Origin of the sequence: Burkholderia sp. MSMB1498, from assembly GCF_001526245.1 — a bacterium.
GTDB lineage: Bacteria > Pseudomonadota > Gammaproteobacteria > Burkholderiales > Burkholderiaceae > Burkholderia > Burkholderia savannae.
In genome coordinates, this window is sequence record NZ_LOYJ01000075.1 from 1 (window position 1) to 57,671 (window position 57,671).

A 57,671-nucleotide genomic window follows, 5' to 3' on the forward strand; every position below is an offset into this window, starting at 1 on the left:
CCCATGTCCGAGAACGGATGGATATGGTGCGCCGCGTCGAGCGCGCGATATTCGGCGCTCGTGCGGCGCTGCTGCGCGTGTGCGCCGGATGCGGGCGCGGTGGGCGCGGCGGGCGCGACCCACGCCGATTCGTTGTTCAGTCGGTAGCTCATCGTTTCCTCCTGTATGGATGCGGCTGCGTGCGCGTTCAGACGTGCAGCAGCAGATGCTTGCGTTCCCACGAGCTGATCACGCGGAAGAACGCTTCGTATTCGGTTTCCTTCAGCGCGAGGTAGGCCTTCACGAACTTTTCGCCGAGGATGCCGGCGAGCGGCTCGCATGCGCTCATCAGCGTGAGCCCCTCCTCGAGATTGCGCGGCAACTGGTACGGCAGGCTGTAGCCGTCGCTGACGAGCGGCTCGGTCGGCACGAGGCGCTGCGTCATGCCGAGATAGCCCGCCGCGAGCGTGCCCGCGATCGCGAGATACGGATTGCAGTCGACGCCCGGAATGCGGTTCTCGACCCGGCGCGACACCGACGACGAATGCGGAATCCGGAAGCCGACCGTGCGGTTGTCGTAGCCCCACTGCACGTTGATCGGCGCGGCCATGAAGCGCGACAGCCGGCGATACGAGTTGATGTACGGCGCGAAGATCGGCATCAGCGCGGGCGTGTACTTCTGCAGCCCGGCGATATACGCGTAGAACATGTCGGTCGGGCTGCCGTCTTCGGCGGTGAAGAGATTGCGCCCCGTCTCCTCGTTGATGATGCTCTGATGCACGTGCATCGCCGAGCCCGGCTCGTTCTCCATCGGCTTCGCCATGAACGTCGCGTACATGTGATGCCGCAGTGCAGCCTCGCGCACGGTGCGCTTGAACAGGAACACGCGGTCGGCGAGATTCAGCGGATCGCCGTGCAGGAAGTTGATCTCCATCTGCGCTGCGCCGACTTCGTGAATCAGCGTGTCGACTTCGAGATCCTGCACTTCGCAGTACTCGTAGATGTCCTCGAACAGCGGATCGAACTCGTTGACTGCCTCGATCGAGTACGACTGGCGGCCCGTTTCCGGCCGGCCGGTGCGACCGATGGGCGGCGCGAGCGGGAGGTCCGGGTCCTTGTTCATGTCGACCAGATAGAACTCGAGCTCGGGCGCGATCACGGGCTTCCAGCCTTTCGCCTTGTAAAGGTCGAGCACGTGGCGCAGCACGCGGCGCGGCGAGATCTCGACGGGCGTGCCGTCGAAATGCACGCAGTCGTGGATCACCTGCGCGGTCGGATCGATCGCCCACGGAATCAGGCGGATCGTCGATGCGTCGGGCAGGCACACCATGTCGGGATCGGTGACGCCCGTCAGGCTGCCGTCTTCGGGATAATCGCCGGTGACGGTCTGGATCATCACCGCCTGCGGCAGGCGCATCGATTCGCCGGTTTCGAACTTGCTGCGCGGAATGATCTTGCCGCGCGCGATGCCGGCCATGTCCGGGATGATCGCCTCGATTTCGGTGATTCGATGTTTCTTCAGGAATTCGTCGATGTCTTGCATGATCGTTCTCGTTGTAGTGGGCCGGGTCACGCGCCGATCGCGTGCGCCGGCGGCAGGTCGGCGTCGTGCTGCATGCGGGCGAGCATCCGGGCGCGGCACGCGTCGCCGAATGCGCGGAAGATCGCGGTGGATAGCGGATCGTCCGCGTGCTTCCATTCCGGATGCCACTGCACGCCGAGCGCGAATGCGCGTGCGCCCGGCACGGAGATGGCTTCGATCAGCCCGTCGGGCGCGAGCGCCTCGATCGCGAGACCCGCGCCGGGCTGCGCGATGCCTTGCCCGTGCAGCGAGTTCACGCGCGCGTTCGTCTCGCCGCCGCAGAGGCGCTGCAGCAAGCCGCCCGGCGCGAGCCGGATGTCATGCGCGGGCGCGTACTGCGCGTCGAGCGCGTCCTGCTTGTTTTCGCGGTGATCGTCGAGGCCGTCGACCGCATGCACCTGCTGATGCAGCGTGCCGCCGAACACGACGTTCATTTCCTGGAAGCCGCGGCAGATCGCGAGCACCGGTACGCCGGCGTCGATCGCCGCGCGCACGAGCGGCAGCGTCGTCTCGTCGCGCGCGGGATCGTGCAGCGTGCCGGGCGCGCTCGGATGCCCGCCGTAGCGATGCGGCTCGACGTTCGAATGGCTGCCGGTAAACAGCAGCCCGTCGACGGCCGCGAGCACGTCGCGCGCCGCTTGCCGCGCGCCGAGCGCCGGCACGATCATCGCGAGCGCGAGCGCGCCCTCGACGATTGCCGCGATGTATTTTTCGCCGGCGACATGAGATGGATGCGCGCCCATCATCGTTTTGTCAGCGGTGATTCCGACCAATGGTTTGCTTTGCATGAATTTCACGTTTCGATGAATGCCCGGATTGCGAATCGCGCATCGAAAATCGCAATACGGCAGGCGTGACGGGGCCCGTCGGCTTCACGCGATGCGCGAAGTCGATGAGTCGTGGCGCGACGGTCGAACGGCGGCGGCAAGCCGGCAGCCGCACGGCGCGCGATGCAAGGGGATTGCGCTCGCTCTGAGCGAACGCGCGACGCAGCGGGGATGGCCGAGCGCGCGCGTTCGATGTCAGGCCGCTGCGCCGATCAGGCGTCAGGGCGTGCGTTCGAAGCGAACAGCGGCAGAAGGAGAGGCGCTAGGGCAGCAGCGAGGCGACTTCGTCGATGTGCACGGCGATGTAGGCGCGTGCGGAGACGGCGTTGTGACGTCGCACGGAGCGACGGGACAGGATGGTGAATACGGACGGAAGCAGGCGAGGAACAAGCGCGCCGCTGCTGCCGTCGGAGAGGGCGACGTCATGCGGGATGTTCGCCGCATGTCTTCGATCCCACCTTACCAGAGGGCCACGGACTCTCACGATTACACTCGACTGGTGACGTTGAAAGTTTTGAACACCCCGGCTCATCGAACGCATCCTGCGTTTAATAAATCGGGGCGACGGTCCGGCGGCAAGATCGTCAACGTGCTGCATATTTCGGACACCGTCAGAAACGCACCGCAACATGACGATGATGTGACGCCGACCTGTGGATCAGCATATACGAGCCAAAAACGGCGTCAAATATTTTTCAAAAATACGAAGCATCGAGTGCTCGATGGTGGCGGGCATAAATCCTGCGTGAGCGAATGCGCGCCGCAGCGTGCATTATTTCGATCGTCTTGCAGGGTTTTCCCGGACAGAAAACGATTGAAAGTGATTAGAATATTCGACACTCGTGCCATGCAATCGTCGGTCGTCGACGCTCACCAATCGTGTCGGATTCCACATCGATGTCCAATGAAGTCGCCACCCGTCTGCGTCACGTGCGCATGAAGTACGGCCTGTCGCAGCGCGAGCTCGCGAAGCGCGCGGGCGTCACGAACGGCACGATCTCGCTGATCGAGCAGAGCCGCGTGAGTCCTTCGGTAGGATCGCTGAAGAAATTGCTCGAGTGCATTCCGATGAGCCTCGCGGAGTTCTTCACGTTCGAGGTCGACGAGGATCGCTCGGTCGTCTCGCGCCGCGGCGAGATGCCGAATCTCGGCAACGACGCGATCGGCTTCTATCTGGCGGGCTCCGGCGTCAAGGACCGCAACATGTGCATCATGCGCGAGGTCTATCAGCCGCTCGCGGATACAGGCGCGGAAATGCTCACGCACGCGGGGCACGAGGGCGGCGTCGTCGTGTCCGGTCAGATCGAGCTGACCGTCGACGGCACGACGTGGCTGCTCGATCCCGGAGACAGCTACTACTTCGAGAGCCGCTTGCCGCACCGTTTTCGCAATCCCAGCGCGGAACACGTCTGCGAGGTCGTGTCGGCGAATTCGCCGCCCACCTTCTGACGACGCGCCAACGCGATTCGCCGCCGCCCGCGCGTCGCAAGCATGCGGCGCCGGGCATTTAGTTTGCATGGCGAATCAAACCCTACGAGGCTATTCCGATGGACAAGACGACTTTGGCTTACTGGCAGGACAAGGCAGCGACGCTCGCGATCGAGGGGCGCGCATTCATCGGCGGCGCGTACCGCGACGCGCACGGCGGCAAGACGTTCGATTGCGTGAGCCCGATCGACGGCCGCGTGCTCGTGAAAGTCGCCGACTGCGGCGCGGCCGACGTCGACGCGGCGGTGGCGGCCGCGCGGCGCGCGTTCGACGAGCAGGCATGGGCGGGCCTGAACCCGCGCCGGCGCAAGGCGATCCTGCTTCGCTGGGCGGCGCTGATGCGCGAGCATCTCGACGAGCTGTCGCTGCTCGAGACGCTCGACGCGGGCAAGCCGATCGGCGACACGACGACGGTCGACGTGCCGGGCGCCGCGTACTGCGTCGAATGGTTCGCGGAAGCGATCGACAAGGTCGGCGGCGAAGTCGTGCCCGCCGATCATCATCTCGTCGGCCTCGTCACGCGCGAGCCGCTCGGCGTCGTCGCCTCGGTCGTGCCGTGGAATTTCCCGATCCTGATGGCGTCGTGGAAGTTCGGGCCGGCGCTCGCCGCGGGCAACAGCGTCGTGCTGAAGCCGTCGGAGAAATCGCCGCTCACGGCGATCAGGGTCGCGCAGCTCGCGCACGAAGCGGGCATTCCGGCCGGCGTGTTCAACGTCGTGCCGGGCGGCGGCGAGCCGGGCAAGCTGCTCGCGCTGCATCGCGACGTCGACTGTCTCGCGTTCACCGGCTCGACGGGCGTCGGCAAGCTGATCATGCAGTACGCGGGCCAGTCGAACCTGAAGCGCGTGTGGCTCGAGCTCGGCGGCAAATCGCCGAACATCGTGCTGCCCGACTGCCCGGATCTCGATCGCGCGGCGAAGGCGGCGGCGGGCGCGATCTTCTACAACATGGGCGAGATGTGCACGGCGGGCTCGCGCCTGCTCGTGCACCGCGACATCAAGGATGCGTTCCTCGAGAAGCTGATTGCCGCGGCGCGCGCATACAAGCCGGGCAATCCGCTCGACCCGAACGTGTCGATGGGCGCGATCGTCGACGCGATCCAGCTCGAGCGCGTGCTCGGCTACATCGAAGCGGGCCGCGGCGAAGCGAAGCTGCTGTTCGGCGGCGCGCGCGTGAACGAGCAGAGCGGCGGCTTCTACATCGAACCCACCGTGTTCGACGCGGCGCCCGACGCGAAGATCGCGCGCGAAGAGATCTTCGGCCCGGTGCTGTCGGTGATCACGTTCGATTCGATCGACGAAGCGGTGAGGATCGCGAACGATAGCGAATACGGGCTCGGCGCCGCGGTGTGGACCGCGAACCTGACGACCGCGCACGAAGTCGCGCGCCGGCTGCGCGCGGGCACCGTATGGGTCAATTGCTACGACGAAGGGGGCGACATGAATTTCCCGTTCGGCGGCTACAAGCAATCGGGCAACGGCCGCGACAAGTCGTTGCACGCACTGGAGAAGTACACCGAGCTGAAGTCCACGCTCGTTCGGCTGCGCTAAAGGATTCGCAAGCCAGCGCGGCGGCGCGCATGCGTCGCGCCGCCGCGTTCCCAATGAATCCGACGCCGGCGCGCTCGCATTATCGGCGGCATCGCGAGCGCGCCGGTCCCTCCACCGGGTCATTCGATGACTGAAACGCTCTATGGCGACGGCGCGATCCGCCGCTCCTCCCCCTACGGTTCCTCGATCGAAAACACTTACGCGGGCGTGCTGTCGTTCATGCGGCGCAACTACACGCGCGATCTCGGCGGGGTCGACGTCGCCGTGTCCGGCGTGCCGCTCGATCTCGCAACGACGTTCCGCTCCGGCGCGCGCCTCGGCCCCGCCGCGGTGCGCGCGGCGAGCGTGCAGCTTGCCGAGCTGAATCCGTATCCGTGGGGCTTCGATCCGTTCGACGATCTCGCGGTGATCGACTACGGCGACTGCTGGTTCGACGCGCACAATCCGCTCACGATCAAGGCCGCGATTGTTGAGCACGCGCGTGCGATCCTGCAGTCGGACGCGAGGATGCTGACGCTCGGCGGCGACCACTACATCACGTATCCGTTGCTGATCGCGCACGCGCAGAAGTACGGCAAGCCACTGTCGCTGATCCATTTCGACGCGCACTGCGACACATGGGCCGACGACGCGCCCGACAGCCTCAATCACGGCACGATGTTCTACAAGGCGGTCAAAGACGGGCTGATCGATCCGAAGACGTCGGTGCAGGTCGGCATCCGCACGTGGAACGACGATTATCTCGGCATCAACGTGCTCGACGCCGCGTGGGTGCACGAGCACGGTGTGCGCGCGGCGCTCGAGCGCATCGGCTCGATCGTCGGCGACCGGCCCGCGTATCTGACGTTCGACATCGACTGCCTCGATCCCGCGTTCGCGCCGGGCACGGGCACGCCGGTCGCGGGCGGGCTGTCGTCCGCGCAGGCGCTCGCGATCGTGCGCGGTCTCGGCGGCGTGAACCTGATCGGCGCGGACGTCGTCGAAGTCGCGCCCGCGTACGATCAGAGCGAAATCACGGCGATCGCGGCCGCGCATGTCGCGTGCGATCTGCTGTGTCTGTGGCGGCAGCGCAAGGTCGGCGCGCGTTGACGCGATCACGCGGCGATCGGCGGGCGGAGCGGCTGGACGGCGGCTCGACGGGAGGTGCTCCCGGAAGTGTTCGCCGTCCAGGCCATGGCGCTCCGGCCGCTAGACCCGCCGCCAATGCATTGCCCGCCGAACGTGCCGCGATTCCCGCAATTGCTGCGTTCATTCTCGGCGATGCGTCGCCTCGATCCGCGTCGGCGGGGATTTCGACGGGTGTACGGCGGATTGAAGCTCGACAGGTGGTGGGAGGCGTCATCAATAAGCAGGTCGAGCTCGCAGAAACGCCTTCGGGCATGAGCTCCCCGATCGCCCGGCAGACATGCGATGCGCGTGCGCTTCATTGCATGCGGAAGGTGGATTTCAGTCCATTTCAGGCGGATATGCGTCCATTATCCAAACGACCGGACGCATTGGCGTTGACGCGGAGATAACGCGGTCTATATCGTACAGAGGCTTTGCAAATCGGCATCGCAGGTAGAAAGGAGGCAGTCGGCTCCGATCGTCGTGCAAACGGTTTGCGGTCACGAAGTCGTTTTGATCGCGCATATCTCGCGACGAGGACAACATGAAAATGAATATCGTCACGCGCACGCTCACGATGTCACCGCTGATGCTGGCGGCGGCTTGCAGTCAGATGCCCTTTGGCGGTACGGACACCGCCAAGTACGGGACCGCCTATATCAAGGAACATCTTGTCACCGGTGTCACGACGCAGGAGCAGGTGCGGACGCTGTACGGCAATCCGGATCGCAAGATGATGTACAGCGATGGAGGGGAGAGCTGGGATTACGATTTCAACCCCGGTTATAATCAGGTCAGCCATGCCGTTGGTTATCTGTGGGGTTCGATCCCGAAGCCCGGAACGAGTGGCGTGACGGGCAATGCAGTCGGCACCGCGAACCAGGGCGTGTTCGACAAGATTTATTCCAGGGATGCACGGAAGTCGTTGTCGGTCACCTTCAAGAAGGGGGTCGTTTCAAATTACTATATTTCCGGAAAATAGCATCGCGGCATTGCGCCCGGCATACGTCGCAGAGCGGGTATGACTCGCCGTCCCTTGCGTGGGCCACGAATGAAATTCGCGCAAAAGCGCATCACGCCGTTTCCGCGGCGGACCTTGTTCGTCGAAGAACGGGACGGGGCCACGCGGGCGCTGTCGTCACGGCGATTCGAAGCTGGTGTGCGTTCTTCGCATCGCTTACACTCATTCGCGTTGCCGATAGGCCGATGAGCCGGAGATTCCCGGCCATGTTCGGAATATCGCCCTTTGCCCGGCCGGCAAAGGCGCTGGCCGATTCACGCGGATCGGGGGCCACTTGGACAAAACACCCGGCATCGGTATTTACCGCTGCACGACGCTGGAGATTCCGGCGCGTGACAGATTCGACGCGTGGGCGGCAGGCGGCAGCTGCCAGTATTCGATCGTCGACAGCGCCGGTGTGCCGTTCGATTGGGAATCGAGCGGCGCCACGGTGGGGCCGCTGTCGATCGGCTGGCATACCTGGTTGCATCCGTCGCGGCGAGCCGTGATCAAGGCCGATAGATCCTCTCGCCAGATTGCCGCGCGCGGGCTGGATCTTTACCAGTTCACGATTCATCTCGATGCCGGGTTCGTCTGGCGAAGCGGACCGGAACCATCGTTCAAGCAACGCAATGAACTGTACGTGATCGACGCAACCCAGCCGTTCGAATCGGAGATCACGACGGGCAACGTCGTTTGGATGGCGATACCCCGATCGTTGCTGCCGGAAACGGCGGAATGGCTGCACGGGAAATCGCTGAAGCAGGGAGTCGGTCAACTGTTCGCCGATCACCTGCGTTCGCTGGTCGCGAACCTGCCGCGTTTGAACGCCGACGACATCGGTCCCGTCGTCCAGGCGACGCTGCATCTCGCAAGCGCTTGCGCGGCGCGCAGCCCGGATCTGTTCGAGCAGGCCAACGCGGCCATCGAAAGCGCGTTGCAGCAGCGTGTGAAAAACTACATCGATGCGAACCTGTCGAGCCTCGAGCTGACGCCTGATCTGATCTGCAAGCAGGTCGGTCTTTCGCGATCGAAGCTCTATCAGTTGTTCGAGCCGCATGGTGGCGTGATGCGGCAGATACAGCGCAAGCGTCTCGAATCGGCCTATCGCATGCTCGCCGATCCGGCGTACGTCCGGGAGTCGATCGCGACGATCGCATGGCGACACGGCTTTCGCGACGAAAAATATTTCAGCCGGATCTTCAAGGCCGAATTCGGTCATCCGCCGAGCGAGACGCTGGAGCGGGCCGGGCAACGGCTGCATCGGTGACGCCGCGCTGCCGGCGCGGGCCGGCGGCGGCGCCGCTGCGAAATGAAACAGGGCCGATCGCTGTGCGATCCCGGCCGCCGATCCGGCCTGCCGCCGCTAATGCCATCCATCGATAAGTTTTTGCGAATCCGTTATTGGAGCGATCGGTGACACGTTTCTATACTCGGGTTCCGGTTGGCACTCATTGAACTCGAGTGCCAGAACTTCGATAAAGGAAACGTGAGAATGAGCCTACGTCCGCTACACGATCGCGTCATCGTCAAGCGACTCGATCAGGAAACCAAGACCGCGTCGGGCATCGTGATTCCCGACAGCGCGGCCGAAAAGCCCGACCAGGGCGAGATCCTCGCGGTCGGCCCCGGCCGGCGCGACGCCGACGGCAAGCGCATCGAGCCCGACGTGAAGGTCGGCGAGCGCGTGCTGTTCGGCAAGTACGCCGGGCAGCCCGTGAAGGTCGACGGCAACGAATTGCTGGTGCTGCGCGAAGAAGAGATCGTCGCAGTCGTCCATTCCTGAGCGGGGAGCATCGAATCATGGCAGCGAAAGAAATCATTTTTCACGACGGCGCGCGCACGAGGCTCGTCGAAGGCGTCAATCTGCTCGCGAACGCGGTGAAAGTCACGCTCGGCCCGAAAGGCCGCAACGTCGTGCTCGAGCGCAGCTTCGGCGCACCCGTCGTCACGAAGGACGGCGTATCGGTTGCGAAGGAGATCGAGCTCGCCGACAAGGTGCAGAACATCGGCGCGCAGCTCGTGAAGGAAGTCGCGTCGAAGACGAGCGACGCGGCGGGCGACGGCACGACGACGGCCACCGTGCTCGCGCAGGCGATCGTTCGCGAAGGGCAAAAGTACGTCGCGGCGGGCCTGAATCCGCTCGATCTGAAGCGCGGCATCGACAAGGCCGTTGCCGCCGCGGTCGAGGAGCTGAAGAAGATCAGCAAGCCGACGACGACGAGCAAGGAAATCGCGCAGGTCGCGACGATCTCGGCGAACGGCGAGGAATCGATCGGCCAGCGCATCGCCGAGGCGATCGACCGCGTCGGCAAGGAGGGCGTGATCACCGTCGAGGACGGCAAGTCGCTCGCCGACGAGCTCGACGTCGTCGAAGGGCTGCAGTTCGATCGCGGCTACCTGTCGCCGTACTTCATCAACAATCCCGACCGCCAGCTCGCGGTGCTCGACGAGCCGTTCATCCTGCTGCACGACAAGAAGATCTCGAACATCCGCGATCTGCTGCCGGTGCTCGAGCAGGTCGCGAAGGCGGGCCGGCCGCTTCTCATCGTCGCCGAGGATATCGAGGGCGAGGCGCTCGCGACGCTCGTCGTCAACAACATCCGCGGCATCCTGAAGACCGTCGCGGTGAAGGCGCCCGGCTTCGGCGATCGCCGCAAGGCGCTGCTCGAGGACATCGCGATCCTGACGGGCGGCCAGGTGATCGCCGAGGAAACCGGCCTCACGCTCGAAAAGGCGACGCTGCAGGAGCTCGGCCGCGCGAAGCGCATCGAGGTGGGCAAGGAAAACACGACGCTCATCGACGGCGCGGGCGAGAAGGCGAACATCGAGGCGCGCGTGAAGCAGATTCGCGCGCAGATCGCCGATGCGACGTCCGACTACGATCGCGAGAAGCTGCAGGAGCGCGTCGCGAAGCTCGCGGGCGGCGTCGCGGTGATCAAGGTCGGCGGCGCGACCGAAATCGAAGTGAAGGAGAAGAAGGACCGCGTCGACGACGCGCTGCACGCGACGCGCGCGGCCGTGGAGGAAGGCATCGTGCCGGGCGGCGGCGTCGCGCTGATTCGCGTGAAGCAGGCGATCGCGGACCTCGCGGCGGCGAACGCCGATCAGAAGGCCGGCATCAGCATCGTGTTGCGCGCGCTCGAGGAGCCGTTGCGCCAGATCGTCGCGAACGCGGGCGAGGAGGCGAGCGTCGTCGTCGCGACGGTCGCGGCCGGCAAGGGCAACTACGGCTACAACGCGGCGACCGGCGAATACGGCGATCTCGTCGAATCGGGCGTGCTCGATCCGACGAAGGTCACGCGCACCGCGCTGCAAAACGCGGCGTCGGTCGCGGGCCTGCTGCTCACGACCGATGCGACCGTCCACGAAGCGCCGAAGGATGCGCCGCCCGCCGCGCCGGCCGGCGTGCCGGGCGCGGGCGGTCCGGGCTTCGACTTCTGAGCGAATCGCGCGACGCGCGAGGTGCGCGGCTCGACGGGCCGCGTGCCTCGGCGGCGCGTGCGGCGCGCGCCCGGTGCGACGCGATGCCGCAATCCTTCGCGCGTGACGTCGAACGCGAAGCGGAGCACGCGACGCATGAAGCGAAACATGGTCGACCGAACCGAGCGCTCGCCACGCGACAGGCGTCGAACCGACTGTTCGGCGCCTGTCGCATCGCGTTTATTTCTCGCGCTCATAAGCGTCCGACAAAACGTTGGTTTGTCTGCCGGCGCGATGCCGCTAACGTAACGCGCACGAATTAATGCGATTACCATCGCATTCGACCAACACGACACGACCGGGGACGCGACGCATGCGGGCGCACACAGACAAGATCATTCACTGGCTGCTGTCGAGCCTCGAGCCCGTCGGCTCGATCTTTCATGTCGGCCAGTATTGCGGCGACGGCTGGCGCGCGTCGACGGCCGGGCGCGCGAAGGCGAGCTTCCACGTCGTGCTGAGCGGCCGCTGCCGGCTGCACTTTTTCGACGGCCGCGCGAGCGTGCCGCTCGCCGAAGGCGACGCGGCATTCCTGATGCGCGACGTCCCGCATGCGCTGACATCCGGCGCGAAGCCGCCCGTTCGCGCGCGCGACGCCGCGCGCGCGGCGCAGCCGGCGATGCAGCGCTTCGACCCCGGCGCGCCCGACGCGGTCGGCCTCGCATGCGGCTTTCTCGCGTTCCGCAGCGGCTCGAGCGACTGGATCGCATCGTACCTGCCCGATTGCCTCGTGGTCCGGCGCGCCAGCGCGGCGGCCGCGCAGATTCATGCGATCGTCGGGCTGATTCGCGCGGAGGCGGCGAAGCCCGGCTCGTTCGACGAGCCGTCGCCGCTCATCGCGCGGCTGACCGAGCTGCTGTTCTTCTACGCGGTGCGCGACGCGGTGGACGACGATTCGCTCGCGAGCGGCCTCGCGCCGCTGATGCGCCGCGCCGAGTTCGCGAGCCTGATCGCGGCCGTCATCGATCGGCCCGGCGACCCATGGACGACCGACGCGATGGCGTCGTTCGCGCACATGTCGCGTGCGACGTTCTTCAAGCGCTTCGTCGATGCGTGCGGCCAGCCGCCCGCCCAATTCGTCACGTTTATCCGGATGAAGATCGCGGCCGAGATGCTGCGGCAGGGCGAGGCGATCGCGCGCGTCGCCGAATGGGTCGGCTATCAGTCGGAATCGGCGTTCGCGCATGCGTTCAAGCGCATCGTCGGGCTGCAGCCGGGCGCGTACCGGCGTGAACAGGGCGAGGCGCCGCCGCGCGGCGGCGCGCATGCCGCGGGAGCGAACGCCGCGCTGCATTGAGCGCGCGCCGTCGAAGCGGCGCCGAGCACTGAGCGCCGGGCGGCGGCGATCGTTTCGTCCGTTCGTACTTCGCTGCGCACGCGTGGACGAATCCGCAGCACTCGCAGACCTTCGCGCATTGCCCGCCGGCGGCGCGCTTCGGACAATGAGGCATTCCACCAGGAGCCTCACATGAGCCGCCTCCCTCTTCTCACGCCGAGCGACGCGCCCGAAGCGAGCGTGCCGTATCTGACGCGCGTGCTGAACAACACCGGCTTCCTGCCGAATCTCGTCGCGTCGCTCGCGAATGCGCCGACCGCGCTCGAAACGTACCTGACGGTCGCCGAGATCAACGGCCGCAGCGGCCTCACGCTCGCCGAGCGCGAGGCGGTGCAGATCACGGCCGCCGCGACGCACGGCTGCGGCTTTTGCGTCGCCGGGCACACCGCCGTCGCGCTGAAGAAGGCGCACGTGCCGAACGCGGACGTCGGCGCGCTGCGCGCGGGCGAGCCGCCCGCTGACGCGCGCCTTGCGGCCGTCGCGACGTTCACGCGCGCCGTGATCGCGGCGCGCGGCGCGGTCGGCGACGCGCAGTTCGATGCGTTCGTCGCCGCCGGTTTCACGCGCGCGAACGCGCTCGAGGTCGTGCTCGGCGTGAGCCTCGCGACGCTCTGCAATTTCGCGAACAACCTCGCGCAGAACGAATTGAATCCTGAACTGGCCGCCTACCGATGGGAACCTCGCACGCAAACCGCATGACCCGGATCGCGCTCGATCCGGCGCTGACCGATTGGCTCGACGCACACGCGGCGTCGCTCGACGCTTCGTCGGAAGCGAAGCAGCAACTCGTGCCGCGCCTTGCGGCGGCGGGCGCGTTTCATGCGGGCCTGCCGGTGCGCGATGGCGAAGCGGGCGACGTCGTCGAGGCGGTGGCGACGATCGCCGCGCTCGCGCGGCATTCGCTGACGGCCGCGTTCGTGTGCTGGGCGCAGCGGACGTTAGTCGAATATCTGCTGCACAGCCCGAACGCCGAGTTGCGCGCGCGCTGGCTGCCGGCGCTGCTGAGCGGCGACGCGGCCGGCGCGACCGGCTTGTCGAACGCGATGAAGTATCTGCAGGGGATCGAATCGCTCCAGCTCGACGCAACGCCCGATCCTTCGTGTTCCGAAGCATGGCGGCTGAACGGCGCGCTGCCGTGGGTGACGAACGTACGGCCGGGCGGCGCGCTCGTCGCGGTCGCCGTCGCGCACGAAGGGCGCGCGGCGTCGATCTTCGCGGTGCGCGACGATGCGGCGGGCGTCGCGCGGAGCGACGATCTCGATCTGATCGCCTTGCGCGGCAGCAACACGGCGGCGCTGCGTTTCACCGACGTGGCGCTGGACGCGCGCTGGCGGATTCACGACGACGCGCATGCGTTTCTGCCCGCCGTGCGGCCCGCGTTCCTCGGGATGCAGTGCGCGATGGCGATCGGGCTTGCGAGCCGGTCGCTCGACGAGGCGGGCCGTTCGGCGGACGCCACGCGGCGAATCCTCGATGCCGAAATCGCCGGCGCGAGCGACGCGCTCGACGTGACGGCCGGGCGGCTCGTCGCCGGGTTGCACGACGGCGCGTTCGGCGCGCAGCGCGCGCGGCTCTTCGAGATTCGGATCGCGCTCGCCGAGCTCGTGCAGACTGCCGTGCAGCTCGAACTGCAGGCGAGCGGCGGACGCGCGTACGTGCGGCGCGACGGTGCCGACAACGGTTTCGAACGGCGCTGGCGCGAGGCCGCGTTTGTGCCGGTCGTCACGCCGAGCCTCGTGCAGCTGAAGAGCGAGCTCGCGAAACACGCGGCGCGCGACGCCGCATGAGCGCGCCGTGGCTCGACGCCCGCGCGCTGACGCTCGGCTACGACGCGGCGCGGCCGCCCGTGCTCGACCGCTTCGATCTCGCGGTGGGCGCGGGCGAGTTGGTCGCGGTGCTCGGCGCGAGCGGCGCGGGCAAGTCGAGCCTGTTGCGCGTGCTGGCGGGCTTGCGCCGGCCCGCGTCCGGCACGATCGAGATCTCGGGCCGCCCGCTCGACGGGCCGCATCCGCACGTCGTGCTGATGTTCCAGGAAGCGAGCCTGCTGCCGTGGCTGTCGGTCGAGCGCAACGTCGCGTTCGGGCTCGGCTTCAAGCGGCAGCCGCGCCTGTCGCGCGGCGAGCGCGCGCGCCGCGTCGCATGGGCGATCGATGAAGTCGGGCTCGCGCACGCACGCGGCTACCATCCGGCGCAACTGTCGGGCGGGATGGCGCAGCGCGTCGCGCTCGCACGCGCGATCGCGCGGCAGCCGCAGGTGCTGCTGCTCGACGAGCCGTTCGGCGCGCTCGACGCCGCGACGCGCACCGACATGCAGGACCTGCTGCTGCGCGTCGTCGCCGACACGCGTGCGGCGACTGTGCTTGTCACGCACGACATCGACGAGGCGCTGCGCGTCGCCGACCGGGTCGTGCTGCTCGACGGGCGCGGCGGGACGGCCGGCGCTTGGACGGTTGCGTCGCGCGCGGCGGCGGCGGGCGGATGCGTCGAGACGCTGTCGGAAGTCGGCGAAGGGTGCGATGCGCGCGCCGCGCGGAATGAGCGGAATGGGCGGAATGAGCGGGACGCATGCGGCGCGCTCGCGATCGACGCCGCGCGCGGCCGTGGCGCGATGTCCGAACGATCCGAAGCGCCCGGCGCTTGCGCCGCGCCGGCCGCGCCCGATGCGTTGCGGGCGGCATGCGACCGGCGCGGGCCGCGGGAACGCCGCGAGCTGCGTGAGCTGCATGAGCTGCGTGAGCGGATCGAGGGGCACGACCCGCTCGACCCGCTCGACCCGCTTGAACGATTCGACCGTCTCGACGCGCTGCGCATCGAGATCCACCGCATGTTGCGCGCGCTGCGCGACGCGCCCGATGCCGCAGGACGCGCGAGCGCGGACGATGCGCGTCCCGCCGCCTGATTTCTTCATTCTTCGAACGGACCGACCATGTGCGATGTATCGATCACCCGCCGCGAGTGGCTCAAGCTCGCCGCGCTGTTCACGAGCGCGGCGGCGTTGCCGCTTCTCGCGCAACGCGCGGCGCGCGCGGCCGTGGAGCCCGACGCGCCGGTGCGCATCGGCTATCTGCCGATCACCGACGCCGCGCCGCTCCTCGTCGCGCATCACAACGGCTATTTCGACGCGGCGGGCGTCGCGGCCGAGAAGCCGCGGCTGTTGCGCAGCTGGGCGCAGCTCGTCGAGGCTTTCCTGTCCGGGCAGGTCAACGTCGTCCATCTGCTGTCGCCGATGACGGTGTGGGCGCGCTACGGCAGCGGTGTGCGGGCGAAAGTCGTCGCGTGGAATCACGTGAACGGCTCGGCGCTGACGGTCGCGCCCGCGATCGACGACGTCCGCCAGCTCGGCGGCAAGACCGTCGCGGTGCCGTTCTGGTATTCGATTCACAACGTCGTCGTGCAGCATCTGCTGCGCGAGAGCGGGCTCGCGCCGGTGCTCAAGCGCACGGGTGGCATCGCGGCGAACGAAGTGAACCTCGTCGTGATGGCGCCCGCCGACATGCCGCCCGCGCTCGCGGCCGGGCAGATCGCGGGCTACATCGTCGCGGAGCCGTTCAACGCGGCGGTCGAGCTGATGAAGATCGGCAAGATCCTGCGGTTTACCGGCGACGTGTGGAAGAATCATGCGTGCTGCGTCGTGTTCATGCACGAGCAGGATCTGAACGCGCGGCCGCAGTGGTCGCAGAAAGTCGTCGACGCGATCGTGAAGGCGCAGCTCTGGGCGCGCGCGCATCCGGACGAGACCGCGCGGCTGCTGTCGAAGGAGGGCGCGCAGCATTACACGCCGCATGCCGTGCAGACGCTGTCGCGTGTGCTCGCGCCGTCGGCGGCGCTCGACGCCGACTATCGCGCGCGCGGCGCGATCCGGTACGCCGGCTGGCGCGAGAAGCGAATCGATTTCCAGCCGTATCCGTTTCCGAGCTACACCGAAGAGCTGGTGCGGCGCCTGAAGCGCACCGCGATGGACGGCGACGCGCGCTTTCTCGAGCGGCTCGATCCGGCGCGCGTCGCGAGCGAGCTCGTCGACGCGCGGTTCGTCACGAAGAGCATCGCGGCCGTCGGCGGCCTCGCGGCGTTCGGGTTGCCCGAATCGTTTTCGCGCGAGGAGACGATCGTTGTCTGACGTATCGGTTCGGCGCGGGCCGGCGCGCGGCGGCGCGGGCGCTCATCGCGGAAGCGGCGCGCCGCCGCGGGTCGCCGCCGCATCTGCCCATGCCGGCCGCCGGCCGCTCGCTCGCCCGCTGCGCGACGCGGCGATCGGCGTCGCTGGCCTCGTCTGCGCGATCGCGCTCTGGTGGGCGGCGACGCACGGGCTGGCGGGGCCGCAGTCGCCCGTGCGCCTGTTCGCGCCGGAGCGTGCGCTCGAAAGCGCGCCCGCGCTGTTGCGCGACGAGCGCCTCGCGATGCACGTGCGCGTGAGCGTCGTGCGCGTGGCGACGGGGCTCGGCATCGCGCTCGCGCTCGGCGTGCCGCTCGGACTGCTGATCGGACGCGTGAGATGGCTCGACGCGCTGCTGTCGCCGACCTTCCAGTTCCTGCGGATGATCTCGCCGCTGTCGTGGATGCCGCTCGCGGTGATGTCGTTCGGCATCGGCGAGCGCTCGATCTGTTTCCTGCTCGCGTTCGCCGCGTTCTGGCCGATCCTGATGAGCACCGCGTCCGGCGTCGGGCAGGTCGACCGGCGCTGGCTCGAGCTCGGCGAGAGCCTCGCCGCGACGCGCGCCGAGCTCGCATGGCACGTGGTGCTGCCGGCGATCACCGCGTCGGTGCTGAGCGGCGCGCGGCTCGCGATCGGCGTGCTGTGGATCGTGCTCGTGCCGGCCGAGATGCTCGGCGTGAGCGCGGGGCTCGGCTATCTGGTGCTCGACACGCGCGACCGGCTTGCGTATTCGGAGCTCGCGGCGGTGATCGTCGTGATCGGCGCGATCGGGCTCGCGCTCGATGCGCTCGCACGGGCCGCGCTTGCCCGCTGGACGAAGGCGCGCGCTTGATGCGGCTGACATGCGTCGGCGTGATGCGGCGCGGCGCGCGATGGCTTGGCTGGGCGCGGATGTTTTGGTGAACGAAGCGCGGTTCGGCATGCCGCGCTCGGCGCAGTTCGGCGCGGTCCGGTAACGCAAGTAAGAAAGGCTAGGACGGCGAGAAAGGCGAGAAAGGCGAGACCAAAACTACCCCACCCGTCCCGCCAAGCCTCGGCCTAACCTTCAGCGATGCCGCGCGTCGAATCGCCGGCCGCGCCAGACGTGTTCCAATCGGCTTACAGCCCTGCGCAATGCGATCCCGGCGCGCGCGTGCGCTCGTTCCCGCTCGCCAGCGCCCGCCGGTCGTGCGCCGCCCGCATGCTGCGAAGCGGCAAGCATCTTGCCGGCCGTCGCGTGGCTATGCTTGATCGACGGCGCGTCATTCGGCGCTCGTCGGCGTTCCGTTGATCCGCCCGTAGTTTTCGGCACGACGCCCGCGCGTCGCCGATTGCGGCGGAGTGGCGCCTGCGGTATGGTCGTCGGATGCGGCGACGCGCCGCTCTCGATCGCCACCTGCCGTGGCTATAGTGTCGAGCCCATCATCCACGCGCAGTGCCGTAGAGAGGCTGTCCATGGCGACCATCGCATCCGAGTTTCACCTCGCTCCGCAACAATTCTCCACCGACGTGCTGCTGGAAAAATACGCGAAGGGCGACGAGCGGACGGTCGACGACATTTACCGCCGCGTCGCCCACGGCGTCGCGCAGGCGGAGCCGGCCGAACTGCGCGACGAAGTCGAGGCGCGCTTCGTCGAGCATCTGCAACGCGGCGCGCTCGGCGCGGGCCGGATCATGAGCGCGGCGGGCAGCGCGATCGCGGCGACGCTGATCAACTGCTTCGTGCAGCCGGTCGGCGACTGCATCCAGGGCGTCGACGAGCGCGGGCTGCCCGGCATCTACGTCGCGCTGCTGCAGGCGGCCGAGACGATGCGGCGCGGCGGCGGCGTCGGCTACAACTTCTCGGCGATTCGCCCGCGCGGCGCGTACGTGCATTCGACGGGCTCGAGCGCGTCCGGTCCGTGCAGCTACATCGACGTGTTCGACGCGTCGTGCCGCACGGTCGAAAGCGCGGGCGCGCGGCGCGGCGCGCAGATGGCGGTGCTCGATTGCGATCATCCCGATCTGCTCGAATTCATCGAAGCGAAACATTCGAAAGGCCGCTGGAACAACTTCAACATCTCGGTCGCGGTGACCGACGCGTTCATGGACGCGGTCGAGCAGGATCTGCCGTGGCAGCTCGTGCACCGCGCGGAGCCGTCACCCGCGCTGCGCGCGGCGGGCGATCTGCATCGGCGCGACGACGGCATGTGGGTCTATGCGGAAAGGCGCGCGCGCGCGATCTGGGACAAGATCATGCGCTCGACGTACGACGTCGCCGAGCCGGGCGTCGTGTTCATCTCGAAGATGAACGACGACAACAACCTGCGCGCGATCGAATTGATTCGTGCGACGAATCCGTGCGGCGAGCAGCCGCTGCCCGCGTACGGCTGCTGCAATCTCGGCCCGCTGAACCTGACGCGCTTCGTGCTCGACCCGTTCGCTCAACTGCGCGGCGGCGAAAGCGTGTTCGACTGGGCCGCGCTCGACGAGCGCACGCGCACGCACGCGCGCTTCCTCGACGACGTGCTCGACGTGACGCTGTGGCCGCTGACCGAGCAGCGCCACGAGGCGCATCAGAAGCGGCGGATCGGCATCGGCTTCACGGGCCTTGGCGACGCGCTCGTGATGCTCGGCCTGCGCTACGACTCGCAGGAAGGGCGCGACTTCGCCGCGCGCGTCGGGCGCGCGATGCGCGACGCCGCGTATCGCGCATCGGTCGAGCTCGCGCGCGAGCGCGGCGCGTTCCCGCTCTTCGACGCGAACCGGTATCTCGAAGCGGGCACGTTCGCGTCGCGGCTGCCCGACGACATTCAGGAAGCCATTCGCCGCGACGGCATCCGCAACAGCCATCTGCTGTCGGTCGCGCCGACGGGCACCGTGAGCCTCGCGTTCGCGGACAATGCGTCGAACGGCATCGAGCCCGCGTTCTCGTGGACCTACCAACGCACGAAGATCATGGCGGACGGCAGCCGCCAGACGTTCGCGGTCGAGGATTACGCTTATCGCCTGTACCGCGAGCTCGGCGGCGACGTCGACGCGTTGCCCGATTATTTCGTCAGCGCGCTGCAGATGTCCGCGCACGATCACCTCGCGATGATGGCGGCCGTGCAGCCGTACATCGACACGTCGATCTCGAAGACGGTCAACGTGCCGGCCGATTATCCGTTCGACGATTTCGAGAGCCTCTATTTCGATGCGTGGAAGAGCGGCCTGAAAGGGCTCGCGACGTACCGGCCGAACGACACGCTCGGCGCGGTGCTGCACACGTCCGAGCCGGACGATACGCTGACGGAGGCGGATCTCGATCCGCTGCGGATCGCGATTGACCACCGGCCGAAGGGCGAGTTGCCCGCGGTGATCGAGAAGGTCGAGTATCTGACGCAGCTCGGGAAGAAGTCGCTGTACGTCGCGGTGTCGTTCATGGAAGTGACGGGGCGCATCGGCGGCGAAGAGGTGACGATCGAGCGGCCGATCGAATTCTTCATCCCGGTCGGCCAGCGCGACGAGTCGCAGCAATGGATCACGGCGACGATGCGCTCGCTGTCGCTCGCCGCGCGCGGCGGCTTCGTCGCGCGCAATCTGCAGGATCTGCGCAAGGTGTCGTGGGATCGCGGACAGGTGCGGCTCGGCGAGACGCAGCGGCTCGACGGCCGGCGCATTCCGCTGTGGCACGACTCGGAAGTCGCCGCGCTCAGCTACGCGATTCAGCAGATATTGCATCGTCGCGGCTTTCTCGACGCCGAGGGCAATCAGGTGCCGTCGCGGCTGCTCGCGGCGCTGCCGCGCGGCGGCGCAGACCCGCATGCGGTTGCCGCGATGCTCTCGGCCGAGACGGAATCGGCATCGGCGGGCGGCGAAAGCGAGGAAGAAACGGCCGCTGCGACGCACAGCGCCGCCGAGCTGCGCACGATGTTCGGGCGCAAGTGCAACTCGTGCGGCGCGAATGCGGTGATCCGCAAGGACGGCTGCGATTTCTGCACCGCTTGCGGCGAGATCGGCGCTTGCGGTTGAGCGTTCGCTCGCCGCGTGCGTCGGCGCGGCCGCCGCTTCGCGATGAGTTTTTCAAGCCGGACCGTGCGGGACGATCGATCCCGCACGGCGCGTCAATCCGCTTTCGCGTCTTGTTCGTCCGATAGCGGGCGTCGCTTCGGCGTCGGTGCCGGCATGCGGCGTGCCCGCCGCGACGATAGTGAAAGGCACGAAGCTGTCGATCACGATTCGACCCATGCCGTGCGCATCGTCCGAGCGTCGCGCGGCGCGCTGATTCATCGCCGGGGCGTCACGACAATGCAATCGGCGCGATCGACGCCCGCGCGTTCTCCTCAATCCTTCCTTCGGCTCGGTCCTGCCTGATTCGCGCGGGTCACGTGCCTGTCCATCCGACGCTTGCCCTTACGTGCGGCGATTCGCGCTCCGCATGCGTCTTCTTCCGAACCGCTCGATTCGCGAGGCGCTCACGCGGCGCGCGAGCGCCGAGCCGCTCGACCGACATCGATCGCTCGAGAAATCGCCGCGACGATCGGAATTTCCGGGCGGAGCGAATCGCGCCGCCGCGGCAACCAGCCGAATTCCGGTTCAATTGGCGAAATTGAAAATGCACGCCAAAAAATATATCTGCCTTTATTTCTGTTTTTGAAATGTCAAGCGATGCGCGCAAATTGCATTAAAAATATTTTGGCCGCACAAAACGAAGAGACCGACTATTTTGGTGAGAAAAGGAAATCTCGAGGAAAGTTGGGATGCCTGTAACCTCAATGATTTAGGGGTTGATGGGCGGATTATTCAAGGCGGGGTTTTCGCGCGGGGGCTTTATTTTTTTGAAAATTGTTTTAACATTGCGCGCTCAAGATGAATCGAAATAGATTTCCCGAAGCATGCAATTTATCGAGCATGATTCAATGGATTGAAATGATCCAATCGAAGAGGGGAAAGCGGATTTAGACGAACTCGACATATCAATTCGAGCACTTTCGATGGGCGCCGGTGCGGCGTCCGCGGCCATTCCTGAGCCGAATGCGGCGAACGTCAGGGCGTTGGCCGGCGCGGCGCCGCCGCCTTCGATCGAAGCGCGCTCGACCGACGACGCCGGCATGCGACACGCGCGGCTTCGTCGCGCCCGGTGCGCGTCACGCGACGCGTGCGACGCAGAATCACCCCGGTTTCTCAGTCAACTTCCCGTGAGCACTGACGATGGACAACTTTTGCCGCATGAATCTGCCTGCAACGACCGATCTGCCGGAGTTCGTCTTCGAGTTGCCGGGCCTGCAGTTTCCGGAGCGCATCAATTGCGCGGCGGCGCTGCTCGACGACGCCGTGGCCAAGCGCGGCTGGGGCGATCGCGTCGCGATCCGGACCGAATCCGGCGCCGCATGGACGTATCGCGAACTGCTCGAACTCAGCAACCGGATCGCGAACATGCTGGTGCGCGACGGGGCTCTCGTGCCGGGCAACCGGGTGCTGCTGCACGGAACCAATCATCCGTTTCTCGCCGCCGCGTGGTTCGCGGTCGTCAAGGCGGGCGGCGTCGTGGTGACGACGATGCCGCTGTTGCGCGCGGGCGAATTGTCGAAAGTCATCGCGCAGGCGAAGGTCTCGCACGCGCTCTGCGAGGCGTCGGTGTCCGCGGAACTGCACGCGGCGACGCAGGCCATGCCCGGCGTCGGATTTCTCCGCTGCTACGAAACGGACGACGCCGCCGCGTTCGAGCGGCTGATGCGCGAATACCCGGCCGCGTTCGAGACGGTCGACACGCAGGCTGACGATCCGTGCATCGTCGCGTTTACGTCCGGCACGACGGGGCGGCCGAAGGCGACCGTGCATGTTCATCGCGACGTGATGGCGATCTGCCATTGCTTTCCGCAGCACGTGCTGAAGCCCCGCGCGGACGACGTGTTCTGCGGCACGCCGCCGTTCGCGTTCACGTTCGGCCTCGGCGCGCTGCTGCTGTTTCCGCTGAGCGTCGGCGCGAGCGCGGTGCTGTTGCAGCGCGCGAAGCCGGACCGGCTGTTCGCCGCGATCGCCGCGCACCGCGTGAGCATCCTCTTCACCGCGCCGGCCGCGTACCGGGCGATGCTCGACGACATCGGCGGCCACGACATCTCGAGCCTGCGCAAATGCGTGTGCGCGGGCGAGGCGCTGCCGGTGCCGACGCGCAACGCTTGGCTCGCGCGCACGGGCATCCGCATCATCGACGGCATCGGCTCGACCGAGATGCTGCACATCTTCGCGTCGGCGGACGAAACCCAGGTGAAGGAAGGGGCGGTGGGCCGGGCGGTGCCCGGCTACCGGCTCGCGATCCTCGACGAGCGCGGCGAGCGTCTGCCGCCCTACCACGTCGGCCGCCTCGCGGTGCGGGGGCCGACCGGCTGCCGCTATCTGAACGACGCGCGGCAGCGCGATTACGTGCAGCACGGCTGGAACCTGACGGGCGACGCCGCCTATCTCGACGAGGACGGCTATCTGTTCTACCAGTCGCGCGCAGACGATCTGATCATCAGCCTCGGCTACACCATTTCGCCCGCCGAAGTCGAGGAAGCCATGCTGCGCCACGCGGACGTGCTCGAATGCGGCGTCGTCGGCGCGCCGGACGAACGGGGCGGCACGCTCGTGTGCGCGCACGTCGTGCTGCGGCCCGGCGTGTGCGCCTCCGACGCGCTGACGGCCGCATTGCAGCAGCACGTGAAGGCGCAGATCGCGCCGTACAAGTATCCGCGGCGCATCGAGTATCGCGCTGACGGCCTGCCGCGCAACGAGTCCGGCAAGTTGCAGCGCTTCAAGCTGCGGCAGGCGGCCGAGAGCGACGTGCAAGCGGCCTGACGGCCGCGCCGCGCGGCCGGCGTTCGGCGCCGGCAACGCCCAATTCAATCAACATCGAAGCGACATGAAAATACTAGGAGCGGGTATTGCGGTATCGGACGGCGCGAAGCACGCGCTGCCGTTTGCGAACGACTATGCGGTGAAGGCGGCGAGGCAGGCGCTCTCGAAGGCGCGCTGCCTGCCGTCGGAGCTCGATCTCATCGTCAGCCTGTCGGTTTCCCCGAACCGGATGGCGGACGCGGCGCCGATCGCGGGGCCGCGGCTCGCGCATCCGGTGCAGCGCGATCTGCGCGCGTCCAACGCGGCCGTGTTCGATCTGCTCGACGCGGACTGGACGCTCGCGCTCGATCTCGTGCAGAGCCATTGCCGGCAGCTCGGCTACCGCCGCGCGCTCGTCGTGAGGGCGGAGGCGCTCGCCGACGTCGAAGGCGCGGAGTCCGGCGGCTATGCCGACGGCGCGGGCGCGATCGTGCTCGCGCCCGGCCGCGACGATCGCTACCACGCGAGCTATGCGGACCTCGACGCGCCGAGTCTCGCGACCCTCGGCGCCGTGCCGGCGCGGCACATGCATGAAACAGGCATCGTCGCGCGCTTCGACGGCGGCTTCGATCCGGCCACGGGCCGTTTCCGCACGCAGCCGAGCAATGCGGACGCGGCCGTGCGCTCGGTCGTCGGCGACGTGCGAAGCAAGATCGACGCGCCGGTATCCGAACTGTTTCGTGAATCGTGGCTGCGGGGCTGGCTGTCCGACGAGCCCGGCTTCGCGAGCGAGACGCGCGTCGACATGATCGACGGCGCCGCCGACATACCCGCCGCGTTCCAGCTGCCCGCGTGGCTCGCGACCCGCGCGGCCGCCTCCGCGGGCGTGCGCGGCGACGCGCAGGTCGTCGCCGCGCTGACGCTCGACGCGTTCAAGCCGCGCATCGCATGCATCGCAATGGAGGTCTGATGTCCTACAACGTTCGTATGGCCAGTCTGGCGTGCAATCTGCCGTCGCGCTTGCTGCGCAACGACGATCCCGCATTCGACGACGTCGAGCCGATTCCGTCGGAGTGGTGGCACTTCTGGGGAATCAAGTCGCGCTATGTGATCGATCCGCGCGCGGGCGAGTCCGAGCTCGCGATGGCGGAGCATACCGCGCGCCAGGCGCTCGCGCGCGCGGGCGTCGATGCGGCCGATCTCGATCTCGTGCTGTTCAACATCACGTCGCCGTACGTCAACGCGGAAGGCGGCGCGAGGCGGTTCGCGCCGCGGCTCTCGCGCACGCTGCGCGAACGGCTCGGCGCGCGTCGCGCGCTCGATGCGGACGTCGAAATGGAATGCGCGAGCTTCGTGCTGCAGATGCAGCTCGCGACAAACCTGATCAAGCAAGGGCGCGTGAAGCGCGCGCTCGTGTGCTCGTCGGAGCGGATGTCGGGCGTCGTCGATTATGCGAGCAAATCGTCGACGACGTTCGGCGACGGCGCGGCGGCCGCCGTGCTCGTCGCCGACGCGCATGATCCGCAGGGCGCGGACTGGCTGAGCGCCGTCTATCGCAGCGACGCGACGCACTACGATCTCGCGACGATGCAATGGCGCTACCCGAGGCCCGCGGCGAACCGCGAGGAAGCGGAGCGTCAGGCCGAGCGATTCGGCGCGTATTTCACGCTGAAACCGGAGGCGCAGGAGCAGATCGCGCGCTTCATGCCCGAGGCGATTCCCGACATCGTCGAGCGGCTGTTGCGCAAGAGCGGCGCGAGCGCGAACGACATCGACGCGATGGTGTTCCATCAGCCATCCGAGATTCTCGTGCGCGCGTGGGCGCAGCGCCTCGGCCTCGCGCCGGATCAATACGTGATTCGCCTCGCCGATTGCGCGTGCCTCGTGTCGGCCGCGGTGCCGCTCGCGCTCTATGAATCGATTCGCAGCGGCGTCGTGAAGCCCGGCTCGCAGGTGGTGATCGCGGGCGCGGGCGCCGGCTGGGGGTTCGGCGCGCAGCTGTGGCGGTGGGGCGAAACGGTCGTGACCGATGCGGATTCGCCCGCCCAAGCCGCGGAGGCCGACCATGCCGCGTAACCTCGTCATCGCCGGGCTCGGTCATGCGCTGCCGGAGCGTATCGTCGACAACGACGAAGTCGCGAGCGTCATCGACACGAGCGACGAGTTCATCCGCACCCGCACCGGCGTGCGGCATCGCCGCTATCTCGCGCCGGGCCAGCAGCTCGCGGACCTCGCGTGCCCGGCTGCCGAGCGGGCGATGGCCGACGCGGGCGTCGCGCCCGCCGACATCGATCTGCTGATCGTCAACACGCTGTCGCCGGATCATCACGATCCGTCGCAGGCGTGCTACATCCAGCCGAGGCTCGGGCTGCGCGAGATTCCGTGCTTCGACATCCGCGCGCAATGCAGCGGCGGACTGTACGGGATCGAGATCGCGCGACACTTCCTCGCGAGCGGCCTGTATCGCAACGTGCTGCTGATCTGCGCGGAAGCGCTGTCGCGGCGAATCGACACGAGCAACGCGGGCCGCAACCTGTCGATCCTGCTGAGCGACGGCGCCGCCGCGATGGTGCTGAGCGCGCGGGACGACGCGACGCGCGGCCTGCTCGATCTGTCGCTCGGCGCGGACGGCACGCAGTTCGATCTGCTGCAGACGGAAGCGCCGGGCGCGAAGCGGCCGAACTTCATCGACGCCGACGACATCGCGGCCGGCCGCCACTGCTTCCGGATGCGCGGCGCCGACATGTTCGCGGACGCGACGCGCCGCATCGTCGACGCGTGCCGGCAAATGCTCGACAAGCACCGGCTGACGCTCGGCGACATCGGGCTCGTCGTGCCGCACCAGCCGAACCTGCGGATCATCGACGCGGTGATCGAGCAGCTCGGCCTGCCGCGCGAGCGCTGCATGATTTCCGTCGAGGATCTCGGCAACATGGCGAGCGCCGCGTTTCCGGTGGCGCTCGCGCTCGCGCGCGAGCAAGGACGAATGCGCTCCGGCCAACTGAACCTGTTCGTGACCTACGGCGCGGGCGCGACGTGGGCGTGCGCGCTCTACCGGAGCTGAACGACATGCGGCACAGCACCCCTGGCTGGATCGATTCGCAGCTCGCCATCGTCGGCGACGCGGACGTGCCGCTGTACGTGGTCGTCAACGACGAGGCCGCGACGCTCGTCGAAGGCGGGCTGAGCGGCATGACCGAGCTCGTGTGGCGTCAGCTTCACGATCTGCTGAAGGACTACGGCGGCATCCGGCATCTGCGCTACTGGCTGATCACGCATTCGCACTACGACCATTGCAGCCTACTCGGTACCTTGCAGCCGCGCATGCCGTGGCTGCATGTCGTCGGCTCTCCCGATACCGCCGACGCGCTGCAGAGCCCGTCCGCGCGCCGCACGATCAGAAAGCTCGACGCTCAGGCGTCCGTTGCGTGGGAGCCGGTCGCGCAAGCCGATCTCGCGGACCTGTCCGACATCCCGCTGCATCCGCTCAATGCGGGCAGGGAGCTCGACATCGGCGAAGGGATGCGGATGCGCGCGATCGCGCTGCCGGGCCACAGCGCCTGCCTGTTCGGCTATCACTGCCCGCAGCTCGATCTGCTGTTCGTGTCGGACGCGCTCGGCGAATACCACGGGCCGGCGCAATGGCTGCCGCTCGTGTTCGAGGATCTGTCCGCGTATCGGCAGTCGCTCGGCGCGATCGAGCGGCTGCACGCGTCGCGGATCGCGCTCGGCCATCACGGGATCGTCGGCGGCGACATCGCGCGGCATGCGGTGCGGCACGCGCGCGACGGGCTCGCCGCGCGCGACGACGAAGCGCGCGCGACGCGCGGCGATGCGGCCGCGACGCGCGCGCTCGCGCAGCTATGGACCGAGCGCTACGCGGCGCGCAGCGCGAAAGTGGTGCCGCGCGCGCTGCATCTGAAGAGCATGGAACGAATGATCGACCTGTTTCAGCGCGCCGCGTAGGCGCGCGACCGCCGGCGCGGGCGACCTCTGCGCCGATTGCCCCACCGGCCGGCTCACCTCGGATCTTCGGCGCCGGCCGCCGAACGCTACCACCACGACCGTGGGTTTCATTTTCTGTCGGATGACGTCATGACCACCACCAATCTGCCGAAGACGATCAACGAGCTGCTGCGTTCGCGCGCGGCGAAGAGGGGCGAGAAAGTCGCCTATCTGTTCTTGAGCGGTCAGCCCGACGACGAGCAGCAGCAATCGATCACATTCGCGGATCTCGACCGCTCGGCGCGCCGCGTCGCGCTGCTGCTGCAGCGGCAATCAGTCGGCGTCGGCGAGCGCGTGCTGCTGCTGTGCCGGCCCGGCCTCGACTACATCTGCGGCTTTCTCGGCTGCCTGTACGCGGGCGCGGTTGCGGTGCCGGTCTATCCGCCGCGCAACCGGCAGCACGCGGCGCGCATCGTCGGCATCGTCGAGAGCGCGGGCGCGAAGGCGATCCTCTGCACGGGCGACGATTTCGCGCGCTGCACGAAGCTGCTCGAAGACACCGCGGCGTCGCACGTCGCGCTGCTCGATCTCGATGCCGCGAAGCCGCTCGACGCGTCGCTCGAGCCGGCGGCCGTCGCGCCTTCTCACGTCGCGTTCCTGCAGTACACGTCGGGCACGACCGGCAAGCCGAAGGGCGTGATGGTCACGCACGGCAACCTGATGCACAACCTCACGCTGATCGGCGAATGGATGGGCTATCACGAAGAGAGCACGATGGTGAGCTGGCTGCCGCCTTATCACGACATGGGGCTGATCGGCGGCATCCTGACATCGCTGTTCGGCGGCTTCCGTTGCGCGCTGATGGCGCCCGAGCGTTTCATCCAGCATCCGTTCCTGTGGCTGCGCGCGATCAGCGACTTTCGCGCGGACGTGACGGGCGCGCCCGACTTCGCCTATCGGATGTGCAGCCGCCGCATCCCGGACGAGCAGCTCGCGACGCTCGACCTGAGCTGCCTGAAGACCGCTTACAGCGGCGCGGAGTCGGTCCGCTACGGCACGCTCGCGGAGTTCGCTCAGCGTTTCGCGCCGACGGGCTTCGATCCCGAACGCTTCAAGCCCTGCTACGGCCTCGCCGAATGCACGCTGCTCGTCGCGGGGCGCAGCGCGCCGCGGCCGCTGCGCACGGTGTGCGTCGATCAGGCGGCGCTGCAGCGGCAGAAGGTGATGATCCGGCGCGAGTTCGAAGGCCTGTCGCCGCAGATGCAGGAGCGCGACGGCGAGCGCGTGCTCGTCAGCGTCGGCGTGGCGATCGGCGAGCAGCGGGTCGTCGTGCGCGATCTGAACACGAACGAGCGCTGCGCGGACGACGAAATCGGCGAGATCTGCGTCGCGGGCGAGAGCGTCGCGCCCGGCTACTGGCAGCAATACGGACAGACGATCGCGACGTTCCAGCGCGGCATCGGCGGCGAGGCGGGGCAGGAGTTCGCGGGCACGGGCGACCTCGGCTTCCATCATCGCGGCGATCTGTACGTCACCGGCCGCCTGAAGGACATGATCATCATCGCCGGGCGCAACTACTATTCGGAAGACGTCGAGTACGCGGTGATCGGCAGCCGGCCCGAGCTGGTGCCCAACGGCTGCGCGGCGTTCACGATCGACGCGGGCGACGAGGAGCGGCTCGTCGTCGTCGCCGAAATCGAGCGCACGCATCGCAAGGGCGATCTCGACGCGCTGCTCAAGAGCATTCGCGAATCGATCTGGCTTCGCCACGACATCAGCCCCGGCGCGGTGCTGCTGGTGTCGCCCGGCAGCGTGCCGAAGACGTCGAGCGGCAAGGTGCGGCGCAGCGAATGCCGCAACCGGTTGCGCGACGGCGAGCTGACGGTGCTCGCGCGCTGGGACGCGGACGATCGCATCGCCGACGCGACGCGGGGAGCGGCCACGCCGTCGGCCTCATCGGCTTCGCCGGCCTCGCCAGCCTCGCCGGCTTCGCCGGCCGCATCGGCGCCTTGCGCCGCGTCGGGCGCGAAAGCCGATGCGGCCGACGTGGCCGACCCGAGCGGCGCCGCATCGCCGAGCGCAGCGAAGGTCGAGCAGCTCAAGGACTGGCTGCGCCACTATGCACGCACGCGGATCGATTCGCGAACCATCGACGAGCGCCGGACGATTCCGCCGCACATCGTGCTCGACTTCGGCAACGAAGGGCTGCTCGGCATGCAGATCGACCGCGCATACGGCGGCCTCGGCTTCACGAATCGCGAGATGCTGCAAGTGGTGTCGCAGCTCGCGACGATCGATTCGACGCTGGCATTCTTCGTCGGCCTGAACAATACGCTCGGCATCCGGCCGATCATGCTGCATGCGCAGCCCGCGCTGCGCGACGAGCTGCTGCCGCTGCTCGCCACGGGCCGCACGCTCGCCGCGTTCGCGCTCACCGAGCCGGCCGCGGGCTCGAACGTGCGAGCGATCGGGGCGGCCGCGCAGCGCGTCGACGGCGATCACTGGCTCGTGAGCGGCCAGAAGAGCTGGAGCGGATCGTCGGCGTGGGCGGGCGTGATCAACGTGTTCGCGAAGCAGGCCGACGGCGCGGGGATGGTCGGGCTCGCCGTCAGGCAGGGCACGCCCGGCCTGCGGATCGGCGCGGAAGACCTGACGATGGGCGTGCGCGGCATGATCCAGAACACGCTGCATCTGGATCGCGCGCGCGTGAGCGACGCGTGCCGGCTCGGCGCGCCCGGACAGGGGATGGCGCTCGCGCAGCAGACGATGAATTTCGCACGCCTGGGCATCGGCGCGGTCTGCGTCGGCGGGATGAAGCGCTGCGCGCAACTGATGCATCGCTACGGCGCGCGGCGCCAGATCGGCACGGGCCTGCTGCTCGACAACCCGCTGAGCCGGCAGCGTCTCGGCGATCTGCGGCACCGCATCGACGGCTTGACCGCGCTGATCGACCTGCTCGCCGCCGATTTCGACGCGGGACGCGACGCACCCGAAGACGGCTTGCTGATCGCGAAGATTCTCGGCTCCGAGTTTCTGTCGCAAACCTCCGACGAGCTGATGCAAATGCTCGGCGGGCGCGGCTACATCGAAACGAATCTCGCGCCGCAGATCTTCCGCGACGCGCGGCTGCCGCGGATCTTCGAGGGGCCGACCGAGACGCTGCTCGCGCATCTGGGCAGCCGCGTGCTGAACGGCGGCGACGATCTGCTCGGCTATCTGAGCGAACGAACGGGCGCGGGCGCGCTTGCTTCCGAGCTGCGCGGGCTCGGCGAGCAACTGCTCGAGGACGGGCTTGCGAACGGCGAGCCGCTCGGCGGCGCCGCGCATGCGACGAACTGGGTCAACTACTGGCTCGGCAGCGTCGCGCAGTGGGCGCTGCTGCTCGCGGCCGTCGAGCAGGCCGCGAAACGGCGCGGCGTCGACGCCGCGACGCTCGAATGGGCGCAGAGCCAATACGAGCTCGCAGTCGAGGCGGCGCAGCGTCAGGTCGGCCGGCGGCGCGTATTGTCGAGCGCCGCGCAGCTCGCCGAGTGGGCGCGGCGCGTCGAGCACGAAATCGGCCCGATCGAGCAGACGGTGCCGGGCGCGCAGCAGCGGCTCGATCCGCTGCTGCGCGCCGAGTACGACGCGCGTCCGGACGCGTCCGACGCGGACATCGCGCTTGCCGACGACGCACCGTCACCCGTGGCGGCCGTCGCGTCCGCGCCGATTGCGCCGGCCGATCCCGAGCTGAAGCGGGAATACGAGCAATGGCTGGTGACATGGCTCGGCGAGCGTCTGCGCAATCGCCGGATTTCGCTGACGGCCGAGACGACCTTCGCCGACATCGGCCTCGATTCGATCCTCGCTGTCGAGCTGACGATGGCGTTCAGCGACGCGTTCCGCACGACCGTCGACGCATCCGCCGTCTGGGACCACGCGTCGATCGACGCATTGGCGACGCATCTCGCCACCCGAACGGACCAAGGCGCGCGCCCGCACGCGGACGCGGCTCCGTCCGACATTTCTTCTTCCATGTGAGGCGCATCCGATCATGCAGTCGCTTTGTGAACTTGCCACGTCTGCCGGCACCCTGACCGCGCAGCTCGAAAACTACCTCCGCTCGCATGCGAACGACAGCTGCAAGCTGCTCGGCGTGCCGCTCGGCACGCCGCTGAACGTCGAGATCGTCGACGCCGGCGCACCGATCGAAACCCGCCGCGACGTTCAGGCGGCGACGCTGCGCATCGGCAGCGACGACGCGCAGCGCGTGATGGCCTACACGCGCAGTTGCAACTGGGCGAACGGCATCGTGCTCGTGCCGACGCTCACGCGCCTGGTGCTCGCGGGCGCGTTCGACGCCCTGAAGGCCGGCGAGCCCCGCTCGATGCGCGCGTTCGCCGCCACGCGCAAGGCCGATCCGACGCTCAACCTCGGCCTGCTGTGGGGCGCGCTGAACCTGCTCGGCCTCGCCGGCTGGGTGACGCTCGGCAGCGGCGACGAGCAGGCCGACTATGCGCTGACGCCGGCCGGCGCGTGCGTCGTCGAGTGCGTGAACGCGCAGCGGCCGCTCTTCACGCGATTGGCCGACGCGACGTCGATGCTGCAGCACCTGCATGCGCTCTGCCATCGTCGCCGCACGGACGACGACGAAAGCGCGCTCTACGCGGATCTCGCGCGCATCTGCGTCGAAGGGTGGCCGCTGCCGGAACCGCGCGACGGGCTCGAGCGGCACGTCCACGCGCAGCTTCGCACCGCGATGGACGGGCTGCTGCTCGGCCCGACGTGGGTCGCGCTCGACATGCCGGTGTTCGAGAAACAGGGCAAGCAGCAAGGCAAGGCCGCGCCGAGCTTCTTCGAGGCGTTCGACGCGCAGCGCGACTGGGTGTCGGCCGCCGATGCGTGGCCGCACGCGGACCGCGTCACGCTGCGCGCCGCCTGGGCGCTGATGCGTCACGCGGGCGCGGCGGAAGTCGAGGCCGACGGCGCGCGCGTGCGGCTCAACGAAGCGGGCCGGATTCATCGGCCGATCGCCGCGCCGTATGCGGGGCTCGCCGCGTCGTATCTGCGCTCGTATGCGCTGCTCGACGAACTGCTGTTCGGCGATCCCGATCCGCTCGACGTCGATCGCGACGGGCACGTCGATCGCGTGATGAACGTGTATGCGTCGAGCGGCGCCGGGTCGGGTCCGGCGTCGAAGGAAATCACGACGAAGATCATTCGGCGCCTGTTCGACGACACGCCGCTCGACCAGCAGCCGGCCGGCATCTCCGACATGGGCTGCGGCGACGGCAGCGCGCTTCGGCGCCTCGCGCAATACGTGATCCAGTCGACGCGGCGCGGCCGGCATCTCGCCGAGTATCCGCTCATCGTGATCGGCGCGGACTACAACGAATCGGCGCGCAGCCGCGCGGCGGACACGCTGTCCGAGCTGAGCGACGTGCCGGGCGTGCACGTTCGCGTGATCGACGCGGACATCTCGCGGCCCGATCGCTACGACGAAGCGGTGGCGGCGAGCGGCCTGACGCTGAAGGCTCCGGACGGCAGCCGCCGCGCGGCGCGGCTGAGCGATCTGCTGCACACGTTCATGTTCCTCGTGCACAACCGCCGCCTCGGCGTGCGCAGCGGCGACGCCGCCGACGCGATTCTCGAGCGCCATCTGCGGCAGGTCGATCGCGCGCATCTGCGCAGCGTCGTCGAGCGTTACTATCCGGGACAACTGACCGTATCGGACGATGCGGCGCTGCCGGTTCCGCTTGACGAGATCAAGCGTGCGTTTCGCGTCGCGTACAGCGATGCCGAAGGGCTCGTGCCCGGCTACGTCGCGGCCGCCGACCTGATCGATTTCGTCGCGCGCTGGAAGCCGCACGCGAAGCACGGCTTCCTCGTCGTCGAAGGGCACAGCCCTTGGGCCGCGAGCCTGCTGGACGACGCGGTCGCCGAGCCGGAGCGCTGGACGCGCACCGAGCAATTGCCGTCGGTGTTCAATTGGGGGATGCACTTCCTGTCGCGGCAGTTCATGGCGCCGTTCGACGAATTCATGCTCGCGATGTGCATGGCGGGCCTGTGCCCGCGAGACGCGATCCACGGACGCATTCATCCGGAGGGTTTCCCCGGGCCGGACCTGTTGAGCGAATACCGGTTCTTCAGCATCGCCGACTATGTCGCGTTCGACGCGGCACATGCCTGACGCGGCTCGCCCGCCGATTTCGGCGGGAACGCGGCGCGCGCAACGCGAGCGCCTTTCGTCCGTTTGCGGCGCTCGTCTTCCGGGCGGCGCAAGCAGACGGCGTGCGTGCGCGTCGCATGCCGCCGCGCGCCGCGCGCCGTGCGGCATGCGATGCCTTGCACGATGCCGCACGCTTGCTTCCTAGACTTCGTATTCGACATCGGTTCGAGCGAAATCCGCCTGTTTTTTCCCGTCGATCCCGTTGCCGCGCCGATGCGATGCCGTATAGTTCGGCTGGCGCGGCGGCGAACCGTGCCGCGCTTCGATCGCGACAATTTAACCAGTTCACCATAATCAATAGGGGAGGGGAAACATGACGGTGTCGCAAACTTGCCTGCTGATCACCGCACTGACGCCGTTCGTCTGGACGATGTGCGCGAAGTCGGGCAAGCAGTACGACAATCACGAGCCGCGCCGCTATCTCGCGCAACTCGAAGGCTGGCGGGCGCGCGCGTTCGCCGTGCATCAGAACTCGTGGGAGGCGCTCGCGCTCCTCACCGCGGCGCTCGTCGTCGCATGGCACAACGGCGCGAACGCGCAGCGCGTCGATCAACTCGCGGTCGTTTTCGTCGCGTCGCGCGCACTGTACGGCGTGCTTTATCTGCTGAACTGGGCGACGCTGCGCTCGCTGGTCTGGACAGTCGGCTTTGTTTGCGCGGTCTGGCTGTTCTTCGTCGCGCCCTGAGCGCGCACGTTCGGGGCCCGCTCGATGCCAGCGTCGCGAGCGGCCGGCGGGGCGGGCGGGGCGTGCTTTGGATGCTTCTCCGGCTCGACACGATGCACGAACGCTCGATGCGCCGGGCCATCGCGGCTCGGCATCAAAAAAAGCCCTCGTCACGATGCTCTCCACATCGCCACGAGGGCCAACGGTAGTGGGTAGAACGAATGGCGCGCGGGTCAGGCGGCGACGCTCTCCGCGCTCGCCGCGGCTTCGACGTCGGCCGCCAGCCCCGCATCCGCTTCGCTGCGGATCAGGTAGTCGAACGCGCTAAGCGAAGCCTTCGCCCCCTCGCCGACCGCAATCACGATCTGCTTGTACGGCGCGGTCGTCACGTCGCCGGCGGCGAACACGCCCGGCACCGACGTCGCGCCGCGCGCGTCGACGACGATCTCGCCGTGCTTCGACAACTCGACCGTTCCCTTCAGCCATTCGGTGTTCGGCACGAGGCCGATCTGCACGAACACGCCTTCGAGCTCGACGCGCTTCGCCTCGCCGGTGCGCATGTCCTCGTAGACGAGCCCGTTCAGCTTCGCGCCGTCGCCCGTGAGTTCGGTCGTGCGCGCCTGCATGATCACCGTCACGTTCGCGAGGCTGCGCAGCTTGCGCTGCAGCACGTCGTCCGCGCGCAGTTGCGCGCCGTATTCGATCAGCGTGACTTCGCGGACGATGCCGGCGAGATCGATCGCCGCTTCGACGCCCGAATTGCCGCCGCCGATCACGGCGACGCGCTTGCCCTTGAAGAGCGGTCCGTCGCAATGCGGGCAGTACGTGACGCCGCGGTTGCGGTACTCGCGCTCGCCGGGCACGCCGATTTCGCGCCAGCGCGCGCCCGTCGCGAGCACGACGGCCTTCGCCCTCAGCACCGCGCCGCTCGCGAGACGAATTTCGTGGACGCGGCCCGGGACGAGCTTGTCCGCGCGCTGCACGTCGATCACGTCGACTTCGTATTGCTTCACGTGCTGCTCAAGCGCGGTGGCGAACTTCGGCCCTTCGGTTTCCTTCACCGACACGAAGTTTTCGATTGCCATCGTGTCGAGCACCTGCCCGCCGAAGCGCTCGGCGACGACGCCCGTCTCGATGCCCTTGCGCGCCGCGTAAATCGCGGCCGCCGCGCCCGCGGGCCCGCCGCCGACGATCAGCATGTCGAACACCGGCTTCGCCGCGAGCGCCTGCGCCGCGCGCCGGCTCGCGCCGCTGTCGAGTTTCGCGAGGATCTCCTTCACGCTGCTGCGGCCCTGGCCGAACGTTTCGCCGTTCAGGAAAATCGTCGGCACGGCCATGATGCGGCGCGCTTCGATTTCGTCCTGGAACAGCGCGCCGTCGATCATCACGTGGCGGATGCGCGGATTGACGAGCGCCATCACGTTGAGCGCCTGCACGACCTCCGGGCAGTTCTGGCAGGTGAGCGAGATATACGTTTCGAACGCGTAATCGCCGTCGAGCGCGCGGATCTGCTCGATCACGTCGTCGTCGAGCTTGAGCGGATGGCCACCCGCTTGCAGCAGCGCGAGCACGAGCGACGTGAATTCGTGGCCCATCGGAATGCCGGCGAAGCGGATGCCGGCCGCCTTGCCGGGCTCGCCGACCGAGAACGACGGCTTGCGCTCGGCGTTGTCGCGGCGCTCGACGACGGCGACTCGCGGCGACAGCGACGCGATCTCGTCGAGCAGCGCGCGCAGCTCGCGCGACTTGTCGCCGTCGTCGAGCGTCGCGACGAGCTCGACCGGACGGTTGATCCGCTCGAGGTACGATTTCAACTGAGTCTTGAGATTGGCGTCCAGCATGACGATTCGGATTCCGTAACGAGAATGGGCCGTACGCGCGGCCGTCGCGCGATGCGATACGGCGACGGACGCAGCGGTGCGGGGCGCGGGCCGCTGCGAGACGCGGCCTGCTTGACGCGCACGGCGGGCACTGCCGCCGCGCGGCTTCAGATCTTGCCGATCAGGTCGAGCGACGGCGTGAGCGTGTCGGCGCCCGGCGTCCATTTGGCGGGGCAGACCTCGCCCGGGTGCGCGGCGACGTACTGCGCGGCCTGGACCTTGCGCAGCAGCTCGCCCGCGTCGCGGCCAATGCCGTTGTCGTGGATCTCGCACAGCTTGATCTCGCCTTCCGGGTTGATCACGAACGTGCCGCGCAGCGCGAGGCCTTCTTCCTCGATCAGCACGTCGAAGTTGCGCGAGATCGCGAGCGTCGGATCGCCGATCATCGGATACTTGATCTTCGAGATCGTGTCCGACGTGTCGTGCCATGCCTTGTGCGTGAAGTGCGTATCGGTCGACACCGCGTAGATTTCAACGCCGAGCTTCTGGAATTCGGCGTAGCGGTCTGCCAGATCGCCCAGCTCCGTCGGGCACACGAACGTGAAGTCGGCCGGATAGAACACGACGACGGACCATTTGCCCTTCAGGGTCTCGTCGCTGACTTGCACGAAGTCGCCGTTGTGATACGCGGTGGCCTTGAACGGTTTGATCTGGCTGTTGATGATCGGCATTTGCGCTTCCTCTTGAATCGGTGTGTGATCAGGAAGCGCCAGTATGGCGATGGGGTGCGATTCTGTGAAATTGCTTGTTTCAATGATCGGAATCGGTATTTCCTATCCGGCCGGCCCGGACGCGAGAGGGCAAAAAAAAGGCGGCGCATCGAGGATCGAGATGCGTCGCCCAATGCGGATATCGAGGGAATATCCGCAAGCACGCTATGTAAGGCGGCTGCGCGGCGCCGGCTTGCGGCGATGCGCGGCCGCCCGTCCGGAACGGACGGCGGCCCGCTATTTCGCGCCGACGACGCCGAGCGCGCTGCTGTAGTTCGGCTGCAGCCAGACCTTGTTCGCGTTCAGGTTCGTCGTGTCGAAGTAGATCGTGTTGCCCGAGCGCACGCCGATTCGCGCGATGTTGCCGTAGCGGCCGTTGACCTGATCGGCGATCTGCTTCGCCCACACGCTGCGATTGGTGTTGTACGGCGTGATCGGCTGCCGCACGTCAACGACTTCCGCGCCGCGCGCGTCGGTGCCCATCACGCGGAAGCGAACCTGTTGGCCGGCTTGCGGCACGACGCCCGGCTCGACGAACGCATGCGTCGCGACCCACGGGAAGCCCGATGCGCTCTCGTCCGCGGCGATCGTCACGTCGCTGCAGTTGAAGAAGCCTTCGTTGCCCGCGTCGATGCGCTGCCAGTAGCTGTACAGCACGGCGTCGCCGCTGCGGCCCGGTGGCAGCGTCACGTCGAGCTTGTAGAACGACTGGATCGAGCCGGGCAGATGGCCCGCGCCGTTCGCGGGGACGGGCGCGGGAGCCGGCGCTTCGTAGATCTGCTGCAGGTCGTCCCAGCGCAGCGGTCGCGACGGATCGTACGACGGCTTCGAGATGAACACGCGCATGCGCGCCGGATTGTGCGAGGTCGTGTTCTCCCAGAGGAGTTCAATGTGGCCGTTGCGTGGTGTCAGTTGCGTCTTGCGCCAGAGTGCAGTCGGCGCCTTGTCGAGACCGGCCTTCGACGTGTCGCCGCCCGCGCACAGCAGGCCGTCAGGCACCGCGGCCTTCAGTTGCGCGAGATCGTTGCCCTGGCCGACCGGGTTCGCGGACACCTCGTTCCATTGCGTGAAAGGGTAAGCCGAATTGCTGCCTGCGCGATAGGCGGCGCGGCAATCGTTGTTCGGGATTCCCGAGCCGTTGGGCGGGTCCCAATAGCCGCCCTCGAGGCGGCATTGGTATTGACGCGCGATCGGGAAGCCGACCGCGCCGTGCGCGGCTGCATCGTCGATGGGCGCGAGCAATGCGGCAAGCGAAGCGGCAAGCGTGGCGGTGGCACCGAGCGTGACGGCGCCGCGCGCCCGCCGGCGAGATGACGGCGCATCGAAGTGCGACTTCATGTAGCGTTCCTCCAAGTGAGTCCAGGTGAGAAATGACACAGCTCGCGGTCCGCAGTGTGGTAAAGATGCGTCGATTGTTTTGGATATCGAAATATGAGGCTTGCGCTTTCTTCTGAGGATTCCGTCAGGATGGTAGATGACGCCGCGCGTTCGCAGGCCTACCAGAAATGGCAGGCGCGGCGAAATCCGTGCGAGTCCGGCGCGCGAGACGTGCGCCGCCGCCCCGGCCGTTCGAGTCGCTCCGGGAAGAAAGCCGCAAGCAAAGAGACCGCAGCCTATCGTGTGCCCGGCAGCGAGCGTTACCGCGAAACTTAGGAGGTTGACCGGGTGGAATCGTGCCGTGCCCGTGTTGCGAACGGCGATTTGGCGGCTCGTCGCCGGGCGTAGAAAAACGCGGCTCGTGTTGCAGGTGACGGGCTGAGCATCGGGCGTCGCAACCCGTGTGCCCGCCGCGCGCCCGACGAAGCCGTGCTTGATTCGCGCGAGCCGCCACCGGGCGTTTGTGCGGCGACATGTTCGCCGCGCGCGCGTGACTGATCTCGTCAGTGCACGTAGGCGGCGGGCTGCGCGGGAACGCGGATCGCGAGCCCCGCGTCGAGCAGTGCGATGGAGAACCAGCGGGCGATCTTCAGCACGCCGCTGTCCGCGCAGCGCGGCAGCCAGTCGGCGAGCGCGCGCAGCGCCGCTTCGCTGCGCGTCGATTGCAGATGGGCGAGCGCCTGCAAGAGCCGAGCCTCGTCGCTGGCGAGCCCGCTCGTGCAGCGGCAGTGCGTGTCGAGCGGATGACACGCGTCGCACGTCAGGAAGCGCATCAGCATGTCGAAGTGCACGAGGCCGTCGGCGCGCAGGCCGGCGGCGGCCAGTACGTCGCGCCACGACCGCCGGCCGCGACGCGCGTCTTCGCCGGCGGCGGCGCACGGATGCAGCCAGGTGCGCACCGCGGTCAGCACGACCCGCTCGGCGTCGGTGTCGCGCGATGCGGCGTCGGCGTCGGCGAGTGGTGCGCCGCTCGTGTCGGCATGAGGGAAATGCATGGCGGAACCTCCGGGTTCAGAGCGGCCCGCGATCGGCGGGCCGCGCATCGATGTCGATCGGCGCGGCGGTCAGCGTGCGGGGCCGAGCCATTCGCGCACGTGCGCGCTGCGATCCGGGCGCCGTGCGCCGCTCGCGGGCTCTGCCGGCGTGCCGACGAACAGGAACCCGACGAGACTTTCGTTCGGGCCGAAGCCGAGCGCGTCGCGCAGCGCCGGCTCGTACGAGTCGACGCCCGTTGCCCAGAATCCGCCGTAGCCAAGCTGATGGATCGCATTGAGCATGTTCATCGCGGCCGCGCCGACGGCGAGCAACTGCTCGATCTCCGGCACCTTCGACGTGCGGTTCAGCGCGGTGCCGAGCGCGACGATGAGGGGCGCGGCCAGCGCCTTGCCGCGACGATGCTCGTGCGAACCGGGCGGATCGTCGGGCGCTCTCGCATCGGCGAGTTCGACGAGCAGGTCGCCGAACGCGTGGCGCGCCGCGCCCCGGATGACGACGAAGCGCCACGGGCGCAGATTGCCGTGGTCGGGGGCGCAAAGAGCGGCGTCGAAGATCGCGTCGAGCTCGCGCGGGCCGGGCGCGGGCTCGGTCAGCGGCCAGCGGGAACGGCGCGAAAGCAGTCCCCGCAGCAGGCCGTGCGGGTTGTCGGCGGCGGCGGCGACGGCGGCGACGGCGGCGCGCGCGGGCGCCGCAGCGGCGATGGCATCCATGGTCGAGGCTTCGGTATCGGTCGATGAACGGAGCACATCATCGGATAGTTTTGCCTTAAATGCAAACGATTCTCATTTGCGAGTAGGGTTAATTCGACGGCCGGCGCGGCGATTTGGAGCGGTGAGACGTCTCGCCTCGTCTTGCCGGCCGTCGGGAAGCCGAATGGATTCCAGGCCGGGGGGGCCGAGGCACACTTGCTGTCTTACGCGATAGATACGGAGGCGACGGCTGCGTCCGCTCGCTATTCGTGCAAATCAGGAAGCTTCCGGGCTATTCGTAGTCCATTCGATTTCTGTTGGTGCATGATCAAAATGCTCGAGCGCTTCTTGGGCGCCGGGGGCGGCGTCGCCAATTCGCGTCGCCAATTCAGCCTCACGTTCCGGTCCATTACGTGAATCGCAGTCGTCTCCGTGCGGGTCGCGTCTCCGGATATTAACTATCTGGTTAATCCATAAAATCCGGAGGGCGGTTCGATCCGTCCCCCGGGGTGATCGCCCGCATAGACAGACACGCCGGAAATCTGCCACGCTAGCCACGCGGGCGACGCCGGCTGCGCCGAGTCGGCGCATGCCGCCAACTGGCGGCCGCACCTTCGTGGTGCGGCGTGCCGCGTAAAAGTGCCAAATCAAACCGCGAAACGGATTCCAACAAGGCACGCTCTTTGCTCGCTACGCATTGCGCCGGTTCGGCATGGAGAGATGCCGAGTGAATGATGGATGGAGAACTTTTCGATGAAGCCGTTCGACGAAATGCTGCAACCCGGCGATACCGTACGCGCGCCGTATGAGCGCTTGAAGCAATGGCTCGACACGCAGGACCCCGCGAGCCTGGCCCAGAAGGCGCATGACGCCGAGGGCGTGTTCCGCAAGACCGGCATCACGTTCGCCGTTTATGGCGACGCCGAGGCCGCCGAGCGGCTGATTCCTTTCGACATCGTGCCCCGGATCATTTCCGGACACGAATGGAATCGGCTGTCGCAGGGGATCGAGCAGCGCGTGATGGCGCTCAATGCGTTCCTCGACGACATCTATCACCGTCAGGAGATCGTCCGCGCGGGGATCGTGCCGAAGCACCTGATCGCGCACAACGATGCGTTCCTGCCCGAGATGATCGATTTCAGGCCGCCCGGAAACGTTTACACGCACATCATCGGCGTCGACATCGTCCGGACTGCGGAAAATCAGTTCTACGTACTCGAAGACAATGCGCGCACGCCGTCCGGCGTGTCGTACATGCTCGAGAACCGCGAAACGATGATGCAGCTCTTCCCCGAGCTGTTCCAGCAGGTGAAGGTGCGGCCCGTCGAAACCTATCCGCAACTGCTGCGTCAGTCGCTCGCGGCCGTCTGCCCGCCCGGCGGCAACGCGGACAACCCCACCGTCGCGGTGCTCACGCCCGGCATTCACAACTCCGCGTACTACGAGCACGCGTTCCTCGCCGACCAGATGGGCGTGCATCTCGTCGAAGGAAGCGATCTGCAGGTGATAGGCGATCGCGTAGCGATGCGCACGACCGAAGGTTTCAAGCCGATCGACGTGCTGTATCGCCGCCTCGACGACGCGTTCCTCGATCCGCTCACCTTCCGACCGGATTCGGTGCTGGGCGTCGCGGGGATCATGGACGTCTATCGCGCGGGCAACGTGACGATCGCGAACGCGCCCGGCACGGGCATCGCCGACGACAAGGCGATCTACTCGTACATGCCGGAGATCGTCGAGTTCTACACCGGCCGCCGGGCGATGCTCGAGAACGTGCCGACCTGGCGCTGCGCGGAAGCGGACAGCCTCAAGTACGTGCTCGAGCATCTGGAGGAACTCGTCGTGAAGGAGGTGCACGGCTCGGGCGGCTACGGGATGCTGGTCGGCCCGGCCGCGTCGAAGGCCGAGCGCGAAGCGTTCGCGGCGAAGCTGCGCGCGAAACCGTCGAACTACATCGCGCAGCCGACGCTCGCGCTGTCGACGACGCCGATCCTGACGGAGAAGGGCCTCGCGCCGCGCCACGTCGATCTGCGGCCATTCGTGCTCGTGTCCGACCGGATTCGCATCACGCCGGGCGGCTTGACGCGGGTCGCGTTGAAGGAGGGTTCGCTCGTCGTCAACTCTAGCCAGGGCGGCGGCACCAAGGATACCTGGGTGCTCGCCGACTGACGCACGCGCGAGGCGGCGCATGCGCGCGCGGCGCGCGCGTAGGGGCGCGCCGCACCGAACAACGATCGGAGTGGACGGCAAACATGCTTCTCGGACGCACAGCAAGCGGTCTTTACTGGATGTATCGCTATATCGAGCGAGCGGAGAACACCGCGCGGATCGTCGACGCGGGATTGCGGATGGCGCTCACCCGCACGTCGGACGCGCCGGCGGAGTGGTCGTCGGTGCTCGTCAGCTCCGGCGCGGACGACGGCTATCGTCAGAAGTACGAAACTTATGCGGCCGACACGGTCGCCGACTATCTGCTGCGCGATCGCGACAATTCGTCGAGCGTGCTGTCGTGCATCGAATGCGCACGCTCGAACGCGCGGATGGTGCGCACGGCGCTCACGCGCGAGGCGTGGGAGAGCGTGAACGGCGCGTGGCTCGCGATCAAGCGCGCGCTCGCGCAGCCGATCCGCGCGAGCGCGCTGCCCGCGATCCTCGACGAGATCAAGCGCGAGACCGCGCTGATCCTCGGCAGCTTCTACAGCACGATGCTGCGCAACGAGATCTTCGATTTCGCGCAGATCGGCGCGTTCATCGAGCGCGCGGACAACACCGCGCGGATTCTCGACGTCAAGTATCACCTGCTGCTGCCGTCGGTGTCGCACGTCGGCACGATCCTCGACAACTATCAGTGGGAATCGATCCTGCGCTGCGTCGCCGCGCACCGGTCGTATCGCTGGGTCTACGACGTGCAATACAAGCCGACGAACATCGCCGACTACCTGATCCTGAACGGACGGATGCCGCGTTCGCTGCGCTATTGCTACGGACGCGTCGTGTCGAGCCTCGAGCATCTCGCGAAAGATTACGGCGTCACGCACGGTTGTCACGAAACGGCCGCCAAAATCAAGCAGTCGCTCGAAGACAACACGGTCGAACGCATCTTCAAGAGCGGGCTGCACGAGTTTCTGACGGATTTCATCGCCAAGAACAACAGTCTCGGCATCGAAATCGCCCAAGCCTACAACTTCGATTGAGATCAGCCATGCGCCTCGCCATCCGCCACATCTCGCGCTTCCAATTCGACGAACACGCTGCGTACGTGCTGCAGCGCCTGCGGCTGCGCCCGCAAAGCGGCCCGAGCCAGACCGTGAGGGCCTGGCAGGTGACGATCGACGGCGTCGAGCCGACGCTCACGTACGCGGATGGACTCGGCAATCGCGTCGACCTCGTGCGGCACGATCGCGACAAGCCGGAGATCGCGATCATCGCGGCGGGCGTCGTCGAGACGCAGGATCGCGCCGGCATCCTCGGCAACGCCGATTCGTATGCGCCGCCGTGGGTGTTCGAGCGCGCGACCGACCTCACGCGCGCGGGCGACGCGATTCGCGCGCTCGCCGACGCGCTGCCGATCGAGCACAAGAGCCTCGATGCGCTGCATTGGCTGATGACCGAGGTGCACAGCCGGATCGCCTACGAGCCGAACGCGCAGGCGGCGCCGCGCGACGCGGAGACCGCGCTGCAAAGCGGCGTCGGCACGAGCCGCGACCACGCGCACGTGTTCGTCGCGACGGCGCGCGCGCTGAAGATTCCGGCGCGTTACGTGTCGGGCTATTTGCTGACGGACGGCTCGATGCAGCGGATCGCCGAAGCGCTGCATCAGGCGAGCGGCGTCGCGCAGCAGGCGATGCAGATGCGGCATGACGCGGACGGCGCGCACGAAGCGCCGGGCGACGCGGTGCGCCAGACGAGCGTCGCGATACAGGAAGCGGCGGTCGCGATGCAGCCGCAATCGGGCCACGCGTGGGCCGAGGCGTACATCGAAGGGCTCGGCTGGGTCGGCTTCGATCCGTTCATGAACCGTTGCCCGGACGAGCGTTACGTGCGGATCGCGGCGGGCCTCGATTATCGCGACACGATGCCGGTCTACGGTCCCGGCGCGAAGCCGGTCGGCGTCGAGATCAGCGTGATCCAATCCCCGGAACTCGTCTGACGCGCCCGCGAGCCGCCACGCGGCGCAACGGACGGCGGCGCGTTCGCGCCGCCCCGCGCCGCCACGCCGTCTCATCCCGACGCCCCTGCAACCGCAACGAACGGCCCACGCCATGTCCATTCACGTCGCGCTTCACCACGTCACCCGCTACCGCTACGACCGGCTCGTCCACCTCGGGCCGCAAGTCGTGCGCCTGCGGCCCGCGCCGCATTGCCGCACGCCGATCCTGTCGTATTCGATGAAGATCGAGCCCGCGCAGCACTTCGTCAACTGGCAGCAGGACCCGTTCGCGAACTACATGGCGCGGCTCGTGTTTCCCGAGCAGACGCGCACGTTCGAGATCGCGATCGATCTCGTCGCCGAGATGTCGGTCTACAACCCGTTCGACTTCTTCCTCGAGGAGCGCGCGGAAACCTTTCCGTTCGATTACGACGATGCGCTGCGCCGCGAGCTTGCGCCGTATCTCGCGTGCGATCCCGATACGAGCGCGTCCGACGCATTTCGTTCGTATCTCGAATCGATCGACCGCACGCCGCCGGGCACCGTGAACTTCCTCGTCGCGCTGAACCAACAGTTACAGCGTGACATCCGCTATGTCGTGCGGCTCGAGCCGGGCGTGCAGACGCCCGAGGAGACGCTCACGCTCGCATCGGGCTCGTGTCGCGACAGCGGCTGGCTGCTCGTGCAGTTGTGTCGTCATCTCGGTCTCGCCGCGCGCTTCGTGTCCGGCTATCTGATCCAGCTGACGCCCGACGTGAAGTCGCTCGACGGCCCGAGCGGCGCCGAGGTCGACTTCACCGATCTGCACGCGTGGTGCGAGGTGTACCTGCCGGGCGCGGGCTGGATCGGCTTCGATCCGACGTCCGGACTGCTCGCGGGCGAGGGCCATATTCCGCTCGCCGCGACGCCGCAGCCGACGAGCGCCGCGCCCGTCGAGGGGCTCGTCGACGAATGCGAGGTCGAGTTCGAGCACGAGATGCGCGTCACGCGCATCTACGAATCGCCGCGCGTGACGAAGCCGTACACCGACGAAGCGTGGCGGCACGTGTTGCGGCTCGGCGCGCAGGTCGACGCCGAGCTCGAGGCGGGCGACGTGCGCCTCACGCAGGGCGGCGAGCCGACGTTCGTGTCGATCGACGACCGCGACGGCGCCGAATGGAACACCGACGCGCTCGGGCCGACGAAGCGCGGCCATGCGACGTCGCTCGTGCAGAAGCTGCGCGCCGAGTACGGCGCGGGCGGCTTCCTGCACTTCGGCCAGGGCAAGTGGTATCCGGGCGAGCAGTTGCCGCGCTGGGCGCTGTCCGTGTTTTGGCGCGCGGACGGCGAGCCCGTCTGGCGCGATCCGGCGCGCTTCGCCGACGAGCGCGAGCCGTCGGCCCATACGACCGCGGACGCCGAGCGCTTCGTCCGCGCGCTCGCGGCGCGCCTCGGTATCACGAGCGATTACGTGACGCCCGGCTACGAGGACGTCTGGTATTACCTGTGGCGCGAGCGGCAACTGCCGGTGAACGTCGATCCGTTCGATGCGCGGCTCGACGACGAGCTCGAGCGCGCGCGGCTGCGCAAGGTGTTCTCGCAGCAGCTCGACAGCGTGATCGGCTACGTGCTGCCGCTCAAGCCGCTCGCGCCGAATCCGGCGCTCGCGGGGCCGCGCTGGGAGACGGGCCCGTGGTTCTTCCGCGACGAGCGGATGTATCTCGTGCCGGGCGATTCTCCGATGGGCTACCGTCTGCCGCTCGATTCGCTGCCGTGGGTGAGCCGCGGCGATTATCCGTATCTCGTCGAGCGCGATCCGTTCGCGCCGCAGGGCGCGCTGCCGGACGCGAACGCGCTGCGCGCGCGCTATCCGCAGCGCTTCGAGTCCGCCGCATGGATCACGCGCACGGCGCTGTGCGTCGAGGTGCGCAATGGCGTGCTCTACGTGTTCATGCCGCCGGTCGCGGCGCTCGAGGACTATCTCGATCTGCTGACGACGGTCGAGCTGACGGCTGAGTCGCTCGACGTGAAGCTCGTGCTCGAAGGCTATCCGCCGCCGCGCGACGCGCGCCTGAAGATGCTCCAGGTGACGCCCGATCCCGGCGTGATCGAAGTGAACATCCATCCGGCGCACGACTTCGACGAGCTCGTTCAGCACACCGAATTCCTGTACGACGCCGCGTATCGATCCAGGCTGTCGAGCGAGAAGTTCATGGTCGACGGCCGGCATGTCGGCACGGGCGGCGGCAATCACTTCGTGCTCGGCGGCGCGACGCCCGCGGACAGCCCGTTCCTGCGCCGTCCCGACCTGCTCGCGAGCCTGATCGCGTATTGGCACAATCATCCGTCGCTGTCCTATCTGTTCTCGGGGCTCTTCATCGGCCCGACGAGCCAGGCGCCGCGCGTCGATGAGGCGCGCGACGATCAGGTCTACGAGCTGGACATCGCGTTCGCCGAGATCCGCCGCAACAAGCTGCGCTACGGCGACGACATGCCGCCGTGGCTCGTCGACCGCGTGCTGCGCAATCTGCTGATCGACGTGACGGGCAACACGCACCGCAGCGAATTCTGCATCGACAAGCTTTATTCGCCGGATTCGGCGACGGGGCGCCTCGGCCTGCTCGAGCTGCGCGCGTTCGAGATGCCGCCGCACGCGCGGATGAGCGTCGTCCAGCAACTGCTGCTGCGCGCGCTGATCGCGCGCTTCTGGCGCGCGCCGTATGAGACTCCGCTCGCGCGCTGGGGCACCGCGCTGCACGATCGCTTCCTGCTGCCGACGTTCGTCAGGATGGATTTCGACGACGTGCTGACCGAAATGCGCGAAGCGGGCTTCGCGTTCGATCCGGCATGGTTCGCGCCGCACTTCGAATTCCGTTTTCCGCTGTTCGGGCAGATCGCGGTGCGCGGCGTCGCGCTCGCGCTGCGCGGCGCGCTCGAGCCGTGGCACGTGATGGGCGAGGAAGGGGCGATCGGCGGCACCGTGCGCTACGTCGATTCGTCGCTCGAGCGGCTCGAGGTCCACGTGAGCGGGCTGAACGACAGCCGCTACGTCGTGACCGTCAACGGCCGCGCGCTGCCGCTGCAGCCGACCGGCACCGCCGGCGAATACGTCGCCGGCGTGCGCTACAAGGCGTGGGCGCCGCCTTCGGCGCTGCATCCGACGATCGGCGTGCACGCGCCGCTCACGTTCGACATCGTCGACACGTGGATGCGGCGCTCGCTCGGCGGCTGCCGATATCACGTCGCGCACCCCGGCGGCCGCAACTACGACACGTTCCCCGTGAACGCTTACGAAGCAGAAAGCAGGCGGCTCGCGCGCTTCGTGTCGATGGGGCACACGCCGGGCGCGATGACGGCCGAGCCCGCCGCGCCGAGCCGCGAGTTTCCGTTCACGCTGGATTTGCGGCGTGGCTGAACGGATTCGGGCGGCGCAGCGGTTGCGCGATGCGGCGAGGGTGTCGGCAACGCCGCGCGCGGCGGGCGTGCGCGGCGCAGCGGGCGTGCCGCGCCGGGCAAGAATGTTAGGATTCGACATCGATGAGCGGCGCGCGCCGCGCGCGGGCGGCGTTCGCCTCGCGGCGGCGCGGGCCGCCCGCCTTTGAAGAATCGAATCGTGCTTTCACTTTCCTCCGACGACGATCTCGCCGCCGACGCGATGCAGACGCTATTCGACACGGGTTCGCAGCAGGACGCGGCCGAGCTCGGCGCGGCGCTCGCCGCGCCCGCGGTCACGGGCCGCTACGACGAGCTGCGCGGCGGTGCGGCCGCGCTGTCGAGCGCATCGCTCGCGCCCGCGTGGCGCGCATTCTTCATGCAACTCGGCAGCGTCGGCTTCGCCGATCTCGACCGCCGCGCCGACGCGCTGCAGCGCCGGATGCGCGAGAACGGGCTCGCCTACCACCCGCACGAGCGGGCGGCGGGCGGCGGCGCGGTGCGGCCGTGGTCGCTCGACCTGCTGCCGCTGATTGTCGCGCCCGACGACTGGGCGACGATCGAGCGCGGCGTGCTCCAGCGCGTGCGCCTGCTCAACGCAATCCTCGCCGATCTCTACGGAGAGCAGACGATCCTGCACCGCGGGCTCCTGCCGCCCGCGCTCGTCACCGGACATCCCGGCTACCTGCGGCCGATGTGCGGCGCGCGCGCGCCGGGCGGCACGTGGCTGCACGTCGTCGCGTTCGATCTCGCGCGCGGGCCGGACGGCGCGTGGCGGATGATGGCGCAGCACACGCAGGGGCCGTCGGGGCTCGGCTATCTTCTGGAGAATCGGCTGATCGTGTCGCGGCTCTTCCCGCGCGCGTTCCGCGGCCTGCATGTGCAGCGGCTCGCCGCGAGCTATCGCGCGCTGTTGCAGAGCATGCAGGCGCTGAGCCCCGCGCGGAAGAATTCGCGCATCGTGCTGCTCACGCCGGGCCCGCATGCGGCGACCTATTTCGAGCATGCGTATCTCGCGCGCTATCTGGGCCTCACGCTCGTCGAAGGCGGCGACCTGACGGCGCGCGACCAGCGCGTCTACCTGAAGACGCTGCGCGGGCTCGAGCCCGTGCACGGCATCCTGCGGCGCGTCGACGACGAATGGCTCGATCCGCTCGAACTGCGCCCCGATTCGCTGCTCGGCGTGCCGGGGCTGATGCAGGCGGTGCGCGCGGGCAACGTGCTGCTCGCGAACCTGCCGGGCTCGGGCTTTCTCGAATCGCCCGGCATCCTCGGCTTCCTGCCGCGCCTCGCGCAGAGCCTGCTCGGCGAAACGCTGTCGCTGCCCGCGGTGCCGTCGTGGTGGTGCGGCGAGCAAGCCGCGTGCGACGAAGCGCTGCCGCTCCTCGCGCGTAGCATCGTGAGGCCGACGTTTCCCGCGAGCGTGCAGGCGGGCGGCGCGTTCGAGCCGGTGATCGGCGCGCGGCTCGCGCCGCCGCAACTCGCCGAATGGCGCGCGCGGATCGCCGCGCGGCCCGCGCACTACACGATTCAGGCGGACTTGCCGCTGTCGCAGGCGCCGACCTGGGCGGGCGGCGCGGGCGCCGGAGACGGCGGCGCGCGGATCGTGCCGCGGCCGCTGCTGCTGCGCGTGTTCGCGCTCGCGGACGGCGCGGGCTCGTGGCGTGTGCTGCCGGGCGGCCTCGCGCGCGTCGGCACGCGCGACGAGCTGTTCAACGCGCCGATGCCGCGCGGCGGCAGCAGCGTCGACACATGGGTGATGACCGAAGGCGCGGTCGATCCGACCACGCTGCTGCAGACGCATCTCGGCCCCGACGACTTGCAGGAGCGTTCGCGCGCGATCGCGAGCCGCGCGGCGGAGAACCTGTTCTGGCTCGGCCGCTACACCGAGCGCGCGACGAACCTCACGCGGCTCGCGCGCGCGGCGCTCGAGCGGCTGCGCGGCGAGGATGACGTCGAGACGCCCGTGCATCTTCATTTGCTCGACGCATTGTGTCGCGACAACGGGCTGCTGCCCGCCGACGCCCCATCGGCCGTCGAAGCGCCGCGCGGGTTCCAGCAGGCGCTGACGCTCGCGCTCACGCATCGAGCGGACCGCTCGACGGGGATCGCGTCGTGCCTGTTCGGCATGCGCGGCGCGGCGGCGGCGATTCGGGAGCGGCTCTCGCGCGAGCAATGGCGCCTGATCGACGACGCGACGCAATTGTTCGACGAAGGCGGCGACGACACGGAACCCGAGGAGCAGCTCGGCAACGACGCGCTGCAGCGTCTCGAGCGGCTGAATCTGCTGCTGTCGGCGATCACGGGCGCGCAGACCGACAACATGACGCGCGACGACGGCTGGCGCCTGCTGTCGATCGGCCGCCAGATCGATCGCCTCGAATTCCTGGGCGGCGTGCTAGGCCACGCGTTCGACGACGACGCGATTCACAAGCAGGAGGGCTTCGAGCTCGTGCTCGAGCTGTTCGACAGCGGCATCACGTTTCGCTCGCGGTTCCAGCGCTGCTTCGACGTGGCGCCGCTGCTGTCGCTCGTCGTGCTCGACACCGACAATCCGCGTTCGCTCGCGTGGGTCGCGCAGGCGCTGCGCGGCCGGCTGTCGAAGGTCGAGCGCAGCGAAGGCTATGCGCTGTCGGAGCTCGCCGACGGCATTCCGGACATCGCCGGCTGGCCGCTGCACGTGTTGTGCGAGACGGACGGCGACGGCCGCCACGCGGCGCTGCTCGCGCGCCTGCACGCATGCAGCAAGGCGGTGTGGGACTTGTCGAACCGGATCGGCGAGCGCTACTTCAGCCATGTGCGCGAGGCGGGCAGGTCGCTATGGGGATGACGACGCATTCGCCGGCGAACGCGAAGAAGGGCGCACGCACGCGCAAGACGGCTGCGCGCGCGCAGCCGGCAGGCAGCGCGCTCTTGCGCGTCACGCACGATACACGCTATCGCTACGCGGCGCGCGTGGAGTCCGCGCAGCATCAGGCGCGCTTGCGCCCGCTCGAGACGCCGCGCCAGCGCGTGCTCGAGTTCTCGCTCGAGATCGAGCCGCGCGCCGAAGGGCTCGTCGTCGACACCGATTCGTTCGGCAACGAGCGCACGTCGTTTGCGATCAACCAGCCGCACGAGGAATTGTTCGTGCGCAGCCGCAGCGTCGTGCGGGTCGCGCCGCCCGCGCTGTCGGCGGGCAAGCGCGGCGAGCCGCCGCCCGCGATCGCCGCGCCGCGCGCCGGATGCGCGAGCGCGTGGGAAGCGGTGCGCGAGCGCCTGACGTTTCGCGCGGGGCGGCCGTTCGATCCGGCGAGCGAATTCGTGTTCGCTTCGCCGCACGTCGAATGCCATCCGGATCTCGTCGCGTACGCGGCGTCGAGCTTCTCGCCGGGCCGGCCGCTCGTGCAGGCCGCGTGGGAGCTGATGCGCCGCATCCACGCCGATTTCGCGTACACGCCGAGCAGCACCGACGTCGGCACGACCGCGCTCGATGCGCTCGCGCTGCGCAAGGGCGTGTGCCAGGACTTCGCGCACGTGATGATCGGTGCGCTGCGCTCGCTCGGGCTCGCCGCACGCTACGTGAGCGGCTATCTGCTGACGCAGCCGCCGCCGGGACAGCCGCGGCTGATCGGCGCGGATGCGTCGCACGCGTGGGTCGAGGTCTACGATCCGGCGTGGCCCGAGGATGGCGGCTGGCTGCAGCTCGATCCGACCAACGATCGCGCGCCCGGCGACGATTACGTGATGCTGTCGATCGGCCGCGACTACGCGGACGTGACGCCGCTGCGCGGCGTCATCCGCGGCGGCGGCGCGGATCAGGTGCTGACGGTCGGCGTGACGGTGGAGCCGCTCGATTCGGCGTCTTGAATCTCGATGCGCGCGTGAGCGAGTCGCGGCGACGCGCGCGGGCATCGGTCGCTCGCGTGCGAACCGGAACGCGCGCATTGCGCGGCGCGAACGTTCGGCATACGTTGTTTCGGAATCCGATGCGGCGCTTGCGGTGCCGGAACGGTTCGTCGATGGCAGTCGGAGAAAGCGCGGCCGACGAGTTGCGGTGCGGCGCGAATCGAGACGCACGCTTTCGATCCGTGGCCGCATCGTTCAATGGTTGTGCCGCACGCGCGAGATGAGCGCTTGCTGCGGGGCCTTGCGGCTCAGCAGCAGCGTGACGATCGCGGACAGCGCGAGCGTCGCCGCGACGACGTACAGCCCCGCCGCATAGCCGCCCGTCAGATTCTTCAGCCAGCCGATCGCGAACGGGCCGACGAAGCCGCCGAGGTTGCCGATTGAATTGATCATCGCGATGCCCGCGGCCGCGCCCGCGCCGGACAGAAACATGCTCGGCATCGCCCACAGCGGCGCCTTCGCGGCGCTGATCCCGACGTTGACGACGACGAGCGCGAGCACGGTGAGCAGCGCGGTGCTTGCCTGGCCCGCGAAGACGAAGCCGACGCATGCGAGCACGCACGGAATCACGACATGCCAGGTTCGTTCTCCGGTGCGATCGGAGCGCCGCGCCCACAGGATCATCGCGACGACTGCGGCGAGGCTCGGAATCGCGTTCAGCAGGCCGGTTTCGAGCGCGCTGAAGCCGAATTGCCGGATCATTAGCGGCGCCCACAGGCCGAGCGTGTAGAGGCCCGCCGACGTGCCGAAGTAGATGAGCGAGAGCGCCAGCACGCGCGGATCGCGCAGCGCGTTCCACGCTCCCGCGGTGTGGCCCGCGTGCGCGTGGCGCAGATCGGCTTCCGCATCGAGTTTCGCGATCAGCCATTCGCGCTCGTCGGCTCGCAGCCAGTGCGCGTTCGACGGTGCATCGGTGAGGAAATTCAGGACGACGAAGCCTAGCGCGATCGCCGGCAGCGCCTCGATGACGTAGAGCGTTTGCCAGTTCGCGAGGCCGAACATCGGCGGCAACTGCATGATCGCGCCCGACAGCGGCGAGCCGAGCGCCGTCGAGATCGGCGCGGCCGCCATGAACCACGCGGCGGCGAGCGCACGTTGCTTCGCGGGAAACCACAGGCTCAGGTACAGGATGATGCCGGGAAAGAAGCCCGCCTCGGCGACGCCGAGCAGAAAGCGCAGCGCGTAGAAGCTCGCCGGGCCGGCCGCGAACGCGGAAGCCGCCGATACGATACCCCACGTGATCATCACGCGCGCGATCCAGATGCGCGCGCCGACGCGATGCAGGATCAGGTTCGACGGCACCTCGAACAGGAAGTAGCCGATGAAGAAGAGGCCGCCGCCGAGCCCGAACGCGGTCGGCGACAGCCCGATCGCCTTGTTCATCGTCATCGCGGCGAAGCCCACGTTGACGCGATCGAGAAAGCTGACGAAGTAGAGCAGCATCACGAACGGGATGATGCGCCACGTGAGTTTCCGGGAAACCCGGGACTCGAGATCGGGTTGCATGTGTCTCCTCCTTGGAGGTCGAGCCGTGCTCTATTGGAAAGATCCGGACGACGCGCGACGGCTTCGAGGCGGGCGGCGCGCGATCGTTGTCGCGCGCGCCGGCCGGGAGACCGGTGCGTGCGCATCGCGCGGCCGCGCTGCGTTTCTCCGCGCGGTTTCTCGATCGAAATCCGCGCCGCCGTTCGTCGTTCGATCGAAGCGGCGTGACGCGCCGGCTTCGATGGGTGTTTCTCGGCGCATCGGCCATCGCTGCCACGCCGGTTTCTGCGAACTGGTCAGGCGCGATTGCGGCAGCAGTCGAACTGCATGACGTCATGGCTCATTCGCCGGCGCGCGCGTCACGATCGCGTGGCGATGCCTAATGCCTAATGCCTAATGCCTAATGCCTAATGCCTAATGCCTAATGCGTGATGCGTGATGCGTGATGCGTGATGCGTGATGCGTCGTGCCTAATGCAAAGCCAACCGAGAAGCGACGCGATGCCATACTGCGGCCGGCCGCACCCCGCGTTCGACGCGAAGCCGGTCCACGCGCCGCGCGATGCCGAAGCAATGCGGCTCGCGCGCATCGCATGCCCGCACCGGGCGTCACGCGGTGACTTCGGCCCTCTCGACGAGCGCGCAGACGGCGGCGGTCACCTGCGCCGTCGTTGCGCGGCCGCCGAGGTCGCCCGTGTGAAGCGACGGGTTCGCGGTGACGGCCTCGATCGCGCGCATCACGCGCGCGGCGCTTTCCGTTTCACCCAGATGCTCGAGCAGCATCACGACCGACCAGAACGTGCCGATCGGATTCGCGAGCCCCTTGCCCATGATGTCGAACGCGGAGCCGTGGATCGGCTCGAACATCGACGGATAGCGGCGCTCCGGATCGATGTTGCCGGTCGGCGCGATGCCGAGGCTGCCCGCAAGCGCCGCGGCGAGATCGCTCAGGATGTCCGCGTGGAGGTTCGTCGCGACGACCGTGTCGAGCGACGCCGGCCGGTTGACCATGCGTGCGGTGGCCGCGTCGACGAGCTCCTTGTCCCATGTCACGTCGGGAAACTCGGCCGACACCTGCTTCGCGATCTCGTCCCACATCACCATCGCGTGGCGCTGCGCGTTGCTCTTCGTGATGACCGTCAGCCGCTTGCGCGGACGCGATTGCGCGAGCCGGAACGCGAAGCGCATGATCCGCTCGACGCCTGCGCGCGTGAGAATCGACACGTCCGTCGCCGCTTCGATCGGATGTCCCTGGTGCACGCGCCCGCCGACGCCCGCGTATTCGCCCTCGGAGTTCTCGCGGACGATGACCCAGTTCAGATCGTCGGGCGTGCAGCGCTTGAGCGGCGCATCGATGCCGGGCAGGATGCGCGTCGGGCGCACGTTCGCGTACTGGTCGAAGCCCTGGCAAATCTTCAGACGCAAGCCCCACAGCGTGATGTGGTCGGGCACGTCGGGGTCGCCCGCCGAGCCGAACAGGATCGCGTCCTTGTCGCGCAGCGCGTCGAGGCCGCCGTCGGGCATCATCACGCCGTGTCGGCGATAGTAGTCGGCGCCCCAGTCGAAGTTCTCGAATTCGAACGCGAAGCGTCGAGTGGTTCCGGCGAGCGCCTCCAGCACCTGCTTGCCCGCGGGAACGACTTCCTTGCCGATGCCGTCGCCCGGAATGGTCGCGATTCGATAGGTCTTCATGCCTCCATCCTCTGAAATTCGTGAATGTGAGCGCACTTTATCGAACTGCGAGTCAAGAAACCGGTGCTAGACTCAAAGCATCCTTAACTTTAATTCACAAGCGAAACCGTGACGGATGCCGTTCAGCCCGCCGACCTGGGTTTCTTCTCGACGCTCGCCGCATCGGGCAGCCTGAGCGCCGCCGCCCGCGAACTCGGACTGACGGCGGCGGCCGTCAGCAAGCGGCTCACGCAGATGGAGCAGCGCGCCGGCGTGCCGCTCGTCAACCGCACGACGCGGCGGATGATGCTGACGCCGGAAGGGGAGGCCTATCTCGAGTACGCGCGCCGGATACTCGACCAGATCGACGAACTGGGCGAGCTGCTCGGCAGTGCGAAGAAGAATCCGAAAGGGCTGTTGCGCGTGAACGCGACGCTCGGCTTTGGGCGCAGCCACGTCGGGCCCGCGATTTCGCGCTTCGTGGCCCGCTACCCGCAGGTGGCCGTGCAGTTGCAGCTGTCGGTGATGCCGCCGCCGCTCACCGACGATGCGTTCGACGTGTGCGTGCGCTTCGGCGAGCCGCCGGACACGCGGGTCGTCGCGCGGCGTCTCGCGCCGAACCGGCGGCTGCTGTGCGCGGCGCCGTCGTACGTCGCGAGGCACGGGATGCCGGCGACGCCGCACGATCTCACGAAGCACAACTGCATCGGCATCCGGCAGGGCGACGAAGGCTACGGCGTCTGGCGGCTGACGAGCGGGCGCGGCGCATCGCGCAAGACGGAGGCGATCCGGATCAACGGCAATCTGACGACGAACGACGGCGAAATCGCCGTCAAATGGGCGCTCGACGGACACGGCATCCTGATGCGCGCCGAGTGGGACATCGACGAATATCTCGCCGACGGCCGCCTCGTCGTCGTGTTGCCCGAGTACGAAACGCCGAGCGCGGACATTTACGCCGTCTATGCGCAGCGCCATCAGATGTCGACGCGGATTCGCGCATTCGTCGATTACCTGGCCGACGAGCTCGGCAGGCTGCGCAAGGGGTAGGCGCTTCGCCTATCGCGAGCGCGGACGACGCGGCGGGTTTCGTTCGGATTCTTGATCGATGGCGAACGGCCGGGTGAGGCGGGTGCTTTGTCTGTCGAGCGCCGGCCATTCACGAAGACGATGTGACGAAATCGATTCGCGCTCCCGATTTTCGGCAATGCATCGACGGCGGATTTTGTTCGCCGCATACGGCGCAGCGGGTGTCGAGCATCGTGCTCCAGGCGCCGCGCAGGCAATCGGTCAGGCCATATCCTCGCGGCTCATGCCGACGATCGCTCGCCTATCGGCGGCGTCGCGCGCGGGCGCACGCGCTGCGATGGGCGGGCGAGCGCGCGTCGGTACGGCCGCCGCCCGCTCAAATGTTCCATTGCGGCGCGATATCGTGCAGCCGCTGCCTGAGCTGCTCGATCTCGTGCGCCAGTTTCGCCGTCAGCGACACGTAGCCGGATAATTGCGCGGGCGGCGCGTACTCGCCGGCCTGCGCGGCCGGCCCGTGCAGCGGCCCGAGCCGGCTCAGCGTGCCGAACTTGAGCGCGCGCGCCGCGCCGACGAGCATCTCCTGAATCCGCCGGTTGTCCGCCTTCATCTGGGCCTGGACGAAGCGCCTGCCGGCTTCGTCGTCGGCACCGGGCTGCAGGTTCGACAGGATTTCGAGCGAGCTCATGCACAGCCGCAGGCTCCGCTGAATCGCGTCGAGCTGCGCCATCGACACGGAGATCTCTTTCGATACCGACGGCATCAGCGAGCGGAGCTGGACGAGCAGCGTATTGAGCTTCGCCATGTCCTTCAGATGCTCGTTGTCGCTCACGTGGCGCTCGCCCGCGATTCGCGCGTGGACGGCCGCGCAGCCGCGCAACGCGTCGGCGAGCCTGTAGCGCCACGAGTAGGTCGCGTAAAGCGGCAGCGCGAACGAGAATGCGAGCGCGATCGCGATGCCGATCAGCACGTTCACCGCGCGCCAGAGGCCGTCGGCGATCTCGTTGTCGCCGTGGCCGGCGACGATCACCATCGTGATCGCGGACAGCAGCGCGATATAGCCGGCCTTGCCGATCGCGTGATATGCGCAGAAGCCGCACGCGACGCTCATCACGAGAAACGTCAACGGCGACAGGTGCGCGGTGGTTTGCAGCAGGATCAGCGACAGGCCGGCGATCGCGCCGATCAGCGTGCCGAGCGCGCGCTCGGCGGCTTTCTTGCGGATGTTGCCGTGATGCTGAAGCCCGCCGATCACGATCAGCACCGTGATCGTCGCCCATTCGCCGTGCGGAATGTGCAGGCCGGTCGTCAGCGCGATCGAGGCGAGCACGCTCAGCGCGACGCGCGCCGCGTGGATCAGTTTCGCGTGGCGATAGCGGCGGTAGGGATCGAGCACCGGGCGCAGCGCGTTGCGGGCGAATCCGGGCAGGCGGGTCTGTAAGGTCGAGGTCATGATACTGCGCAGTGGCAATGAGGGCGGCGCGCCGTGCGCGGCGCGCATCGTGGCGGAGTCGATCGTTACGCTAACCTAAGCATGATGCGCTGTCCATCGCGGCGAGCGCGCGGCATGGCGATTCCCGCGCGGCGCGTAATGTCGACGCGCGTGGCGGTGCGATTCGCGGAGAAGCGGGTGCGGATGAATGCATGAGAAGAAACGGCGGCCGGGCGTCGCTTCGATGTCCGATCGATGTGCGTCCGATTGCGGTTGCGGCCAACGTTTGCAGTGACACGGCGAGGCGCGCCCATATCGCGGCGCGTTGCGCGCTGCGTGTCGTGTGCCGCGCAATGCGCATCGCGCGCTACGTGTCGCGCGCTACGCGCCGCGGAACCGGTCTCGATATTCGTGCAGCGACGTATCGAACGCACGCGCGAAGCTGCGCCGCAGCGTCGCGACGCTGCCGAACCCGCAGCGCTGCGCGATCTGCTTGGCGGGCAGCGCGGTTTCGCCGAGCAGGTTACGCGCGGTCTCGACGCGGATGCGCTCGACCGCCTTCGCGGGCGTCGTGCCGAATGCGTTGCGGTAATGGCGCACGAAGCTGCGCTCGCTCATGTTCACGCGGGCGGCGAGCGTCGGCACCGAGAGGTCGCCGGCCAGTTGACGCCGAATCCACGCATGCAGATCGGCGAACTGCCCGGACGCGCTCTGCAGTTCGATCGGCGTGCTGAACTGCGCCTGGCTGCCCGGCCGCACGAGGAACACGACGAGATGGCGCGCGACCGCGAGCGCGAGCGTGTGGCCGCAGTCGTTCGTCACGAGGCGCAGGCACAGATCGATGCCGGCCGTGACGCCCGCGGACGTCCAGATCGGCCC

The 57,671-nt window shown here is 68.0% G+C and carries 44 protein-coding genes and 2 pseudogenes (1 of these 46 running past the window's edge); 31 read left to right on the forward strand and 15 right to left on the reverse strand.

Annotated features, from left to right (window positions below):
• From WS91_RS33465 to WS91_RS37385, 4 genes and pseudogenes are all read right to left on the reverse strand, one after another.
• A pseudogene (locus WS91_RS33465) lies at positions 1–152 on the reverse strand (aspartate aminotransferase family protein); the annotation flags it as partial.
• A 35-nt stretch (positions 153–187) separates the two neighbouring features.
• Positions 188–1,522 carry a glutamine synthetase family protein gene (locus WS91_RS16790; protein ID WP_059579553.1) on the reverse strand — a complete coding sequence of 445 codons (1,335 nt, stop codon included), beginning with the start codon at positions 1,520–1,522 and terminating at the stop codon, positions 188–190.
• Positions 1,523–1,548: 26 nt separating this feature from the next.
• Positions 1,549–2,349: a gamma-glutamyl-gamma-aminobutyrate hydrolase family protein gene (locus WS91_RS16795; protein ID WP_082744994.1), complete on the reverse strand. Its 801-nt coding sequence runs from the start codon at positions 2,347–2,349 to the stop codon at positions 1,549–1,551.
• A 301-nt stretch (positions 2,350–2,650) separates the two neighbouring features.
• Positions 2,651–2,854, reverse strand: coding sequence for a hypothetical protein (locus WS91_RS37385; RefSeq protein WP_226377325.1), 204 nt, complete (start codon positions 2,852–2,854; stop codon positions 2,651–2,653).
• Positions 2,855–3,285: 431 nt separating this feature from the next.
• On the opposite strand from WS91_RS37385, the gene WS91_RS16800 reads away from it, so the two are divergent.
• The 13 genes and pseudogenes from WS91_RS16800 to WS91_RS16860 all read left to right on the forward strand — a co-directional run bounded on the left by WS91_RS16800 (position 3,286) and on the right by WS91_RS16860 (position 17,337).
• Complete coding sequence (locus WS91_RS16800; protein ID WP_059670644.1) at positions 3,286–3,837, forward strand: cupin domain-containing protein; 552 nt, start codon at positions 3,286–3,288, stop codon at positions 3,835–3,837.
• Between the two features lie 98 nt (positions 3,838–3,935).
• Positions 3,936–5,426 carry an aldehyde dehydrogenase gene (locus tag WS91_RS16805; RefSeq protein WP_059670645.1) on the forward strand — a complete coding sequence of 497 codons (1,491 nt, stop codon included), beginning with the start codon at positions 3,936–3,938 and terminating at the stop codon, positions 5,424–5,426.
• Positions 5,427–5,552: 126 nt separating this feature from the next.
• The gene (gene speB / locus WS91_RS16810; RefSeq protein WP_059642581.1) at positions 5,553–6,515 is read left to right on the forward strand and encodes an agmatinase; all 963 of its coding nucleotides are present in this window, start codon (positions 5,553–5,555) and stop codon (positions 6,513–6,515) included.
• A 562-nt stretch (positions 6,516–7,077) separates the two neighbouring features.
• The gene (locus WS91_RS16815; protein ID WP_059670646.1) at positions 7,078–7,515 is read left to right on the forward strand and encodes a hypothetical protein; all 438 of its coding nucleotides are present in this window, start codon (positions 7,078–7,080) and stop codon (positions 7,513–7,515) included.
• 313 nt (positions 7,516–7,828) lie between these two features.
• A complete protein-coding gene (locus WS91_RS16820; RefSeq protein WP_052145151.1) occupies positions 7,829–8,803 on the forward strand; it encodes a helix-turn-helix domain-containing protein in 975 nt (324 codons plus the stop codon).
• A gap of 225 nt (positions 8,804–9,028) precedes the next feature.
• Positions 9,029–9,319, forward strand: coding sequence for a co-chaperone GroES (locus tag WS91_RS16825; RefSeq protein WP_038752798.1), 291 nt, complete (start codon positions 9,029–9,031; stop codon positions 9,317–9,319).
• 17 nt (positions 9,320–9,336) lie between these two features.
• Positions 9,337–10,977: a chaperonin GroEL gene (groL, locus tag WS91_RS16830; RefSeq protein WP_059579576.1), complete on the forward strand. Its 1,641-nt coding sequence runs from the start codon at positions 9,337–9,339 to the stop codon at positions 10,975–10,977.
• 352 nt (positions 10,978–11,329) lie between these two features.
• Complete coding sequence (locus tag WS91_RS16835) at positions 11,330–12,313, forward strand: AraC family transcriptional regulator (protein WP_059670647.1); 984 nt, start codon at positions 11,330–11,332, stop codon at positions 12,311–12,313.
• A 171-nt stretch (positions 12,314–12,484) separates the two neighbouring features.
• On the forward strand, positions 12,485–13,051 hold the full coding sequence (locus WS91_RS16840; protein ID WP_059642590.1) for a carboxymuconolactone decarboxylase family protein: 567 nt from the start codon (positions 12,485–12,487) through the stop codon (positions 13,049–13,051).
• The gene (locus WS91_RS16845) at positions 13,024–14,139 is read left to right on the forward strand and encodes an acyl-CoA dehydrogenase family protein (protein WP_059670648.1); all 1,116 of its coding nucleotides are present in this window, start codon (positions 13,024–13,026) and stop codon (positions 14,137–14,139) included. Before WS91_RS16840 ends, WS91_RS16845 begins: the two co-directional genes overlap by 28 nt.
• Positions 14,136–14,804: pseudogene (locus WS91_RS37390) on the forward strand (ABC transporter ATP-binding protein); the annotation flags it as partial. The gene WS91_RS16845 and the pseudogene WS91_RS37390, both read left to right, overlap by 4 nt.
• Before the next feature lie 474 nt (positions 14,805–15,278).
• Positions 15,279–16,469, forward strand: coding sequence for an ABC transporter substrate-binding protein (locus WS91_RS16855; RefSeq protein ID WP_059670650.1), 1,191 nt, complete (start codon positions 15,279–15,281; stop codon positions 16,467–16,469).
• Positions 16,462–17,337 (forward strand): ABC transporter permease, encoded by an 876-nt coding sequence (locus WS91_RS16860; RefSeq protein ID WP_038752812.1) that lies wholly within the window; start codon positions 16,462–16,464, stop codon positions 17,335–17,337. Before WS91_RS16855 ends, WS91_RS16860 begins: the two co-directional genes overlap by 8 nt.
• Before the next feature lie 409 nt (positions 17,338–17,746).
• On the opposite strand, the gene WS91_RS35945 is transcribed toward WS91_RS16860, so the two are convergent.
• Positions 17,747–17,941 carry a hypothetical protein gene (locus tag WS91_RS35945; protein ID WP_145986920.1) on the reverse strand — a complete coding sequence of 65 codons (195 nt, stop codon included), beginning with the start codon at positions 17,939–17,941 and terminating at the stop codon, positions 17,747–17,749.
• On the opposite strand from WS91_RS35945, the gene WS91_RS16865 reads away from it, so the two are divergent.
• Positions 17,940–20,477 (forward strand): adenosylcobalamin-dependent ribonucleoside-diphosphate reductase, encoded by a 2,538-nt coding sequence (locus tag WS91_RS16865; protein ID WP_059642603.1) that lies wholly within the window; start codon positions 17,940–17,942, stop codon positions 20,475–20,477. The genes WS91_RS35945 and WS91_RS16865 overlap by 2 nt on opposite strands.
• 51 nt (positions 20,478–20,528) lie before the next feature.
• Here WS91_RS16865 and WS91_RS16870 read toward each other — a convergent pair whose 3' ends face one another.
• On the reverse strand, positions 20,529–20,735 hold the full coding sequence (locus WS91_RS16870; RefSeq protein WP_038752816.1) for a hypothetical protein: 207 nt from the start codon (positions 20,733–20,735) through the stop codon (positions 20,529–20,531).
• 148 nt (positions 20,736–20,883) lie between these two features.
• Here WS91_RS16870 and WS91_RS16875 point away from each other — a divergent pair, with 148 nt between their 5' ends.
• The 9 genes from WS91_RS16875 (at position 20,884) to WS91_RS16920 (ending at position 34,099) form a co-directional block, all read left to right on the forward strand.
• A complete protein-coding gene (locus WS91_RS16875) occupies positions 20,884–21,102 on the forward strand; it encodes a hypothetical protein (RefSeq protein WP_059670651.1) in 219 nt (72 codons plus the stop codon).
• Positions 21,103–21,656: 554 nt separating this feature from the next.
• Positions 21,657–23,282 carry an AMP-binding protein gene (locus WS91_RS16880; protein WP_059670652.1) on the forward strand — a complete coding sequence of 542 codons (1,626 nt, stop codon included), beginning with the start codon at positions 21,657–21,659 and terminating at the stop codon, positions 23,280–23,282.
• 64 nt (positions 23,283–23,346) lie between these two features.
• Positions 23,347–24,231 carry a hypothetical protein gene (locus WS91_RS16885; RefSeq protein WP_038752822.1) on the forward strand — a complete coding sequence of 295 codons (885 nt, stop codon included), beginning with the start codon at positions 23,347–23,349 and terminating at the stop codon, positions 24,229–24,231.
• On the forward strand, positions 24,231–25,337 hold the full coding sequence (locus WS91_RS16890) for a 3-oxoacyl-ACP synthase III family protein (protein WP_038752824.1): 1,107 nt from the start codon (positions 24,231–24,233) through the stop codon (positions 25,335–25,337). The genes WS91_RS16885 and WS91_RS16890 overlap by 1 nt, the downstream gene beginning before the upstream one ends.
• The gene (locus tag WS91_RS16895; protein WP_059579613.1) at positions 25,327–26,325 is read left to right on the forward strand and encodes a ketoacyl-ACP synthase III; all 999 of its coding nucleotides are present in this window, start codon (positions 25,327–25,329) and stop codon (positions 26,323–26,325) included. Before WS91_RS16890 ends, WS91_RS16895 begins: the two co-directional genes overlap by 11 nt.
• Before the next feature lie 5 nt (positions 26,326–26,330).
• Positions 26,331–27,227, forward strand: coding sequence for an MBL fold metallo-hydrolase (locus WS91_RS16900; RefSeq protein WP_038752845.1), 897 nt, complete (start codon positions 26,331–26,333; stop codon positions 27,225–27,227).
• 129 nt (positions 27,228–27,356) lie between these two features.
• Positions 27,357–31,226 (forward strand): AMP-binding protein, encoded by a 3,870-nt coding sequence (locus WS91_RS16905; protein ID WP_059670653.1) that lies wholly within the window; start codon positions 27,357–27,359, stop codon positions 31,224–31,226.
• A 13-nt stretch (positions 31,227–31,239) separates the two neighbouring features.
• Positions 31,240–33,375, forward strand: a complete 2,136-nt coding sequence (locus tag WS91_RS16910; protein WP_059670654.1) for an AprA-related methyltransferase — start codon at positions 31,240–31,242, stop codon at positions 33,373–33,375.
• Between the two features lie 352 nt (positions 33,376–33,727).
• On the forward strand, positions 33,728–34,099 hold the full coding sequence (locus tag WS91_RS16920; RefSeq protein ID WP_038752831.1) for an MAPEG family protein: 372 nt from the start codon (positions 33,728–33,730) through the stop codon (positions 34,097–34,099).
• Between the two features lie 212 nt (positions 34,100–34,311).
• Here the strand turns inward: WS91_RS16920 and ahpF are convergent, their stop codons facing one another.
• From ahpF to WS91_RS16945, 5 genes are all read right to left on the reverse strand, one after another.
• Positions 34,312–35,919: an alkyl hydroperoxide reductase subunit F gene (gene ahpF / locus WS91_RS16925; protein ID WP_059670655.1), complete on the reverse strand. Its 1,608-nt coding sequence runs from the start codon at positions 35,917–35,919 to the stop codon at positions 34,312–34,314.
• Between the two features lie 146 nt (positions 35,920–36,065).
• Positions 36,066–36,629 (reverse strand): alkyl hydroperoxide reductase subunit C, encoded by a 564-nt coding sequence (ahpC, locus tag WS91_RS16930; RefSeq protein ID WP_038752835.1) that lies wholly within the window; start codon positions 36,627–36,629, stop codon positions 36,066–36,068.
• A 276-nt stretch (positions 36,630–36,905) separates the two neighbouring features.
• Positions 36,906–38,006 (reverse strand): lytic polysaccharide monooxygenase, encoded by a 1,101-nt coding sequence (locus WS91_RS16935; protein ID WP_059670664.1) that lies wholly within the window; start codon positions 38,004–38,006, stop codon positions 36,906–36,908.
• Between the two features lie 542 nt (positions 38,007–38,548).
• Positions 38,549–39,040, reverse strand: coding sequence for a hypothetical protein (locus WS91_RS16940; protein ID WP_059670656.1), 492 nt, complete (start codon positions 39,038–39,040; stop codon positions 38,549–38,551).
• Positions 39,041–39,109: 69 nt separating this feature from the next.
• Positions 39,110–39,751, reverse strand: a complete 642-nt coding sequence (locus WS91_RS16945; protein ID WP_059670657.1) for a nitroreductase family protein — start codon at positions 39,749–39,751, stop codon at positions 39,110–39,112.
• A 732-nt stretch (positions 39,752–40,483) separates the two neighbouring features.
• Here WS91_RS16945 and WS91_RS16950 point away from each other — a divergent pair.
• The 6 genes from WS91_RS16950 (at position 40,484) to WS91_RS16975 (ending at position 51,140) form a co-directional block, all read left to right on the forward strand.
• Positions 40,484–41,899: a circularly permuted type 2 ATP-grasp protein gene (locus tag WS91_RS16950; RefSeq protein ID WP_038751525.1), complete on the forward strand. Its 1,416-nt coding sequence runs from the start codon at positions 40,484–40,486 to the stop codon at positions 41,897–41,899.
• Between the two features lie 83 nt (positions 41,900–41,982).
• Positions 41,983–42,924, forward strand: coding sequence for an alpha-E domain-containing protein (locus WS91_RS16955; protein ID WP_038751509.1), 942 nt, complete (start codon positions 41,983–41,985; stop codon positions 42,922–42,924).
• Between the two features lie 8 nt (positions 42,925–42,932).
• Positions 42,933–43,880, forward strand: a complete 948-nt coding sequence (locus WS91_RS16960; RefSeq protein ID WP_038751506.1) for a transglutaminase family protein — start codon at positions 42,933–42,935, stop codon at positions 43,878–43,880.
• Between the two features lie 112 nt (positions 43,881–43,992).
• Entirely contained in the window at positions 43,993–47,274 is a 3,282-nt protein-coding gene (locus WS91_RS16965) for a transglutaminase family protein (protein ID WP_059670658.1), read from the forward strand.
• Positions 47,275–47,514: 240 nt separating this feature from the next.
• On the forward strand, positions 47,515–50,121 hold the full coding sequence (locus tag WS91_RS16970; protein WP_226377324.1) for a circularly permuted type 2 ATP-grasp protein: 2,607 nt from the start codon (positions 47,515–47,517) through the stop codon (positions 50,119–50,121).
• Positions 50,112–51,140 (forward strand): transglutaminase family protein, encoded by a 1,029-nt coding sequence (locus tag WS91_RS16975; protein ID WP_059579644.1) that lies wholly within the window; start codon positions 50,112–50,114, stop codon positions 51,138–51,140. The genes WS91_RS16970 and WS91_RS16975 overlap by 10 nt, the downstream gene beginning before the upstream one ends.
• Positions 51,141–51,374: 234 nt before the next feature.
• On the opposite strand, the gene WS91_RS16980 is transcribed toward WS91_RS16975, so the two are convergent.
• Positions 51,375–52,685, reverse strand: a complete 1,311-nt coding sequence (locus tag WS91_RS16980) for an MFS transporter (RefSeq protein WP_059670659.1) — start codon at positions 52,683–52,685, stop codon at positions 51,375–51,377.
• Positions 52,686–52,696: 11 nt separating this feature from the next.
• On the opposite strand from WS91_RS16980, the gene WS91_RS16985 reads away from it, so the two are divergent.
• Positions 52,697–53,047, forward strand: a complete 351-nt coding sequence (locus WS91_RS16985; RefSeq protein WP_059579648.1) for a hypothetical protein — start codon at positions 52,697–52,699, stop codon at positions 53,045–53,047.
• Between the two features lie 225 nt (positions 53,048–53,272).
• On the opposite strand, the gene WS91_RS16990 is transcribed toward WS91_RS16985, so the two are convergent.
• Complete coding sequence (locus WS91_RS16990) at positions 53,273–54,355, reverse strand: tartrate dehydrogenase (RefSeq protein ID WP_059579651.1); 1,083 nt, start codon at positions 54,353–54,355, stop codon at positions 53,273–53,275.
• Positions 54,356–54,463: 108 nt separating this feature from the next.
• On the opposite strand from WS91_RS16990, the gene WS91_RS16995 reads away from it, so the two are divergent.
• On the forward strand, positions 54,464–55,384 hold the full coding sequence (locus WS91_RS16995) for a LysR substrate-binding domain-containing protein (RefSeq protein ID WP_059579656.1): 921 nt from the start codon (positions 54,464–54,466) through the stop codon (positions 55,382–55,384).
• Positions 55,385–55,739: 355 nt separating this feature from the next.
• On the opposite strand, the gene WS91_RS17000 is transcribed toward WS91_RS16995, so the two are convergent.
• Positions 55,740–56,813: an FUSC family protein gene (locus WS91_RS17000; protein WP_059579659.1), complete on the reverse strand. Its 1,074-nt coding sequence runs from the start codon at positions 56,811–56,813 to the stop codon at positions 55,740–55,742.
• A 360-nt stretch (positions 56,814–57,173) separates the two neighbouring features.
• On the reverse strand, positions 57,174–57,671 hold the 3' portion of the coding sequence (locus tag WS91_RS17005) for a GlxA family transcriptional regulator (protein ID WP_059670660.1). 462 nt of this gene lie beyond the right edge of the window; 498 of the gene's 960 nt are visible here — the last part of the coding sequence; its start codon lies beyond the right edge, outside the window; it ends in the stop codon at positions 57,174–57,176.

What these genes read in the sequence shown, in the direction of transcription:
- WS91_RS16790 (WP_059579553.1), bottom strand. Translation starts at nt 1,522, where the DNA reads ATGCAAGACATCGACGAATTCCTGAAGAAACATCGAATCACCGAAATC.
- WS91_RS16795 (WP_082744994.1), bottom strand. Translation starts at nt 2,349, where the DNA reads ATGCAAAGCAAACCATTGGTCGGAATCACCGCTGACAAAACGATGATG.
- WS91_RS16800 (WP_059670644.1), top strand. Translation starts at nt 3,286, where the DNA reads ATGTCCAATGAAGTCGCCACCCGTCTGCGTCACGTGCGCATGAAGTAC.
- WS91_RS16805 (WP_059670645.1), top strand. Translation starts at nt 3,936, where the DNA reads ATGGACAAGACGACTTTGGCTTACTGGCAGGACAAGGCAGCGACGCTC.
- speB (WP_059642581.1), top strand. Translation starts at nt 5,553, where the DNA reads ATGACTGAAACGCTCTATGGCGACGGCGCGATCCGCCGCTCCTCCCCC.
- WS91_RS16815 (WP_059670646.1), top strand. Translation starts at nt 7,078, where the DNA reads ATGAAAATGAATATCGTCACGCGCACGCTCACGATGTCACCGCTGATG.
- WS91_RS16825 (WP_038752798.1), top strand. Translation starts at nt 9,029, where the DNA reads ATGAGCCTACGTCCGCTACACGATCGCGTCATCGTCAAGCGACTCGAT.
- groL (WP_059579576.1), top strand. Translation starts at nt 9,337, where the DNA reads ATGGCAGCGAAAGAAATCATTTTTCACGACGGCGCGCGCACGAGGCTC.
- WS91_RS16835 (WP_059670647.1), top strand. Translation starts at nt 11,330, where the DNA reads ATGCGGGCGCACACAGACAAGATCATTCACTGGCTGCTGTCGAGCCTC.
- WS91_RS16840 (WP_059642590.1), top strand. Translation starts at nt 12,485, where the DNA reads ATGAGCCGCCTCCCTCTTCTCACGCCGAGCGACGCGCCCGAAGCGAGC.
- WS91_RS16845 (WP_059670648.1), top strand. Translation starts at nt 13,024, where the DNA reads ATGGGAACCTCGCACGCAAACCGCATGACCCGGATCGCGCTCGATCCG.
- WS91_RS16855 (WP_059670650.1), top strand. Translation starts at nt 15,279, where the DNA reads ATGTGCGATGTATCGATCACCCGCCGCGAGTGGCTCAAGCTCGCCGCG.
- WS91_RS16865 (WP_059642603.1), top strand. Translation starts at nt 17,940, where the DNA reads ATGGCGACCATCGCATCCGAGTTTCACCTCGCTCCGCAACAATTCTCC.
- WS91_RS35945 (WP_145986920.1), bottom strand. Translation starts at nt 17,941, where the DNA reads ATGGACAGCCTCTCTACGGCACTGCGCGTGGATGATGGGCTCGACACT.
- WS91_RS16870 (WP_038752816.1), bottom strand. Translation starts at nt 20,735, where the DNA reads ATGAATCAGCGCGCCGCGCGACGCTCGGACGATGCGCACGGCATGGGT.
- WS91_RS16875 (WP_059670651.1), top strand. Translation starts at nt 20,884, where the DNA reads ATGCGTCTTCTTCCGAACCGCTCGATTCGCGAGGCGCTCACGCGGCGC.
- WS91_RS16880 (WP_059670652.1), top strand. Translation starts at nt 21,657, where the DNA reads ATGGACAACTTTTGCCGCATGAATCTGCCTGCAACGACCGATCTGCCG.
- WS91_RS16885 (WP_038752822.1), top strand. Translation starts at nt 23,347, where the DNA reads ATGAAAATACTAGGAGCGGGTATTGCGGTATCGGACGGCGCGAAGCAC.
- WS91_RS16890 (WP_038752824.1), top strand. Translation starts at nt 24,231, where the DNA reads ATGTCCTACAACGTTCGTATGGCCAGTCTGGCGTGCAATCTGCCGTCG.
- WS91_RS16895 (WP_059579613.1), top strand. Translation starts at nt 25,327, where the DNA reads ATGCCGCGTAACCTCGTCATCGCCGGGCTCGGTCATGCGCTGCCGGAG.
- WS91_RS16900 (WP_038752845.1), top strand. Translation starts at nt 26,331, where the DNA reads ATGCGGCACAGCACCCCTGGCTGGATCGATTCGCAGCTCGCCATCGTC.
- WS91_RS16905 (WP_059670653.1), top strand. Translation starts at nt 27,357, where the DNA reads ATGACCACCACCAATCTGCCGAAGACGATCAACGAGCTGCTGCGTTCG.
- WS91_RS16910 (WP_059670654.1), top strand. Translation starts at nt 31,240, where the DNA reads ATGCAGTCGCTTTGTGAACTTGCCACGTCTGCCGGCACCCTGACCGCG.
- WS91_RS16920 (WP_038752831.1), top strand. Translation starts at nt 33,728, where the DNA reads ATGACGGTGTCGCAAACTTGCCTGCTGATCACCGCACTGACGCCGTTC.
- ahpF (WP_059670655.1), bottom strand. Translation starts at nt 35,919, where the DNA reads ATGCTGGACGCCAATCTCAAGACTCAGTTGAAATCGTACCTCGAGCGG.
- ahpC (WP_038752835.1), bottom strand. Translation starts at nt 36,629, where the DNA reads ATGCCGATCATCAACAGCCAGATCAAACCGTTCAAGGCCACCGCGTAT.
- WS91_RS16935 (WP_059670664.1), bottom strand. Translation starts at nt 38,006, where the DNA reads ATGAAGTCGCACTTCGATGCGCCGTCATCTCGCCGGCGGGCGCGCGGC.
- WS91_RS16940 (WP_059670656.1), bottom strand. Translation starts at nt 39,040, where the DNA reads ATGCATTTCCCTCATGCCGACACGAGCGGCGCACCACTCGCCGACGCC.
- WS91_RS16945 (WP_059670657.1), bottom strand. Translation starts at nt 39,751, where the DNA reads ATGGATGCCATCGCCGCTGCGGCGCCCGCGCGCGCCGCCGTCGCCGCC.
- WS91_RS16950 (WP_038751525.1), top strand. Translation starts at nt 40,484, where the DNA reads ATGAAGCCGTTCGACGAAATGCTGCAACCCGGCGATACCGTACGCGCG.
- WS91_RS16955 (WP_038751509.1), top strand. Translation starts at nt 41,983, where the DNA reads ATGCTTCTCGGACGCACAGCAAGCGGTCTTTACTGGATGTATCGCTAT.
- WS91_RS16960 (WP_038751506.1), top strand. Translation starts at nt 42,933, where the DNA reads ATGCGCCTCGCCATCCGCCACATCTCGCGCTTCCAATTCGACGAACAC.
- WS91_RS16965 (WP_059670658.1), top strand. Translation starts at nt 43,993, where the DNA reads ATGTCCATTCACGTCGCGCTTCACCACGTCACCCGCTACCGCTACGAC.
- WS91_RS16970 (WP_226377324.1), top strand. Translation starts at nt 47,515, where the DNA reads ATGCAGACGCTATTCGACACGGGTTCGCAGCAGGACGCGGCCGAGCTC.
- WS91_RS16975 (WP_059579644.1), top strand. Translation starts at nt 50,112, where the DNA reads ATGGGGATGACGACGCATTCGCCGGCGAACGCGAAGAAGGGCGCACGC.
- WS91_RS16980 (WP_059670659.1), bottom strand. Translation starts at nt 52,685, where the DNA reads ATGCAACCCGATCTCGAGTCCCGGGTTTCCCGGAAACTCACGTGGCGC.
- WS91_RS16990 (WP_059579651.1), bottom strand. Translation starts at nt 54,355, where the DNA reads ATGAAGACCTATCGAATCGCGACCATTCCGGGCGACGGCATCGGCAAG.
- WS91_RS17000 (WP_059579659.1), bottom strand. Translation starts at nt 56,813, where the DNA reads ATGACCTCGACCTTACAGACCCGCCTGCCCGGATTCGCCCGCAACGCG.